General features: G+C 70.7%; 37 protein-coding genes and 3 pseudogenes. 21 read left to right on the plus strand and 19 right to left on the minus strand.

Annotation, left to right across the window (positions count from 1 at the left end; genetic code table 11):
- Nucleotides 1-179 precede the first annotated feature (179 nt).
- Nucleotides 180-1,007, plus strand: coding sequence for a phospholipase (locus ACGFN2_RS33485; protein ID WP_393366552.1), 828 nt, complete (start codon nucleotides 180-182; stop codon nucleotides 1,005-1,007).
- A 158-nt stretch (nucleotides 1,008-1,165) separates the two neighbouring features.
- On the opposite strand, the gene ACGFN2_RS33490 is transcribed toward ACGFN2_RS33485, so the two are convergent.
- A complete protein-coding gene (locus tag ACGFN2_RS33490) occupies nucleotides 1,166-2,191 on the minus strand; it encodes a hypothetical protein (RefSeq protein WP_393366554.1) in 1,026 nt (341 codons plus the stop codon).
- A gap of 421 nt (nucleotides 2,192-2,612) precedes the next feature.
- Here ACGFN2_RS33490 and ACGFN2_RS33495 point away from each other — a divergent pair, with 421 nt between their 5' ends.
- On the plus strand, nucleotides 2,613-3,305 hold the full coding sequence (locus tag ACGFN2_RS33495) for a hypothetical protein (protein ID WP_393366605.1): 693 nt from the start codon (nucleotides 2,613-2,615) through the stop codon (nucleotides 3,303-3,305).
- 168 nt (nucleotides 3,306-3,473) lie between these two features.
- Here the strand turns inward: ACGFN2_RS33495 and ACGFN2_RS33500 are convergent, their stop codons facing one another.
- From ACGFN2_RS33500 to ACGFN2_RS33530, 7 genes are all read right to left on the minus strand, one after another.
- A complete protein-coding gene (locus ACGFN2_RS33500; RefSeq protein WP_393366556.1) occupies nucleotides 3,474-4,451 on the minus strand; it encodes a LacI family DNA-binding transcriptional regulator in 978 nt (325 codons plus the stop codon).
- The gene (locus ACGFN2_RS33505) at nucleotides 4,448-6,958 is read right to left on the minus strand and encodes a SpoIIE family protein phosphatase (protein WP_393366558.1); all 2,511 of its coding nucleotides are present in this window, start codon (nucleotides 6,956-6,958) and stop codon (nucleotides 4,448-4,450) included. The genes ACGFN2_RS33500 and ACGFN2_RS33505 overlap by 4 nt, the downstream gene beginning before the upstream one ends.
- Before the next feature lie 269 nt (nucleotides 6,959-7,227).
- Entirely contained in the window at nucleotides 7,228-9,294 is a 2,067-nt protein-coding gene (locus ACGFN2_RS33510) for a TIM-barrel domain-containing protein (protein WP_393366560.1), read from the minus strand.
- 94 nt (nucleotides 9,295-9,388) lie between these two features.
- Nucleotides 9,389-10,159, minus strand: coding sequence for a carbohydrate ABC transporter permease (locus ACGFN2_RS33515; RefSeq protein WP_362610834.1), 771 nt, complete (start codon nucleotides 10,157-10,159; stop codon nucleotides 9,389-9,391).
- Nucleotides 10,160-10,263: 104 nt separating this feature from the next.
- Complete coding sequence (locus ACGFN2_RS33520) at nucleotides 10,264-11,163, minus strand: carbohydrate ABC transporter permease (protein ID WP_393366607.1); 900 nt, start codon at nucleotides 11,161-11,163, stop codon at nucleotides 10,264-10,266.
- Between the two features lie 133 nt (nucleotides 11,164-11,296).
- Complete coding sequence (locus ACGFN2_RS33525; RefSeq protein WP_393366562.1) at nucleotides 11,297-12,541, minus strand: extracellular solute-binding protein; 1,245 nt, start codon at nucleotides 12,539-12,541, stop codon at nucleotides 11,297-11,299.
- Nucleotides 12,542-13,322: 781 nt separating this feature from the next.
- Nucleotides 13,323-14,180, minus strand: coding sequence for a hypothetical protein (locus tag ACGFN2_RS33530; protein ID WP_393366564.1), 858 nt, complete (start codon nucleotides 14,178-14,180; stop codon nucleotides 13,323-13,325).
- A gap of 108 nt (nucleotides 14,181-14,288) precedes the next feature.
- Between ACGFN2_RS33530 and ACGFN2_RS33535 the strand changes: the two genes are divergently transcribed.
- The gene (locus tag ACGFN2_RS33535) at nucleotides 14,289-15,479 is read left to right on the plus strand and encodes a DUF2993 domain-containing protein (protein WP_393366566.1); all 1,191 of its coding nucleotides are present in this window, start codon (nucleotides 14,289-14,291) and stop codon (nucleotides 15,477-15,479) included.
- Between the two features lie 719 nt (nucleotides 15,480-16,198).
- The gene (locus ACGFN2_RS33540; protein ID WP_393366568.1) at nucleotides 16,199-17,425 is read left to right on the plus strand and encodes an MFS transporter; all 1,227 of its coding nucleotides are present in this window, start codon (nucleotides 16,199-16,201) and stop codon (nucleotides 17,423-17,425) included.
- Nucleotides 17,426-17,486: 61 nt separating this feature from the next.
- Here ACGFN2_RS33540 and ACGFN2_RS33545 read toward each other — a convergent pair whose 3' ends face one another.
- The gene (locus ACGFN2_RS33545) at nucleotides 17,487-17,909 is read right to left on the minus strand and encodes a MarR family transcriptional regulator (RefSeq protein ID WP_362610815.1); all 423 of its coding nucleotides are present in this window, start codon (nucleotides 17,907-17,909) and stop codon (nucleotides 17,487-17,489) included.
- Nucleotides 17,910-18,073: 164 nt separating this feature from the next.
- Here ACGFN2_RS33545 and eno point away from each other — a divergent pair, with 164 nt between their 5' ends.
- Nucleotides 18,074-19,381 carry a phosphopyruvate hydratase gene (eno, locus tag ACGFN2_RS33550; RefSeq protein ID WP_393366571.1) on the plus strand — a complete coding sequence of 436 codons (1,308 nt, stop codon included), beginning with the start codon at nucleotides 18,074-18,076 and terminating at the stop codon, nucleotides 19,379-19,381.
- Between the two features lie 225 nt (nucleotides 19,382-19,606).
- Here eno and ACGFN2_RS33555 read toward each other — a convergent pair whose 3' ends face one another.
- From ACGFN2_RS33555 to ACGFN2_RS33585, 7 genes are all read right to left on the minus strand, one after another.
- Entirely contained in the window at nucleotides 19,607-20,350 is a 744-nt protein-coding gene (locus ACGFN2_RS33555) for a hypothetical protein (RefSeq protein WP_393366573.1), read from the minus strand.
- A gap of 202 nt (nucleotides 20,351-20,552) precedes the next feature.
- Nucleotides 20,553-21,620, minus strand: a complete 1,068-nt coding sequence (locus ACGFN2_RS33560; RefSeq protein WP_393366575.1) for a class I SAM-dependent methyltransferase — start codon at nucleotides 21,618-21,620, stop codon at nucleotides 20,553-20,555.
- Nucleotides 21,617-22,801 carry a glycosyltransferase gene (locus ACGFN2_RS33565; RefSeq protein WP_393366577.1) on the minus strand — a complete coding sequence of 395 codons (1,185 nt, stop codon included), beginning with the start codon at nucleotides 22,799-22,801 and terminating at the stop codon, nucleotides 21,617-21,619. The genes ACGFN2_RS33560 and ACGFN2_RS33565 overlap by 4 nt, the downstream gene beginning before the upstream one ends.
- The gene (locus ACGFN2_RS33570; RefSeq protein ID WP_393366579.1) at nucleotides 22,798-23,619 is read right to left on the minus strand and encodes an alpha/beta fold hydrolase; all 822 of its coding nucleotides are present in this window, start codon (nucleotides 23,617-23,619) and stop codon (nucleotides 22,798-22,800) included. The genes ACGFN2_RS33565 and ACGFN2_RS33570 overlap by 4 nt, the downstream gene beginning before the upstream one ends.
- Nucleotides 23,620-23,622: 3 nt before the next feature.
- On the minus strand, nucleotides 23,623-23,877 hold the full coding sequence (locus tag ACGFN2_RS33575; protein ID WP_362610836.1) for a phosphopantetheine-binding protein: 255 nt from the start codon (nucleotides 23,875-23,877) through the stop codon (nucleotides 23,623-23,625).
- A 65-nt stretch (nucleotides 23,878-23,942) separates the two neighbouring features.
- On the minus strand, nucleotides 23,943-28,478 hold the full coding sequence (locus ACGFN2_RS33580) for a beta-ketoacyl synthase N-terminal-like domain-containing protein (RefSeq protein WP_393366581.1): 4,536 nt from the start codon (nucleotides 28,476-28,478) through the stop codon (nucleotides 23,943-23,945).
- 1 nt (nucleotide 28,479) lies between these two features.
- Nucleotides 28,480-35,445 (minus strand): SDR family NAD(P)-dependent oxidoreductase, encoded by a 6,966-nt coding sequence (locus ACGFN2_RS33585; RefSeq protein ID WP_393366583.1) that lies wholly within the window; start codon nucleotides 35,443-35,445, stop codon nucleotides 28,480-28,482.
- Nucleotides 35,446-35,943: 498 nt separating this feature from the next.
- On the opposite strand from ACGFN2_RS33585, the gene ACGFN2_RS33590 reads away from it, so the two are divergent.
- Nucleotides 35,944-37,029 carry a serine hydrolase domain-containing protein gene (locus ACGFN2_RS33590; protein WP_393366585.1) on the plus strand — a complete coding sequence of 362 codons (1,086 nt, stop codon included), beginning with the start codon at nucleotides 35,944-35,946 and terminating at the stop codon, nucleotides 37,027-37,029.
- Between the two features lie 69 nt (nucleotides 37,030-37,098).
- Here ACGFN2_RS33590 and ACGFN2_RS33595 read toward each other — a convergent pair whose 3' ends face one another.
- Both ACGFN2_RS33595 and ACGFN2_RS33600 read right to left on the minus strand, forming a co-directional pair.
- On the minus strand, nucleotides 37,099-38,088 hold the full coding sequence (locus tag ACGFN2_RS33595) for a glycine betaine ABC transporter substrate-binding protein (protein WP_393366587.1): 990 nt from the start codon (nucleotides 38,086-38,088) through the stop codon (nucleotides 37,099-37,101).
- A complete protein-coding gene (locus ACGFN2_RS33600) occupies nucleotides 38,088-38,339 on the minus strand; it encodes a hypothetical protein (protein WP_393366589.1) in 252 nt (83 codons plus the stop codon). Before ACGFN2_RS33600 ends, ACGFN2_RS33595 begins: the two co-directional genes overlap by 1 nt.
- A 213-nt stretch (nucleotides 38,340-38,552) precedes the next feature.
- Here ACGFN2_RS33600 and ACGFN2_RS33605 point away from each other — a divergent pair, with 213 nt between their 5' ends.
- Genes ACGFN2_RS33605 through ACGFN2_RS33625 form a run of 5 tightly spaced genes read left to right on the plus strand, consistent with a single transcriptional unit; the run spans nucleotide 38,553 to nucleotide 42,733 of the window.
- Complete coding sequence (locus ACGFN2_RS33605) at nucleotides 38,553-39,113, plus strand: RNA polymerase sigma factor (RefSeq protein WP_026169289.1); 561 nt, start codon at nucleotides 38,553-38,555, stop codon at nucleotides 39,111-39,113.
- A complete protein-coding gene (locus ACGFN2_RS33610; RefSeq protein WP_393366591.1) occupies nucleotides 39,110-39,934 on the plus strand; it encodes a zf-HC2 domain-containing protein in 825 nt (274 codons plus the stop codon). Before ACGFN2_RS33605 ends, ACGFN2_RS33610 begins: the two co-directional genes overlap by 4 nt.
- 32 nt (nucleotides 39,935-39,966) lie before the next feature.
- The gene (locus tag ACGFN2_RS33615; protein ID WP_393366593.1) at nucleotides 39,967-40,776 is read left to right on the plus strand and encodes an ABC transporter ATP-binding protein; all 810 of its coding nucleotides are present in this window, start codon (nucleotides 39,967-39,969) and stop codon (nucleotides 40,774-40,776) included.
- The gene (locus tag ACGFN2_RS33620; protein ID WP_393366595.1) at nucleotides 40,773-42,170 is read left to right on the plus strand and encodes a hypothetical protein; all 1,398 of its coding nucleotides are present in this window, start codon (nucleotides 40,773-40,775) and stop codon (nucleotides 42,168-42,170) included. Before ACGFN2_RS33615 ends, ACGFN2_RS33620 begins: the two co-directional genes overlap by 4 nt.
- The gene (locus ACGFN2_RS33625) at nucleotides 42,167-42,733 is read left to right on the plus strand and encodes a hypothetical protein (RefSeq protein WP_393366597.1); all 567 of its coding nucleotides are present in this window, start codon (nucleotides 42,167-42,169) and stop codon (nucleotides 42,731-42,733) included. Before ACGFN2_RS33620 ends, ACGFN2_RS33625 begins: the two co-directional genes overlap by 4 nt.
- Before the next feature lie 316 nt (nucleotides 42,734-43,049).
- Here the strand turns inward: ACGFN2_RS33625 and ACGFN2_RS33630 are convergent, their stop codons facing one another.
- Nucleotides 43,050-43,208, minus strand: coding sequence for a hypothetical protein (locus ACGFN2_RS33630; protein WP_362615235.1), 159 nt, complete (start codon nucleotides 43,206-43,208; stop codon nucleotides 43,050-43,052).
- Nucleotides 43,209-43,389: 181 nt separating this feature from the next.
- Between ACGFN2_RS33630 and ACGFN2_RS33635 the strand changes: the two genes are divergently transcribed.
- From ACGFN2_RS33635 to ACGFN2_RS33680, 10 genes and pseudogenes are all read left to right on the plus strand, one after another.
- Entirely contained in the window at nucleotides 43,390-44,049 is a 660-nt protein-coding gene (locus ACGFN2_RS33635; protein WP_393366609.1) for an ATP-binding protein, read from the plus strand.
- Nucleotides 43,947-45,671 (plus strand): LuxR C-terminal-related transcriptional regulator, encoded by a 1,725-nt coding sequence (locus ACGFN2_RS33640; RefSeq protein WP_393366611.1) that lies wholly within the window; start codon nucleotides 43,947-43,949, stop codon nucleotides 45,669-45,671. The genes ACGFN2_RS33635 and ACGFN2_RS33640 overlap by 103 nt, the downstream gene beginning before the upstream one ends.
- Nucleotides 45,672-46,045: 374 nt before the next feature.
- Nucleotides 46,046-46,462, plus strand: a pseudogene (locus tag ACGFN2_RS33645) (transposase); the annotation flags it as partial.
- Nucleotides 46,463-46,517: 55 nt separating this feature from the next.
- A pseudogene (locus ACGFN2_RS33650) lies at nucleotides 46,518-47,364 on the plus strand (IS701 family transposase).
- 188 nt (nucleotides 47,365-47,552) lie between these two features.
- Nucleotides 47,553-47,642, plus strand: a pseudogene (locus tag ACGFN2_RS33655) (IS5/IS1182 family transposase); the annotation flags it as partial.
- Between the two features lie 378 nt (nucleotides 47,643-48,020).
- Nucleotides 48,021-49,007: a helix-turn-helix domain-containing protein gene (locus tag ACGFN2_RS33660; RefSeq protein ID WP_362613518.1), complete on the plus strand. Its 987-nt coding sequence runs from the start codon at nucleotides 48,021-48,023 to the stop codon at nucleotides 49,005-49,007.
- Nucleotides 49,008-49,153: 146 nt separating this feature from the next.
- A complete protein-coding gene (locus ACGFN2_RS33665) occupies nucleotides 49,154-50,359 on the plus strand; it encodes a S8 family peptidase (RefSeq protein ID WP_362613516.1) in 1,206 nt (401 codons plus the stop codon).
- 100 nt (nucleotides 50,360-50,459) lie between these two features.
- Complete coding sequence (locus ACGFN2_RS33670) at nucleotides 50,460-51,362, plus strand: alkaline phosphatase family protein (RefSeq protein ID WP_393366600.1); 903 nt, start codon at nucleotides 50,460-50,462, stop codon at nucleotides 51,360-51,362.
- A gap of 128 nt (nucleotides 51,363-51,490) precedes the next feature.
- On the plus strand, nucleotides 51,491-52,759 hold the full coding sequence (locus tag ACGFN2_RS33675; protein ID WP_393366602.1) for an MFS transporter: 1,269 nt from the start codon (nucleotides 51,491-51,493) through the stop codon (nucleotides 52,757-52,759).
- Entirely contained in the window at nucleotides 52,756-53,748 is a 993-nt protein-coding gene (locus tag ACGFN2_RS33680; RefSeq protein ID WP_362613511.1) for a hypothetical protein, read from the plus strand. The genes ACGFN2_RS33675 and ACGFN2_RS33680 overlap by 4 nt, the downstream gene beginning before the upstream one ends.
- Nucleotides 53,749-53,916: the final 168 nt, after the last annotated feature.

Here is a 53,916-nt window from a genome sequence, read left to right on the forward strand (position 1 = left end):
ACCGCGGGGCAACACCCGGGCGCGTCCCCGCGCCGCCCCCGCGGGCCCGGGCCCCGGGGGTGCCCCCCCCCCCCCCCGGGGCCCCGGGCCCCCCCTGGGGCGCGGCGTGGGCGCACGACCCCCCAACGCCCGCGCCCAGCACCACCGAGCAGCGCCCCACCTGGGCCATCGCCCACCGGGTGCTGACCACGGGCGGGGTCACCACGGCGCTCAAGAACGGGGCCAACGCGCTGGAGATGGACGCAACGGCCTGGCGTCAGGGCTGGTGGGCCGACCACGACGGCTCTCCTACCAGTTCTGGGGACACCATGTCGGCCATGTTCGACCAGGTGGCAAAGGAGCATGACCAGGGGCGTCACGCCTCCTTCGTCTGGCTGGACATGAAGAACCCCGACTGGTGCGACAGCAACGACCCCAAGTGGCGCCACTGCTCCGTGGCCGCGCTGCGGGACTTGGCGCGCGAGAAGCTGGAGAGCAAGGGCATCCGGGTGCTCTACGGCTTCTACGGCAAGGAGGGCGGCAGCGGCTGGAAGAACGCCCTCGCGGACCTGAACTCCAAGGAGGCGGTCAGCTACAGCGGCGACTACGCGCAGGTCCGGGACGGCTTCGCCGAGCACGGGCCGAACGTCCCCGGCAACCAGCGCGTGATGGACAAGGGCGAGTTCAGCATGGCCTTGAAGTTCGGCAGCATCCGGGAGGAGCTGGCGGCCGGCCGGAAGGCCCGGGACGCCGGAGAACTCGCGCAGACCGTCGGCTGGACAGTGGGTAAGGGCGACGGGGAGCGTGCGACCACGCTGCTCGACTCCTCCGGCGGGAGTGCCGCCGTGAGCAGCCTGATCTACGGCAATCGGATGTCCTGCTACCCGGACGGCGTCAGCGGCCCGAAGGGCTGCGGCACGGACGACAGCGGGGTGCGCGAGTCACTCTCGTACATCACGGACTACGTGAAGGCCCACCCGGACACCCGCCGGATGGCCACCCCTCGGGACATCCCCTTCGGCAGCTGACGCCCCCAACTGCCCTGCCGGCCCCGGCCCCGGCCCCGGCCCCGGTTCCTGTCAGCCCCGTCGCTGTCAGGACCGGGGCCGGCGGCCGACTGCCGGACGCTGCGAAGAAGGCCGCCCGGAGCGCGCCGCCGCGGCCGGACCGGCAGGGATGGGTGGCTCTATCGCGCCGCCGGCTGGTGGAGCCAGGGCGCGCTGGTGGCCCAGAAGATGGCGTCGGCTCCGAGGGTGTTCGTGCCGAAGTCGGTGAACTCCTGCCGGGTGTACGGCTTCTTCGTCTCGGGGTTCTTGTACTCGAAGTCGGGCTCCTGTACGGCCATGGCCACCATGGGGAGCTGTCCCCGGTACTTCTTGAAGAAGGGGTACGAGTTCTCCATCTGCGCCGGCCGGTCCGGCAGGATGTCCGGTCCCCCCAGGCCGATTCCGTGCGCCTTGGCGAACTCGAAGGTGCGGCTCATGTACGTGCGGCTGTTGTTCCATTCGCCGGGCCAGAAGTTGACGTACTGGATGAACGGCGTCTTGGTGAAGACCTTCTTGCCGTAGGCCATGTTGTCGAGTTCTGCCTTGAAGTAGGCGTCATGGCTGTATCCGGTGTGGTCCTTCTTGGTGTCCACCTCGGTAGCGGTTTCCGGCAGGTTCACCCCGGCGAGGCGACCGTCGAACCGCTGTGACATCGCCTTCAGCAGCTGCTGGAAACGGCCCCGCACCTGTGGGTTCCATTGCGCCGCGACCGCCCCGGGCTCACCGGGGCCGAGGCCGTTCTCGTTCTTTGTCGGAGCCGCACCTCCCTTGTACTCCGGGTCCTTCAACAGATAGTCCGGGAGCCTCGTCGGCGGCGCGAAGAACCGGTCCTGGACCTGGATGAACAGCTTCTTGTGGCGCGACTGCAGAGCCTTCAGCACCCGGTCGATCTCCGAGAAGTCGTACTGCCCCTTCTTCCGCTCCATCGCCTTCCACGGCACCACCAGCTGCACGCCGGCGACATCGGGGCGATCGATCAACGGCTTCACCTTGGCATCGAAATCCCCGATGGAGGCGTAAAGGTAGTTCTTCGCCTTCTTCCCGGCCGCTGCAGCGGAACCCTCACCGGACACCGGAGCAGGAGCCCCAGAGGCCACCACGGCCGTGCCCGTCAGGCCCATCACCACGAGAATTCCGACGCCAACAGCAAATCGTTTGGTCACCATGAACCCCACGGTGCCGCTGAGTTGTGAGAGGAATGTAAGAAGGCTGGACGATCTTCCTGACGAAGAGGCCGTCCTAATTGTCCGTTTCTGACTCCTTGGAGTCGTCCACGGTGAGACGCTCGATATGTGGCGGGAGCGGAGAAGAGGGAAGAGAGCGAGCCTGGCGGATCGCCGGAAGGCGATCGCGCTCGTCGTCACCGGTGGTGATGCCTGAGCTGATGCCGACCGCAGGACCGGGCACGGTCAGTGGAGTACGCTAGCTCGGAAAAGGAGCGATCGTGTGAATTCCGCTGAGCGATTGACCTCGTGGGCTCGGCAGGGGAACTTTGTGGAGGCGCTACCCCAGCTGCTCGAGATTGCGCAGCGTCCGGGGGGAGCGCGAGGACCCGTCTGGGAAGCCGCAGCCGCATCGATTCAGATCATGTCTTGTTTGGACCGCTTCGCCGAGGCGGCTGACCTGGCCGAGTCCCTGATCGCTCTGGACGCGCCGGCTGGCAGGGAGTTGTGCAACCAGGACATGCCGTTCGACTCGGCTTTCCTGGCTGCAGAGGTGCATGCCGCCACCGCGGCAGCTCCTCGGATGGCCGCAGCGGCGGCGCACGTTCCCGTCGGCCGTGTGCTCGGAGAGCGACTCCGGTGGCTGTGCGACCAGCTTGAGCGGCGCCCAGTGGAGGAGTTTCTGCCGGGGAGTCTCAAGCCTTGGGGCAGCCCAGCGCAGCCCCTGGACGGCGTGATCGGCGCGCACCTGGTGGAGCGCGACTACGGGGATCTGGCCTCCCATGAGAAGCGGGTCGTCTGGCAGGCACTGGCGGCCGCCAATGACTTTCCTCGCGCACGCGCCCTGGCCGAGGCGACCGGCGAGACCCCTGGGCAGTTTGCCTTGTGCGTATGGATGGCAGGGTGGTATGCGAATCAGGGTGAGATCGAGCGTGGTGCGGAGATGCTGTTGACGGCCCACGGCCGTTGGTGGCCGTACGCGAAGTGGGATGCGCTGCCCCACGAGATCGTTCTGCATCCCACCCTTCGCCTGGTTGCCACTGACCGGGTGCGGAAGCACTACCTGACCCGACCCATCGGCCCGGAAGCGGAGCGATCCGGCCCGCGGCCGGGGTAATCCCGCGCCGTAGCAGGACAGCTGCACGGTCCTGCACGGCCGGGGAACGTCCGCCGCGGTGCCGTCGCGAACAGTCTGATGAAGCACGTGGCTTCCGGCGGTGCAGACGATCGGGCTTCCTCACGAGTTCCTGCGACAGCCATTTCCCACGGATGCCGGTGTGACGGGTCAGAACTCCAAGTCAGGAAACTCCGCCTCCAACTCCAGCTCCGCCTCCGAATCGAGGACCGGGCGGCAGGGGCCGGTGCTGGCGCGCAGGGTGATGAGTGGTTTGAGCAGGACGTGCCGGGGTGACGCGGTGGGGGAGGTGAGTCGCTCCACCATGAGGTCGACGCCGATCCGGCTCATCTCCTTGGCCGGTATTTCGGCCGCGGTCAGTGGCGGGCTCACCTGTTCCGCCCAGCGGCTGGCCGCCACACCGACGACCGAGAAGTCGCGCGGTACGCTGCGGCCGTGGCGGGTCAGCCCGCGGTAGATGCCTTCCAGGGCGGCTTCGTTCATGACGACCAGGGATGTGGTGGCCGGGTCGTCCTGGAAGATCCGTTCCACGACGTCTTCTCCGGCGCCGACGTCGTCGCCGCTGGGGTAGGTGCGCGCGGTCAGTTCCATCTCCTGCATCGCCTCGGTGTAGCCCTCGTTCCCGAGCAGCGCGTACCCGTACCCGGTGCTGACGATCTGCTCCGACTTGTTGACGAAGGCGATGCTGCGGTGGCCCAGTTCGGTCAGGTGCCGGACGCATCCGTTCGCCAGGCCGGCGAAGTCGAGATCGACCCAGCCGACCCCGTCGGTTCCGCTGTTCCGGCCGATGGCGACGAAGGGGAAGGCCGCTTCCGTGAGGTGCTGGATGCGGTCGTCCTCCCGGCGGACCTCCATCACGATGACTCCGTCCACGCGCCGTTCACTGACCATCCGCCGGAACGCGGGGTCCTTCCCCGACTTGCAGGGCGTGAGCAGCAGGTCGTAGCCGTATGAGGTGGCGGTCTCCGCCACCCCGCCGACGAAGGCGAGCTGCACCGGCGGGTAGTCCCGGTTGGCGCCGGACGGCGGGTAGAGCAGTGCGAGCGTATGTGTCAGGTCGCGGGCCGCAGCACCACTATGGGTCTGGGCGCCGCGTCCTGTTGCCAGGTGGACTGTGCGCTCCGTCATGGTCCGCCGGCTGGGAGACGTTGTTCGGCCCAGATGGTCTTGCCGGTGGGGGTCTGGCGGGTGCCCCAGCCTTGGGTCAGCTGGGTCACCATGTGCAGTCCTCGTCCCCCTTCGTCGTAGGTGCGGGCACGGCGCAGATGAGGGGAGGTACTGCTGGCGTCGGAGACCTCGCAGATCAGGGTCCGGTCCCGGATCAGCCGTAGCCCGATGGGGGCGTCCCCGTAGCGGATGGCGTTGGTGACCAGTTCGCTCACCACCAGCTCGGTGATGGACGCCGCGTCGGTGAGCCCCCAGGTCGCCAGCTGGCGGGAGGCCTGCGCACGGGCATCGGCCACGATCGCGGGGTCTGACGGCAGCGACCAGGCGGCGACCTGATCGGTGTGCAGCGCGCGGGTGCGCGCCAGGAGGAGAGCCACGTCGTCGGCGGGGCTCTCGGGCAGCAGGGCTTTGAGGATGATGTCGCAGGTGACGTCCAGCGAGGGCTCGGCGGAGGCCAGGGCTCGGCAGAGTCGTTCGAGGCCGACACCGAGATCGTGGCCGCGGGCTTCTATCAGGCCGTCGGTGTAGAGGGAGAGCAGACTTCCCTCGGGGAGTTCCAGCTCGGTGGGCTCGAAGGGCAGGCCGCCGACTCCCAGAATCGGCCCCGGGGTGAGGGGGACCACTTGGGCCGTGCCGTCGGGGAAGAGCACGACGGGTGGGACATGGCCGGCGCTGGCCATGGTGCAGATACGGGAGACCGGGTCGTAGACCGCGTAGAGGCAGGTCGCGCCGATCTGACCGGGGTCGGGCTCGTTCCGGACGTCGTTGTCCGAGGTCAGGTGGGTGACCAGTTCGTCGAGGTGGGTGAGCAGCTCGTCCGGGGGCAGATCGACTCCGGCGAGCGTGCGCACCGCCGTACGCAGCCGGCCCATGGCGGCCGAGGCATGGATGCCGTGGCCCACCACGTCGCCGACGACCAGGGCGACGCGAGTGCCCGACAACGGGACCACGTCGAACCAGTCGCCGCCCACTTCGGCGCCCCTGCCGATCGGCAGATAGCGGTGCGCCACCTCGACGGCCGCCTGCTTGGGGAAGTGACGGGGCAGCAGACTGCGCTGGAAGGTCAGGGCATTGGCGCGTTCCCGGGAGAAACGGCCCGCGTTGTCCACACTGCCGGCCGCCCGGTTTGCGAGTTCCTCGGCGAGGAGCACATCATCCTGCTCGTAGGGGTCCGAGCCTTCCGCGCGGGCGAAGACCACGACGCCGAGGGTCAAGCCCCGAGCGCGCAGGGGGGTGGCCATGATCGAGTGGAATCCGTGCTCCGCCGCGGCACCCGATCCCCCCGCGCCGGCGGCGACCCACCGGGTGAAGTCGGGGTCGTCCGTTCCGCACAGCACGGTCCGACCGCTGGTCAGGGCACGTGCGGGGGGTGAGCGCGGGGGATAGGTGGCGACCTCGCCGATCTCGGTATCGGCTTCGGGAAGCCCGTCGGCGGTCCGGTGCGCGACCCGGCGCAACACCACGGCGGCGTCCGCTGGACCGGGCGGCGGCTCCTTCCCGCGGGTCACGGAGTCGAGCAGGTCCACACTCACGGAGTCGGCGAACCGCGGAACGGCGAGGTGGGTGAGTTCCTGAACCGTCCGCCGTGCATTCAGGGTGGTTCCGATACGGCTGCCCGCTTCCTTCAGCAGGGCAAGGCGCTGCCGTGCGGCGACCTGCTCGGTACTGTCGAACGCCGCAGCCCCGACACCGGCCACCCGCCCCGTGTCGGGGCTGCGGACGGGCCACATCTCGATGGTCCAGGCACGCCGGTGAGCGGAAGGCGTGGCCGGGGCAAGGTGCTCATAGCGGCCTGGCTCGGCCTCCTCGGCGACCCGGCGGACGCATTGCAGGAACCCCTCGTCAGAGCGGCCGCCGCCGAGCAGATCCGCGTAGGGCCAGGTGCCCGCCTCAGCCTCCTGCCCCTGTCTGGATTCGACAGCTCCGGCTTGCCCTGCGGTCGTCTGCGCCCCGTCGCCGTCGGCGGGCCTGGACATCATTCGCCCTGTCGGCGAGGGATGCTCGCCGCCCTGCGCGACCGCGTTCCAGTGCCATGAGCGTGACGTGGTGCTGTAGGTGGAGAGTGCAACGGAGGACTGGGCGAACGCCCACTCCACCATCCGTCGGTCGGACGCCGTCTCGCCCGTCTCCGCGGTGGCGGTCACGACGAACGCCTGGGTCGTTCCGTCGTCACGGAATGTCGGATGAAGGTGCAGGGGCAGATCGACGCGGTGGCCGTCCCGGTGGCGGACTGCCGCTGTGCCGCTCCACTCCCGGGCGTCGAGCAGGCAGGGCCCGGCCACCTCGGGGTGCTCCCCGTTGATCAGGAGGTCCGAGACGGGGTGGCCGACAATCTCCGGGGGGTCATAGCCCAGCAGTTTCCGAGCCCCTTCGCTCCACCCTGTGACCTTGCCCCCCACGCTGATGATGGCCACGGGGACATGGTTCGACCACCCAGGGTGACCATTTTCCCCCACGGAAGTGGCCATTCTGACTCAATTCACCCGAGCGTCATTACTCACAGTCCCATAGTGCCTGCGTGAAAAGAATCGAACAAGCTGCACTGACGGTCAGGGATCGCGGCAGAGCCGGTCGGAATCCTCGGCCGCGGACACGAGGGACACGAGCAGAACCGGCGTCGTCGGCTGTGGAGGGGTTCGCCGGAGATTCCTCCGCGGGACCGGCCGCCCGGAAGTACGCACAGCCGAGTGCGGCCGTGCGACCGACGACCTGGAGGCGCGGCGAGAGGCCTCCTTGTTCAGTCCGGGAAGCTCACCTCCAGGGTGGAGCCGCGACGTACGAAGACGGGGATGCGTTCCAGTGGAGCGTCAGCGGTGAGGGTCTGGCCGCCGTCCTGGACGGTTCCGGTGGCGGCGTCCCTCCAGTCGGCGCCGGCCGGCAGGTAGACCTGGCGGTGCCGTTCGCCGAGTCGGGTCACCGGGGAGATCAGCAGGTCCGGGCCGCACAGGAACTGGTCCTCGACCGTCCACGCGGCCGGGTCGTCGGGAAAGTCGAAGAACAGCGGCCGGATGACCGGTGCACCGCAGTCGGCTGCGGAGACCATCTGACGGTGAAGATACGCACGAAGGTCCTGGCGTAGCCGCAGCTGCCGGGTCAGGATGCGGTAGGCCTCCTGACCGTAGGACCACAGCTCGTTGGGTCCCCCGTCCCGGCCGGCCGTGAGGACGTCCCGCGGTTCACGGTGGCCGTGCATCCGCAGCAGCGGGCAGAAGACGGCGAACTGGAACCAGCGGATGAGCAGCTCCCGGTAATCGGGGTCGTCCGGGTCGCCACCGTGGAAACCGCCGATGTCGGTGGTCCACCACGGAATGCCACTCAGGCCCACGCTCAGCCCGGCGCGTACCTGCGCCGCGAGCGCCTCGAAGGTGGCCGGGATGTCACCCGACCACAGAGCCGCCCCGTAGGCCTGGCTGCCGGACCAGGCGGACCGCACCAGGCTGACCGGAACGTCCTCACCTTCGGCCCGCATGTGCTCGAAGAATCCGCGCACATGCTCGCGCGGATACACGTTGGCCACCGCCTGGCCGGGCCCCGCCGCGTACCGCAGGTTGCCGAACTGTTCGGGGTACATCTCCGGTTCGCAGGCGTCCAGCCACCACAGCCGGAAGCCGAGATCGTAGTAGTTGCGCTTGATGCGGCTCCAGATGTAGTCACGAGCCCGCTCGTCGGTGGGGTCGTAGAACACCACGGGCAGGGACTTGCCGTCGACCTGACTGTCGGGGAAGACGTGCTGGAACGGCTGGCCCTGCTCCGTTCCCAGCAGCAGCCGCTCATCCCGCATGTGCGGGTAGTTCTCGCTCACGACGCTGACGGACGGCCACACGGACACCAGCGGCCGTACGCCCACGCTCGCCAGTTCCGCCACCATGCCGGCCGGGTCGGGCCAGTCGGCCGTATCGAAGCGCCAGTCGCCCAGATGCGGCCAGTGGAAGAAGTCCACGGCGATGACCGACAGCGGCAGGCCCCGGCGTCGGTGTTCGCGAGCGACGCCCAGCAGTTCCTCCTGGGTTTGGTACCGCAGGCGGGACTGCCACAGGCCCAGGGCCCATTCCGGCAGCACGGGAGCGTGTCCGGTGGCATCGGCATAGTTGGCCATGATGCCGGCGGGAGTCGGAGCGGTGGTGATCCAGTAGTCGATCTGATCGGCGGCGTCGGCGACCCACCGGGTCTGATTGGCGGCCAACTCCACACGTCCGACGGCGGGCAGGTTCCACAGCAGACCGTAGCCCCGGGAGGAGAGGGCGAAGGGGATGGTGACCTCCCCGTTGCGCTGCACCAGGTCGATGACCATGTGCTTGTGGTCGAGACGCCCGTGGGAGTGCTGGCCCAGCCCGAAGAACTGCTCACCGTCACAGGCGGCGAAGCGCTGTTCCAGCCGATAGCTGCCCTCGCCGACCGGTGTGAACTGGCGGGGACCGGGCCAGGCGAAGTGACCGACGGACTCCCGCAGCAGCTCGGTTCCGTCCTGAGTACGGGCGAAACGCAGGTGGCCCCGGGGAGACAGCTCCACCCGCAGCCGCCCGACGGTGAGGGTCCGGCTGCCGTGGGGACCGACGCCCACCTCTGCGTCCACGGCGGCAGGGGGACCGACCAGGGCTCCTGGCAGGTCGTCGTGCACACGATGTCGGGCCGCGCGCACCCGCACGCTGTCGGCTCCCCAGGGCTCCACGCGCAGTACGTGCTCGGCGTCGCCGAACTCAAGGCAGAGTGCCGGACGGGAGGAGGCGGGAGGCCGGGAGCTGGTCCCGGCTGCGTCGGACGTGGAGGGGGAGGGGGCGGGCCTGGTGCCGTCGGGCGGAGACATGCTGCTCCTTACTCACAGGGCTGTTGTACGGGTCGGTGGCGGCTGTACGGTTCAGCGGCGGCGCAGGGGGCGCGAGTGGCGGTTCACCGCGCGGTCAGTCTCTGACCGCTTCGTTGGTGACTCCGGCAGCGATGTGCCGCTGGGCAAGGGTCAGAAGCAGCGCGGCGGGCAGGCAGGCGATGACGGCGGTGGCCATCACCGCGTTCCAGATGGTGACGTTGGTGCCGGCACCGATGTAGTCGTACAGACCCAGTGTGATCGGCTTCCATGTCGTGGTGTTGAGGTTGAGCGTGGCGGCGAACAGGAAGTCGCCCCATGCGAAGAGAAACGCGAAGAGGCCTGCGGTGATCAGCGCGTTGCGGGATATGGGAAGCACGATCTGCCAGAAGATGCGTACCGCGCCCGCACCGTCCAGTGCCGCTGCCTCCAGCAGGGACCGGGGGATGGCGGTCATGAAGGCTCGCAGGATGAGCACGGCGAAGGGGACGGCAAGCGTGGCGTCGGCCAGGATCAATGCCAGGGCCGAGTTGAGGATCTGGACGGAGGCGAAGATCTGGTACAGCGCGTTGGCCATGACGATGCCGGGCACGAGTTGGACGACCAGCAGCACACTCAGTAGCGTCCTGCCGCCCGGGGAGCGCAGCTGCGCCAGCGCGTAGGCCGCCGGCGCGGCCAGGGCCAGCGTCAGGACCGTGGCACCCGTGGCGATGATCAGGGATGCCAGCAGATGGCCCCCTTGCTGGGACAGCGCGTCCCGGTAGCCGTCGAGCGTGCCGCCGAGGGGCAGCCAGTGCGGTGAGGGCCGGGCCAGCTGCTGATTGGTCTGGAAGGACGCGTTCACCATCCAGTACAGCGGGAACAGCATGACGCCGACGACGGCGACACCGAAAGCGGATTTCACCCAGGTGGGTACGGCCGCCCGGCCCCGTCCGCCCGTGGCGTGCCGGCTCCGGGCAGCGCGGGCGGCGGTCATGCGCGGGCTCCAGGGTCAGCGCGCAGCGCGCGCAGGTACAGCAGGGCGAAGACGGCGGCGACGAGGATGAGCAGATCACCCGCGGCCGCTCCGAGCCCGAACTCCGACAGCCCGCCGAAGGACAGCTGGTAGGCGTAGGTGGTGATCGTGTGGGTGGCGTTTGCCGGGCCGCCCTTGGTCATCACCCAGATCACGTCGAAGACCTTGAGCGTGTAGATCAGGCCGAGCGTCACGACGATGCCGATCACGGGTCTGATCTGGGGCAGCGTGACATAGCGGAACTGCTGCCAGTGGCCGGCGCCGTCCAGGGAGGCCGCCTCATAGAGCTCCGCAGGGATGGCCAGCAGCCCGCTGTGGAGGATGACCATGTTGAACGGCACACCGATCCAGATGTTGCAGATCAGCACGGAAGCCATCGCGGTGTGGGGGGTGTTGAGCCACGGCACCGGGTCCTGGACCAGATGGAGGGTGAGCAGGATCTGATTGACGACGCCGTTGCTGGTGTCGAGCAGCCACCGGAACAACGTGCCGCCGACGACCATGGGCAGGAGCCAGGGGAGCAGCAGCAGCGACCGCAACAACGGGCTGAGCGGAAACGAGCGGCGAAAGAACTCCGCGAGTCCCAGGCCGATCGTGAACTGGAAGAAGAGCGAGCCCGCAACGAAAACCACGGTGTTGACGACGGCAGTGGCAAAGGCGGGGGTGCTCAGCAGCCGGCGGTAGTTGCCGAGACCGATGAACGGGGCGTTGCCGCTGTAAAGGGAGTTGATGTCGTAGTCCTGGAAGGACAGCACCACATTGCGGGCCAGCGGATAGAGGTAGAACACCGCGACGAATACGACGACCGGCACGATGAAACCGATCCCGAGCCGTCTGCCACGAGCCGCCGCGGCCACGAAGGAGCGCTCCGGTGCCGGCCTCTTGCGGCCGACGGCCGCCGTCACGTTCTTGGGCACTTCCGGAACCACGGCTACCTTTCCGGAAGGGCGGCCGTCGGCGTGTACCACCCACGGGTCAGCGGCTCGGTGCTCATTGCGTCGCCTGCTTCTGCGCGTCCGTCAGCGCCGCGCCGGGCGACTTGCTCCCTGACAAGGCTGCCTGCACTGCGGTCCACATCGCCTGCGAGTACTTCGGATACTCCGGCCCGACTTCCGCCGTACGGCTCTTGGCGCTTCCGATGGTCTCCACGAACGTCTTCATCTCGGGCACAGCAGCACTGAATTCCGCGGCCACTTCAGGGTCGGACGGCACGTAATTGGTGAGCTTGGCCCACTCCAGGCTGTTTCCCTTCGACACCATGCACTTGATGACCTCGGTCGCCTTACGAGACTTGTCCCCACGGCTTCCGGCCGCCCACACCTCACCGCCGAGCGCACCGGAGGAGGTACCCCCGGCCGGGGCAGGCACCGGCACGACACCAAAATCCTTCATGCCTGCCTTTCGCAACAGGGGCAGCTCCCAGGGACCATTGATCATCATAGCCAGCGAACCGTTTGCGAATTGCTCCCCGACATTCATCTGATTCCAGCTGAGCACGTCCTTGGGTGCGGAACCGGAGGCGACCAGATCCTTCAGGAGGCTCAGCGCCGACACGGCCTCCGGCGAATCGAGCTTCTTCAGGGAGGCGCCGGCGCTGAAGAAGAAGGCCTCGAACTGGAAACTGCCCTCTTCCGTGGCCGGCACGGCAAAGCCGATGCCGTGCACCTCGTCGCCCTGCGTCAGCTTCTTGGCCGCGACGCGCAACTCATCCCACGTGGCAGGCGGTTTGACGCCCGCCTTCTCAAGCATCGAGGCGTTGTAGTAGAGCGCCAACTGGTTCACGCCGGGCGCCACGCCGTACTGCTTCCCCCGGTATTTACCCGCGGCGACGATGTTCGGATACATTCCGTCGGTCTTCACGCCGGCCGCACCGAGGTCGACGAGCGCTCCCGTGGCGGCAAGCTGCTGCAGGTCAGGATTGTCCAGAAGAATCAGATCCGGCAGCGCCCGGCTGTTCGCCAACTGGAGCACTTTTGTACGCAGGTCCGGCACAATCTGCCGCTTGATGGTGACCCCCGCCAGCTTGCCGCACCGAGCGAGCTGCTTGGCCAGGGCACTCCGCCCGGGTTCGGAAATGTAATAGTCCATTTCGGTGAGAGTGACCTTGCCGCTTTCGGTGGGTCTGGGCGGAGACCCATCACCGCCGCAGGATGTCAGCAGCAGACCGGCCGCGGTGACCGTCGCCGCCAACGTCACGATGGGCCGGGTGTGACGGCGTTCAACAGAGGTGCGCATGGCGGCTCCAAGGGGAAATCGGTGCGCAGACACTGACATGCGCGACCCAGGCCGTGTCCTTCTGTCGACGCGCGGAGAGGCAGACGTGGATCGGAATACGAATGACCACAAACCCGCAGCAGATCATCAGCAGACACGGTTCCTGGGGATGCCGCGCTTGTGGCGCAGAGTTCGCGGAGTCATGCGGCAGCGCGCGCGGTGAAACCGGGACGGCATCCCGCCTACGAGCTGACCTGGTCGACTCAAGCTCTGGCCTCGTCCGACGCAGGACGCTTGTCCCTGGTCACATAGGACACCGTGCTGCGAGACATACCTGCCCGCTCGACGATTTCGCTGAAGTTCACCGCTTGCCTCCCGGGCCGGCGGGCACTCGACCCCATTGTCGAACCATTCGGCAACCGGTTCGCCAACTACTTCGACAGGAATTACAGGCACGCCCTACCGGTAGTGTCAAGGAATTTCCCGCCTTTTCGTGAAAGGCATATTAAACTTGCTTTGTGCTAGGCCTGTGAAAACCGCAGGCGAGCACGCGATCGTCCGGCTCTTCTGTGGCAACGGTGAATGTTTGTCAGGCTGGTGGGGGCCGCACGATGAACCGAGTGCCGAGGGCAGCGCTACCGCTGTTCACGGGCCGCTGATGCCGTATCACCTGCGACCACGTACTCTCTCGGCTCCACGCGTCCCTCGGCTACCGCTGCGCGTCCCTCCACCTGGGTCCCGGCTACTGGCCGGGGGTGCCCTTCGGACACCGGACCCCTGACCGGCGGCCCGAGCGGGGCCGTCAACCGATGCGCCAGGCGCCGACGATCCAGAAGACCGCGAACCCCGTCCACGCGATCGCGAAGCCCCAGACCAAGGGGGGTCCGCCGAACAGCGCCATGGCGCCGAGCCATCCGACTCCGATGGCCACGAAGAGCCAGCCGAAGTTGGGGAAGGCGAGGAGCCCCGAGAGCCGCCCGCTCACCACTCCCCAGGCGCCCGCCGCCAGGAGCAGGCAGCCCAGGGCGAGCCACGACAGGACCCCGCTCTGCGAGGAGGGCGCGTAGGAGTGGGTGCGGCCGCGCACCTTCAGCCCCACGACCTCGCCCCGCCATAGCCGGACTTCGGCGCGGTCGCCCGTCCTGACCTCGTCGTACGTCTCCGACTCCACCGCCAACCAGACGGTGCGGTCAGGCCACTCGACCTCGACGTCGTAGTACGTCGTGCATGTGGTACCGCCCCCGCCACCCCCGGCGGTCACCCCGCCGGTCACCGCGCCACCGGTGCTGCCACCGGCGCTGGCCATGCCGCCGCCACCGCCGATCGTCGTGATGCCCCCGCTCGTGCCTCCGCTTGTGCCGTTGGAGGTGCAGTGCTCGCCCGTCCGGCGGTCGAGCACCGTGCCCACCTCGCGCCTCACGCAGGCCTCACCGTCGGCCCCGTTCCCACTCCGGCTCCCGGCCTCACAGACCGGCGCGTCGCGGTACGCCATGGTCGCCGCGTACCCTTCGACGACCTGCTGACCGCAGAGAAGGACTCCCCACCCTGCCGCGAGGACGACCAGCCCCCGTAACCAGACGGGCAGCCGCCCGCGGTACCAACCCCGCCCGTACCCCGTTGTCTTCACCCAGCCGTGATTCCCCTTGGGCGGAGCCCTCATGCGCTGCTCCTTCCCTTCCCCTGCGTGGCTTGGGCGTCCCCTGCGCAGGTGTCTCGGAGACCGTGCACGACTTGGTTCGAGTGCCTGAGCTGTGGTCGCATGGTGGGGATGCTCTCCAACGAACCTTCCGCAGACTCCAAGGCGCGGGTGCCGGCGAGCCGTGCCGCCCAGGACAGCCCGGCCTCAGACAACCAGGGCTCGTACGAGCCGTCGGCCCAGGGCGGTGAAGAGCCGGACGCCGCGTCGAACCAGGGCAACACCGCCGGCCCCGGCTCCAACACAGGCGCCGGGAGCGCCACCGCCGCTGATACCGCCGCCGAAAGCGGCACGTACTCGGGTGCCGGCGACGAGAAGGAGCCCCCGCGGGCCGGGCGCAAGCCGCGTCGGATCGTGCGGAGGACCGCGAAGGCGGTCGTCGCGCTGGTCGTCGTACTTGCGATTCTTGCGCTCGGCGACCGGTGGGCCGTGCTCTACGCGGAGAACGTGGCGGCGCAGCAGGTGCAGAAAGCGCTGAAGCTGCGGGCCGAGCCCGAGGTGCACATCGACAGTGTCCCGTTCGTCGGGCAGGTGCTCGCGGGCAAGGTCGACCACGTCGAGGTCAACGTCCCCGATGTCGACGCCGGGCCGGTCTCGGTCGCTCAGGTGAAGGGGACGGTGGACGGCATCCGGATCGTCGGAAGCCTGCCGTCCTCGGTCAAGGGTGCGGTGCTGAGCCGGGTGCGCGGCGACATCCTGCTGGACTTCAAGGACCTGAACCGTGAAGTCGGCGCGTCGCAGATCCACTTGACGCCCGGTCCTGAGAAGAACACCGTGCTGGCCGGCGGCGACCTGCCGGTGGGTGGCAAGCAGGCCCAGGTCCGGGGGCGCGCGCAGTTGCAGCGCACCGGGGACCGCGGCCTGCGCATGACCGTGCAGGACACGCGCGTGGTGGTGCCCGGCCTGCTCACGTACGTACCGGGCAAGGGCGGCGGCTTGCAGCTGACCGCACCCGTCGCCGACAAGATGGACGAGGACGAACTGCAACAGGCCACCGGGAAGCACCTCCTTCCGCAGCAGATGATGAAGGGCCCCGTGCTGGACACGCTCGTGGACCATCCCTCGCTGCTCGCGCCCACCGGCATCGACCCCTCGCTCATCCAGGGCCTGCAGAAGCTCCGGGAGCCGAAGGTCGCACAGCAGATGGAGTTCTCCGGGCAGCTGCCGGACAACGTGCCGGGCGGCATTCGGCTGCGCGACATCTCCGTGACGAAGAACGGCATCCGGGCGGAGCTGACCGGCAAGGACATACCGGTGGGCTAGCGAGTTCGTGCGTGGCTGGCGGTGAGGAGCCGCGGGTGGCGGCGCACTTCTACTGGCCGGCGGTCGGTCGGCAGGTAGGGGTCACGGGAACCGCGGCCGACCAGGGCCGTTCGCCGGCGTTCCAGCACGATGGGGCGGGTGGTGGCCCCTGTCCCAGGTGACGGGGCGAGACAGGTTCGTCCGGCGGCGGGGCGGATGTCTCCGCTCAGCGGATTCGGGGAAGGGCGGGCAGCGGGCGCCCGGTCAGGCCCGTGAGGAGTGGGGCAGGCAGGGTGTGTGCGGCAGTCAGGAACGCGTACGGGTTGTCGGGCAGGCACAGGGGCCAGTGCACGTCGGGGAGTTGGGATCGCAGTTGCGGATGTTTGGGACGTATGGCGACCGCGTCCACCACCCAGTGCGCACGCGACTCGGCCAGGCCGCTTCGTTTGGATCGTCGGGCTGACCAGATGAAGTTGCCTGCGAGGTGCAGCCCTGAGAGGAGCCCCGCGAGGTGGGAGGGCGGCCGTCCTGTCGTAGCGGCTGGCGGACCGGGCGGCGCGGAAACCGGCCGGACCGGCCCTTGCTGCTCTGGTACGTTCGGCATATGTATCTCCTCTGTGCGTAGGCCGCGGACTCGCGTCGCCTCGACCCAGTTGCCCGGTCGCCTCTGACAGGCGGGGCCGGTGGGCGGGCGCGCATCGGTCCGTCCCTTTTCCGGCCTTCGCAGAGGAAGCACTCCTATGTCCACGCCCGACGTGGCGGCGCCGTCGTACGCCGCCGTCCTCCGTCTGCCTCACGCCCGACGCACCTTAGCCGCCGCCATGTTCGGACGGCTCGGGTACGGGGTGGTGTCCCTTTCCCTCGTCCTGTCCCTGACTGCCACCACCGGTTCGCTCGCGACCGGTGGCCTGCTGGGCACTGAGTTCGCGGCCTTCTCGGTGGTGCTGGCGCCGGCCAGGGCCGGCCTGGTCGACCGTTGGGGCGCGCGCCGTGCGCTGCCCGCTCTCGCGCTGCCGTTCGCGACGGCGCTGTTCGCGCTGGCTTGCTGCACTCAGGCGGCCGGCACCCCGCGGTGGCTGTTCGCCGTTCTGGTGGCGGTGATTGGCTCGTCGTGCCCGCCGATCGGGCCCACCATGCGGGCCCTGTGGTCGGTGATGACGCCCGACGAGGCCATGCTGCAGCGGGCGTTCAGCCTGGACGGCGTTGCCGAGGAACTGATCTTCCTCGGCGGCCCGCTGCTGGTCGTGGCCGTCCATCCGGTGCCCGGGCTGGTGCTGTCCGGGGTGGTGATCGCCCTCGGCACTCTCGCGATGGTCGCCTCTCCGGCCGCCGCGCTGATCGCCCCGGCGGCGAAGGCCGAGCCGGCGCCGTCGCTGCGGCTGCTGTCGGCCGAGGGCGCGGGCGTCCGCCGGGCGGCCGTCGCCGCGTTCGGCGTCGGCATGTGCCTGGCCGCGGTGGAACTCTTCGTGATCGCGGCGGCCGGCCGGGCGCACGCCCCGTCGGCGACCGGCTGGATCTTGGCCGGCCAGTCCGCGGGCAGCGCGGTCGGCGGTCTGCTGTACGGCCGGATGCGCTGGCGGCTCGACGCGGCGGCCCGGCTGCCGTACCTCCTCCTGGCGCTGGCCGCGCTGGTGGCGGCGACGGCCGCGGCCCCGTCGCTGCCCCTGCTCGGGCTGGGCGTGGGCGTGGCCGGCTGCCTCACCGCCCCCGCCCTGTCGACCGTCTACCTGGCGGCTAACGCGCAGGCCCCGAAGGGCACCGCGACCCGCGCCGCCACGTGGGCCAACTCCGCGATCAACGCTGGTTCTTCGGCGGGCGGCGGGCTCGCGGCGCTGCTTGTGGAGCGGGCCGCGCTGCCGCTGTGTTTCCTGCTGGCGGCCGCGGCCCCGGTACTCGCCGCGCTCGCAGCGTGCGGCCGACCGGGTCCCGGCAGCGGCTTCCGGAGAGCGGTCCGGCGGTCGTGGTGAGCGAGGCCCCGGTGGGCGTCGCAAAGACGAGGTGGATGAGGTGGGTGAGGTGGGCGGGGCCCTAGCGTGCGGCGAGTCGCTCCAGCAGGGCGGCGCTCTGTGCCAGCAACGCCCGCTCCTCATCCGTGAGTTCGGCCTCGATGGCCTGCGCGAGCCAACCGGCTCTGCGGCCGCGCTCCGCTTCGAGTGCGACCCGGCCCGCGTCCGACAGTTCAACGAGGGACTTGCGGCCGTCCGTGGGGTGAGCCCGGCGCGTGATCAGGTCCTGTTCCATGAGGAGCCCCACCGCGCGGGCCATCGACTGGGGGCGTACGCGCTGATCGGCGGCGAGGTCGCTGGTGGTCATGGCGCCGTTGCGGTCGAGTGCGCCGAGCACGGCGGCCTGGCCCAGCGGGATGCGGTCCTCGTGCTTGACGCGTCGGATGAGTTTGCCCATCGCGGTACGCAGTTCGGCGGCGATGGCGGCGGCTTCCGAGGTGGGCATAGGGCACTTTACCCCGTTGACCAGCACGGCTGTGCACCTGACCTGCACAGCAATGCTGTACAGCAAAACTGTGCAGCATTGCTGTAGGGTTTGCCGTTGTCGGGCTCAGCGCCAGCGCTGTCGCAGCCAGGGCCACCGCAGATGACAAACGGGAAGGAACTCATATGTCCGCAAAGGCAGTTGAAACCGTCAACGCCGCCATCGAGACCGTCACCGCCCGCCGGATCATCGACAGCAGGGGCAACCCCACGGTCGAGGTCGACGTCGTCCTTGCGGACGGGGCCCTGGGGCGGGCGGCCGTCCCCTCCGGAGCCTCCACCGGCGCCCGGGAGGCCGTGGAACTGCGCGACGGAGACTCCGGGCGCTGGCACGGCAAGGGCGTCGACCGCGCGGTGGCCCACGTCAACGGGGAGATCGCGGCGTCCGTGCGCGGCCGGGACGCGGCGGACCAGCCGGGTCTCGATGCCGCGCTCGTTGCCCTCGACGGCACCGCCACGAAGTCCCGGCTCGGCGCCAACGCGATCCTCGGTGTCTCCCTCGCCGCCGCCAAGGCCGCCGCGGTGGCCCACCGCCAGCCCCTCTACCGCTACCTGGGCGGCGCCGACGCCCACCTCCTGCCGCTGCCGATGATGAACATCGTCAACGGCGGCGCCCACGCCGACAATCCGCTGGACTTCCAGGAATTCATGATCGCGCCCGTGGGCGCGGACACCTTCGCCGAAGCCGTCCGCATGGGCAGCGAGGTCTTCCACACCCTGCGCCGCGATCTGCTGGCCGCCGGGCACTCCACGGGCGTCGGCGACGAGGGAGGCTTCGCGCCCGCGCTGAGTACGGCTGAGGAAGCGCTCGACTTCGTGATGATGGCCATCGAGCGCACCGGCTACCGGCCCGGCGCGGACATCGGCCTGGTCATGGACCCGGCGTCGTCGGAGTTCTTCCGCGACGGGGTGTACGACTACGCGGGCGAGGGGGTGCGCCGTACCCCCTCCGAGCACGCCGACTACCTGGCCAAGCTCATCGACGCCTACCCGGTCGTCTCCATCGAGGACCCCATGGCGGAGAACGACCTGGACGGCTGGCGCGAGCTGACCGCCCGCGTCGGCGACCGCTGTCAGCTCACCGGCGACGATGTGTTCTGCACCAACGAGACGCTGCTGCGCGAGGGCATCCGCACCGGCGTCGGCAACTCGGTCCTGGTCAAGGTCAATCAGATCGGGACCCTGACCGAGGCGCTGGCCGCGGTGGCCATGGCCCACCAGGCGGGCTGGACGGCTGTCATGTCGCACCGCTCGGGCGAGACGGAGGACACCACCATCGCGGATCTGGCGGTGGCGACCGCCTGCGGTCAGATCAAGACCGGCTCACTCTCCCGCTCCGATCGCACGGCGAAGTACAACCAACTGATGCGGATTGAGGAGGAGTTGGGCGACACGGCGCGCTTCGCCGGCCACTCCGCGCTGCGTCGGGCGTGAACAGCGGGCGGAGGAAGCGGCAGAGGTAAACCCCGTGCAGGCCCCCCGATAGCGATCGAGGACCCGCACGCGTGCCCGGACAGGGATAGACAGTCTCAGGGGCTGAGTGTCTCGGCGGCGCGCGCGGGCATGGCCGCGGCAGCGGCAGCGGCAGCAGTGCGAGCGGCAGCGATGGTGCTGGACTCCTCCGGCTGTCGGAAATGGCCGCGCCGCTCACGCCGTTCGCTATGGCTCCCGACTTCTCAGAGGCATGGGCGCTTTGAGCAGCCTGAGCGCGGCGCAGCAGATGAGGAAAACGGTGAGGCAGCACGACAGTCCGAGGTTCTCCATGCGGATGAGGCTGCTGGTGCCGTCGGTGAAAATGCAGTCGACGGCTGGTGGCAGAAGGCTGCGCTCGGTATTTACGATGTCGCCGGAGGGCGCGGAGTGGAGATGGCCCACCTGCCAGCGGAAGCACTCGTTGTCGAGATCGATGGCCGACAGGCTCATGAGTGGGGCGACTCGCGTGACCCAGAGGGTGGCGGCGGCCGCGGGGGCGAGGATCGTGCCTGCTCTGGCCCAGCGTGGTGTACGTGAGTTGAGAGTGATCGCCCAGGTGACCGTGCCTGCCACCAGGAGGGCCGCGCCGCACCACAGCAGCCAGGTGCCGGTGGCCGTGGGGTGGCTGGGGCCGTATGCCGACGAATCCGTCCAGTAGCACGCGAGGCGTGGGGGGAACGCGTCGACGCGGACGTGGGTCAGTGGATAGTCGTTGTCGAGGGTCCGCTGCCCGCATATCTCTGTGGGGCGTGTCAGGGCGAAACCGTAGGCGAGTGTGTGGGCATACCCCAGGGCGCCGGTACTCATCCCCAACACCCACCAGCGCCGGTGCCGTGTGGGATGGCGTCGGCGCTTCCAGGTCACGTAGGTGAATGCCCCGGCGGTCAACCAGATGCCCAACACCAGCCACAGGAACAGCCACGCAAACATCTTCGCCCCCTTCGTCTCACAGCCAGACGGAAGGAGGCTGCCGGCGGTTCCGGCGGAGCTACGGACCTCCGGACCGCTCCCGGTGTGCCCCGGCCGGCAAAAGGGTGAGCCGGGCAGCCGGCCCGGTCGTCGCTGCCGGCACCTTTGCGTCCGCAGCCATTTCTGCGCCCCGGCGCTCCCGGCTGCCCCGGCAAGGCCACGGTCAGCTTGGTCGGTCGTCGCGGCGTGCCAGGAGACGGTAGGCGTTGGAGAAGCCGGGCCGCCGTCGGGCCGTGGGCTTGAGCAGGCGGTCCAGCAGGGCGCCCAGCAGGAGGAGGGGAAGGCCCGCGGCGAGCACGGTGGCACGCAGGGCGCGGCGTGTTCTGCCGGGTGCCTCGGCGAACCAGGGTTCGTCCTTGCGGGGGGCCAGGCTGCTGAGGGCCAGCCAGGCCGCGGCGACCAGGTCGATGGGATCGTGCGGTATGGCGTGGTCCTCGGCGACCACGGTGAAGCCCAGCTCGGTCAGTCTCTCGCGCAGGTTTCCCACCGGGATGAAGTGCAGGTGCTGCGGCTGGAGCCAGGGCAGCCACCAGCGCCCGAGCAGTCGGCCGAACCGGCACTGCGGGTCCGGCACCTCGATCAGCAGATGCCCGCCGGGGCGCAGCACCCGGTGGGCCGCGATCAGTTCGGCCTCGGGATCGGTGCTGTGCTCCAGGTAGTGGAACATGCTGACCACGTCGTACCGCGCGGCCAGGTCCGCGGCCAGCTCGACGAAGTCGCCCCGGTAGCCCCGCCGCACCCAGCCGCGTTGCCGGGCCGACTCGACGCCCGCACTGATGTCCAGCCCGTCGAAGACGGTACGGGGCAGGACGGCACGCGCCGCCTCGCAGAAGTGCCCCTGTCCCGTACCCACGTCGAGCCAGGTCTCCGGCTCGGCGTGCGGCAGCACGGCCTGCGCCCTGAGCGGGTAGCGGGCGTCGTGGCCCCGGAAGAGCGCGGCGAGGTTCTCCTCGCCGAGCCCGTCGTAGAAGTCGCGGTAGTAGAACTCCAGCCCGTCGGAGTTGAGCTGGGGGTTCTGGAAGACGTGGTGGCAGTCCTGGCACTGTTCCAGGACGAACCTGCCGGGCTTGCCCTGCAACAGGTCGTAGGTCCGGAGCCGTACCTTCAGCCGGTCCGCGCCGCACCACGGGCAGTCGGTGCGGCGCGGTGCGAAGAACCGTTCCCAGCCGTGCGCCAGGTCGTCCTGGTAGCGGGGGCGCAGCGCGGTGACCCGATCGGTCCTGCTCGTCATCGAAGCCTTCCGGTGGCTGGGGGAGTGGCGAGGGTTTCGAGGTGTGCCGCCGCGGCGGGCGCGCCCCCGGCGGTGCGGAAGGACCGGCCGACCCGTTCCGCGGCGGCCCGGTAGCCCGGCTCGCCGAGTACGGCGTCCAGGGCCGTGCCGAGCTGGTCGGCGGTCGCCCGGCCGAACCGGACACGTACGCCGGCGCCGGCGTCGACCACCTGGGCGGCGATGGTCGGCTGGTCGTCCCGGATGGGGGCGACCACAAGGGGCAGCCCGTGCCACAGTGCCTCGCAGACGGTGTTGTGCCCGCCGTGGCAGACCACGGCGGCGCACCGCTCCAGCAGCGCCAGCTGGGGCACGCTCGGGCGCACGAGCAGCCCGTCTCCGCTCTCCTGCACGGTTCCCGACGGGTCGACGAGCACCGCTTGCAGCCGGTCCGACCGGGACCGTACCGCCGCTGCGCAGACCGCGAGGAAGCGCTCCCCGACCTCGGCGTTGGCCGTGCCGAGGGTGATCAGGACCGTGGCGCGAGCGGGGTCCAGCCGGTCCCACGGAAAGCCGTCGGTGGACGGCCGGGGGGCGAGGGACGGGCCGACGAACCGCACCTGGTCGCCGAAGGAGTCCACCGGGCCGACCAGTTCCCCGGTGCTGAAGGTCAGCACGAGCCGGTCGGACAGCCGCGGGTCCACCGTGCCGTCCGGGGCGCCGATCCGCTGCCGCAGGGCGTGCAGCACATCGGTGATCCACTCCTCCACCTTGGGCATGCCGGCCAGGGCGGTGAACCCCGCCGAGGTGGTCGCCGACGTGGCCCAGGGGATACCCAGCCGCTCGGCCAGCAGCCCGCCGGCGACGGCCTGCTGGTCGGCGATCAGGACGTCCGGACGGAATTCCGTCACCGCGGTCCGCACACCCGGGGCCATCTCCTCCGCCAGGGGGATGAGGAACCGCTCCCAGAGGAACTTCAGCGCCGCCGGTCCCCGGAGCGAGAGCGGCCGCACCAGGGCGGGGTCGTCGAGCGGCGGCGCGGCACACGGGAACACCGCCGCCCGCTCACCGGCCAACGGCCGCAGCACGTCCGGCAGTCCGGCCCAGGCCACCTCGTGCCCCCGCCGGACCAGCTCCGCCGCGACGCCGAGCGTGGGGTTGATGTGGCCGACCAGTGGCGGCACCACGAACAGGAACCTGCTCACCGGCCGCCGGCCTCTGCCACCCCGGCCGCGTGGTGCTCGCGGACCCACCCGGTGACCAGGTCGCTCACCAGGTCCGTGGCCCCCATCAGCACCCAGTGCTCCTGCTCGGGCACCACCACGGTCCGGCAGTCCTGGAGCAGCGACTTCAGCCACGGCTCCTGGGCGGCCAGATCCGACTCGCTGCCGTAGACGGCCAGCACCGGGCAGCGCAGCGCCCGGATCTCGTCCTCTTCCAGCAGCCGGCTGGCAGGGATGTCCCGGGCCATGGTGCTGGAGTTCAGCAGCCGCGACGCCGACTTCACCCGGCGGGTCGCGTGCGCCCCGTGCTCACGGGTCAGCTGCTCCTGGAGGTCGGTGCGGGCGAACTCGTCGGCGGCGCGCCGGAGGTTGACGGCCATCTTGCGCGACCAGGCCTCGGTGGCCGGCTCTGATTCGATCACCGCGATGCTGGCGACCCGCTCGGGCCGGCGGGCCGCGTAGCTGAACGCGATGGTGCCGCCGTAGGAGTTGCCGACCAGATGGACCGGTCCGGCCACCTCCAGCCGGTCGAGCAGCGCATCGAGGTCGCCGACGAAGTCCTCCAGCAGGTAGCCGCTCGGCACCCGCTCACTGTGACCATGACCGCGCAGGTCGTACATGATCACGTCCATCCCCTCGGCGGCGAGGACCGGCGCCAGGGTGAAGTAGTAGCTGACGAGGCTGTCGACGAGCATGCCGTGGATGAACACCACCGTGGGCGGCGCCGCGGTGTCGGCGGGGTTCCGGGCGGGCATCCGCTCCACGTGCAGTGCGATGCCGTTGGCGTTGATCACCGCCACCGTTCAGCCCTCTCCCGTCCGGCGCAGGGAGTCGGCCACGTGGTCCACGAGCCGGCCGATCGTGAGGTAGATGATCTCTTCGAGTTCGAGGCCGGCCAGGAACTCGGCGAAGTTCACCCGCTCCCCGTACCGCGCCGCCAACTGGCCGCCGAGGGTGACCAGATCGATGCTCTCCAGGTCCAGGTCGTCGTGGAACCGGGTGTCCCGGGTCATCTCGACCTCGTCCAGCCCCTGGTCGTCGAGCACGGTCCGCAGCATTCCGGTGATCTCCTCGAACACCACTGTCTCGTCCGCGCACACCGGTGGCTGTGTCTGACCGCTGTTCACCGCGTGATCTCCCGTTCGTTCGTCATTTCCGCCGTTTCCATCGATTCCGTCGTCCATGCGACGACGTACTCCCTGTCCGTCAGGTCTGCCGGATTGGCGATCCGGCGGCACCACACCCGGTACCGCCGGCCCGCCGCCTCCACCAGCAGTTCGTCCGGCTGCGCGGCGACCACGGCGAAGTCCTTCGGCCGCCCTTGCAGTCCGGTGCCGCGCGCCTTGGCCACCGCTTCCTTGGCCGCCCAGAACCTGGTGAACCACAGGCCTCCGGGCTCGCCCGCCGCGGTCTGCTGCGCCCCGAGGAGCGCGCGTTCGGCCGGCCCGAGCGCCATCACCTGGGCCTGCTGCGGGCGTTCGGCGATCTCCTCCACGTCGATGCCGATCCCGCCCGGTCCGGGACCGGTACGGGGGCGCACCATGGCCACGCCGGTCTCCGCGCAGTGCGCCAGCGTGACGTCCAGCTCGGGCAGGGTCCGGCCGTGGAGTCCGGCGACCCGGGGCCGGCCGGCCCCGTCGTTGCTCACCCGGATCTCCGCGGGGAAGACGGGCCCCTCGCCGTGATCCCACAGCCACTGGCGGACGGCGTCCTTGACCGCGATCCTGCCCAGCAGCCACTGCGCGCGGCCGCGCGGCGGGCGCTGCTCGTACTCCTCGCGTTCCGCGCTGCTGAGGTGGTTGCGCATGACGAGATCGCGCGAGGCGAGGTCCGGCCAGCGGTCGTGGACGAGCGACCAGCCGCCCTGCTGGACCCGGGAGAGGGTGTTCCGCTCGGGGAACCGCTCCTGGACCCTGGTCTCCTCGCGGTTGTCGAAGCGGCGGTCCTGCCAGCCGTGGATCTCCGCCCACACCCGGCCGTCGGCGACGAGCTGGATGTCCGCCTCCACTGCCGTGTCGGTGACGGAGGTGACGGTGACGAGACAGTCCAGCGTGGTGCCGGTCGCGGGGTGCGGGCCGTGGAAGCGCATCCGTCGCATACGGACCGGGAACACCACGGTCCGCTCGGTCAGGGTGCTGATGATCCAGTAGCCGAGCAGCTGACCGACATTGTCCAGCAGGGCGCCGGGGGCGGGCGGGGTGGTGAGCTTCCCGCGTACGTGGCGGGGACCGACCGCGGTCAGCTCGGTGACGCCCTGGAACAGCGGGCCGTGGAACATCCAGCGGTCCGTGTAGAGCTGTCCGGCGGTGATCTCCGGGGGCCGTTCGGTGGCGGAATCCCAGGTCCACGGGCGCGGCGGCGCCTCCGGGGGGCCTGCCGCGAGTTCGACCTCGGCGCGGGCGAACCGGCCGAAGGCCACCCCGACCCGCCCGGGCCCCTGCGGTGCCACGGTGACCGGCACATCAGCGGCCGGGCTGACGGTCACCCACCGGTTGAGCTGCACCCCGTGCACCGCCACGGCGGACGAGCCGGGCGCCGCCCGCTCGGCGCACTCCATCATGTGGTGGATCACCGTGGTGGCCGGGACCACCGGCCAGCGGTCGGCCTCGTCGGGCCAGCCGGGGCGCTGCGCGAAGAAGCAGTGGTCCAGCAGGTACGGCATGGTGTCGGTGGAGACCCGCAGCACGGTGCGGAACTCCTGCCCGCCGGGCGTCGGCGAACTCGGCACGGCGGCCGGCGCGGGAGGTGCCGCAGGGGAGACCTTCCGGACCGTACGGGCGGCGCTGAGCACCGCCGACGCCGTTTCCGCGGTGTCCCTGAGCAGCGCGCTCAGTTCGCCGGCTACCGGGAGCCGGCCAGCCGCCGCCTCCAGGGCGGACAGTTCGCCGCCCGTGCGTACGGCGGGCCGGGCCGTCAGTGCCGGGCGGAGGCTGCCGAGGGTGTCCTCGTCCAAGGAGACCAGGCTCCCGCCGAGGTCCAGCCGGACGGGCGGGCGCTTCGACGCCGCTCCGCGGCCTGCCCGCAGCGGCCGGAAATCCGGGTCGCCGCCTTCCGTCCACAGCGCGGTGGCGACCCGGTGCAGCTGGGCCAGTCCGCTGCGGTGCGGGGAGTTGGCGGCCACCGCCAGGTGCGGCCGGCCGTGCAGGGTGTTGTCGATCAGCGCGCCGACCTGACCGGTTCCCGCCTGTACGAAGACCCGGACGCCGGCCGCGTACATCGCCTCGGTCAGCGGGCGGAAACGCACGGGTTCCAGCAGATGCCTGAGGAACAGCGCGCGGACCTCGGCCTCGGTGGCCGGGTACACCGACGCCGTGGTCGCCGACCACACCGGAACGGCGGGCGGATACAGCGTGAACCGGGTCGCGGCACGGCGGATCGGTTCGAGGTAGGGAGCCAGCATCGGGGTGTGGAAGCCGGACTGGAACGGCAGGACCTGGCCGACGACGTTCCGCGCGCGAAACCAGCGCACAAGCTCGTCCACCGGGCCGGGCGGGCCGCACACCATGGCCTGGTCCGGCGCGTTGTCGTGGGACAGCACGATCTCGGGACGGTCCTCCAGAGCGGCCACGACCCGGTCGGCCGGAGCGCCCAGCACCGCGAAGGCCAGGCCCGGCACCCGCAGCTCGTCCGGGTCGAAGTCCGCCATGAACGCGTCCACCGCACGGCCGGCGAACAACCCACCCGTGACCATGGCGGTCCACTCGCCCACACTGTGGCCGGCGACCGCGTCCGGCACGATGGCCATCCGCCGCAGGGCGGCGTCCAGCACCCGGCCCACCGCGACCACCTCGCCCCCGTGCCTGCCGACATCCGCCACCTCGGCCGGCTGCCCGGCGCGGACGGCGGGGAGCAGGGCGTCCAGCCCGAAGTGCTGTGCGACGTCGGACACATGGGGCCGGAACTCGGCTTCGAGTCCCGGAAAGACAAAGGCCACCTGTCCGCCGCCGTCCCCGCCGAGCAGCGGCTCGGCGGTGAACCACACATCGCCGCGGCCCCGCCACGGGCGGCCCTTGGCCACCGCCCTGCGCGCCAGGGCGAGGCTCTTGGCCGTCGGGTCGACGACGCCGAGCCGGCTGCGTCCCTCGCCGGGAGCCCGGTCGTCGAGACCGGCCGCGCGCACCGCCGCGTCGTCGGCGTCCAGCAGCCCGGCGAGCTGCCCGGGGCTGTCGGCGGTGAACCGCAGCACGCGAGTGTGTTCCCGCACCGACACCGCGGGCCGGTTCCGCCGGCCCGCCGCGCCCTCGGGCGGGGCTTCGAGCACCACATGCGCGTTGATGCCGCCGAAGCCGAAGGCGTTCACGGCGGCCCGCCGGACCCCTGAACCGCCCTCGGTCTCCCACGCCTGCGCCACCGGGATCGGCCGGAAACGGGTCCGCTCCAGCCCGGGGTGCGGGTCGTCGCAGTGCAGCGTGGGCGGCAGCACCGCGTGGTGGACGGCGAGCGCCGCCTTGGCCAGGCCGGCCACGCCCGCGGCCGGCATGGTGTGGCCGATCATCGACTTCACCGACCCGATGACGGCCCGTTCCTCGCCGTCCGCACTGCCGAACACCTCCTGCACGGTGGCCAGTTCGGTGGCGTCACCGGCCGGGGCCGCGGTCCCGTGCGCCTCCAGCAACCCGATCGAACCCGGCCGGGCCGGGTCGAGACCGGCCGCGCGCCACGCCTGCCGCACCGCCTTCACCTGCCCGCCGGAGTCCGGGTTGACGAGGCTGCCGCTGCGCCCGTCGCTCGCCACGCCGGTGCCACGGATCACGGCGTAGATCCGGTCGCCGTCGCGCTGCGCGTCGCTGAGCCGCTTGAGGACCACCACACCGGAGCCCTCACCGATGAGCAGGCCGTCCGCGGCCCGGTCGAAGGGGCGAATCCGCTGGCTGGGCGAGAGCGCCCGCAGCTGGGCGAACACGCTCCACAGCGTGATGTCGTGGCAGTGGTGGACACCCCCGGCGAGCATCAGATCGCAGCGCCCGCCGGCCAGTTCACCCACCGCCTGGTCGACCGCGACCAGCGAGGACGCACAGGCAGCGTCCACGGTGTACGCGGGGCCGCGCAGGTCGAGCCGGTTGGCGACCCGGGAGGCGGTGAGGTTGGGCACCAGCCCGATCGCCTGCTCGGGGTCGTCCGGCCCGAGCTGCTGGACGAACGCCTGCCGGACCCGCTCGATGTGGTCGGAGCCGAGGTCGGGCAGCAACTCTCCCAGCGTGCGCACGAGCTGGTTGGCGGTGCGCACCCGCTGGGACCCGCGGGACAGTCCGGGGGTCAGGTAGCCACCGCGCCCCAGGATCACGCCGATCCGGTCGCGGTCGGGCAACCGGTCCTGGCCGCCCGCGTCGGCGATCGCGTCCGCGACCACCTTCAGCGCGATGAGCTGGTCCGGTTCGGTACCCGCCACCGAGTGGGGCATGATCCCGAACTGGGTCACCTCGACCTCGGCCAGCTCGTCGACGAAACCGCCCCGCCGGCAGTAGACGCGGTCCGAGCGCCCCACCGCCTGCGGATCGTAGAAGCTGGCGTCCCACCGGCCGGCCGGCACCTCGGTGATCGCGTCCAGCCCGGTGACCAGGTTGCGCCAGTACGCGTCGAGGTCTGCCGCGCCCGGCAGCAGGACCGCCATGCCGACGATGGCGATCTGTGCGCCCGCGCCGTCTTCCCCCCTGGTCATCTCACCACCCCGACGCGGTGTAGACGACGGCCTGGGCCGAGTGCTCGCCCCAGGCGAGCTCGCGCAGCAGGCAGAGCGTGCCTTCCTCGGGGTCGATCAGCCGGATGCCCCGGCGGGCGTACTCCCGCGCCAGCTCGGGGGTCACCATGCCCGTGTGCTGACCGGTGGGCGCCCACGGTCCCCAGTGGACCGTGAGGAGCCGGGAGCCGGTGCGGGCGGCCCAGCGGCTGCCCATGCTCTGCAAGGCGTCGTTCGCCGCGGCGTAGTCCACCTGGCCGCGGCTGCCCAGAACGGCCGAGATGCTGCCGAAGAACACCGTGAAGCCAGGAGGTCCTGGCAGGTCCTCCACCGCCTCCAGCAGGGTGCGGGCGCCGTCGACCTTGGTGTCGAACACCCGCCGGAAGGACTCGGTGTCCTTCTCCGCCAGCATCCGGTCCTCGATCACCCCGGCGGCGTACACCACACCGTCCAGCCGGCCGTGCTCGGCGTGGATGTCCTTCACCACCCGGTGCAGCGCTTCGGTGTCCCGGGTGTCCGCCGAGTGGTAGCGCACCTTACTGCCCAGAGCGCGCAGTTCGTCGACCGTGGCGCTGATCTCGCGCTGCGCGAGGATCTGCCCGGCGGTCCGCTCGATCTCGGCCGGGGTGCGGTTGCCGTGCGCCGCCAGGGTGGCCCGGAGCGTCTCGCGGTCGGGCGCCGACCGGGTGGCCGGGTCTTCCGGGCCGCTCGGTGCGACGGTCCGGCCGACCAGCTCGATCCGGCACCCGGCGGCCGCCGCCAGGGTCGCGGCGAAGCGTGCCGTGATACCCCGGGCTCCGCCCACCAACAGCACCACGGCGTCCCGGTCCAGGCCGATCGCGGTGGCCTCGGCCGCACCGTCGCCGGCCGGTCCGGCTCCCGTGGCGCCCAGCCGGCCGAGGCCGGTCTCGGCCAGTTCGAGGCCGTACCGACCGCCGGAGGAGCGCAGGACGACCGGGGCGCGGTCGGGGGCGAGCAGCTCGCCGACCAGCGTGGCCGCCATGGCCTCCGCCGCCTCGTCCGGGGCGACCTCGACCATCCTGGCGACCGTGTCCGGATACTCCTGGGCGATCGTCCGGAACATCCCCCGCAGCCCGTCCGGCCGCCCGTCGTCCGCGGCCGCCCCGCCGGGGACGGCGGTGATCAGCCACCGCGGCCCGCGCCGCAGCGCGGCCTGCAGCACCGGGAACGCTTCCGGCAGCAACGGCTCCTCGGCGCCGGTCAGCGCCTCCAGGTGGAGCACACCGTCCAGCGGGCCGTCCTGCTCCGTCAGCAGGTGCTGACCGTCACGTACGAAGAACTCCGCACCGTACGCTGTGAGTTGGGACGCCAGACGTTCACCCACCGGGCCGTCCCCGCCCAGCAGCGCGAACCGCTTTCCGGACAGAGTGCCGGGGTCGGCGGCCGGCTCGGGAAGGGCCACCTGCCGCAGCAGCAGCCGGGCGGGCGCCTCGGCGACCACCTCCACCACGGCCGGGTGGGCGACCGTCTCCGCCGGGCTCCGGTCCTCGGGGGACTGCTCCTCGCCGCCGCGCAGCCGTGCCATCAGCAGGCCGGCGATGCCGGAGGCGGTGCGGGCCGCGGACAGCGCGTCCAGCTCCGCGTCGTCGAGCTGGGAGACGCCCGCCCCCTCCGCACTGCCGGACCGGACCCGGGCGGCCAGTTCACCGGCGATCTCGATCCGTTTGATCGAGTCGACGCTCAGGTCGGCCTCCAGATCGAGATCGGGCTCAATCATGTCCACCGGATAGCCGGTGCGTTCGCTGATGAGGCCCAGGATGGTCTGCAGCACGTCCTCCTCGGTGAGCGGCGCGGCAGCGGCGGCCGCCTGCGCCGGCGGGGAGACTGCCTCCGGGACGGGCGCGAGGGGGCCGGGGCCGCCGGGGGCCGGCATCGACGTGACCGGCTCGACCAGGGCGGTCGTGACCGGTGGGACCGGGACGGGCGCTTGGTGGACGGCGATCGGCGGGACCGGCGGTGCGAGGGCCGGGGTGCCCGCCGCGGCGCCGAAGTACGTGAGCAGCACATCGCGTTGCGCTGCGACGATCTCCCGGCTGGTGCGCAGGAACTCGGAGACCATCCGGTCCGGGCTGACGGCAGCTTCGTGGGGGTCGGGCGTCGTCACCAACATCTCCTGGATACGTCGGGCCGGCCTGAGAGAGCCGGGCAGCGGGCTGCCGTCACGGGTACGCACCAGGTGCCCGTTGACGGTCCAGCCGGGTCGTTCGGGGGGAGTCGTGTGCCGCAGGTCGGTGGCGTGGCGGCCGTCGAACAGCCAGCGGGTGCGCACCCGCACGCCGGCCACGGCCAGCTGGGCGAGCGCGCCGAGGAAACCGCGCACCCCCCGGCCGCCCGCCGTCTCGCAGCCGACCGTCGTGTGCGGACGGTCCCGGAGGATCGCCGACACGAGGGAGGGGAGCGTCGAGCCGGGACCGACCCCGACGAAGACGCGGGCCCCGTCCTGGTACATCCGCTCGATCTGCTCGGTGAACCGGACGGGTGCGCCGATCTGTGCGGCCAGTTCGGTGCGTACGTCCTCGGGCCGGGGCGCGTAGACGGACGCCGTGCGGTTGGCCCACACCGGCGTCTGCGGTGCGCGCACCTGCGCCTCGGCGAGTGCCCCGGCGAACCGCTCGGCGGCACCGGCGACGACCGGGCTGTGGAAGGCACAGGCCACCGGGAGGGTCTTGGCGCCGAAACCGTGCGCGCGAAGCCGCTCCACCGCGGTCGCGACGGCGTCGGCGGGCCCGGAGAGGACGACCTGCTCGGGCGCGTTGTGGTTCGCGATGACGACGCGGTCCGCCAGACCCGCCGCGTCGAGCTGACCGGCGACGTCCTCGACGCCGGCCGACACCGCGGCCATCGCACCCGGCTCCGGCCCGGCCGCGGACACGATCGCCTCGGCCCGCCGCGCACTCAGCTCCAGGAGGGTCGCCGGGTCCAGCGCCCCGGCGGCGCACAGCGCCACCAGTTCGCCGTAGCTGTGCCCGGCCACCATGTCCGGGACCACACCGGCGCGGCTGAACAGGTCGTACGCGGCCAGGCCGACCATGCCCAGGACGGGCTGGGCCACCGTGGTGTCGGTGACCCTGGCCCGCTGCCCGGCCGCGACGGCCGGGTCGAAGGCGTCCGGAGGAAAGAGGTCCGCTGCCCACTCGCGGCCGAGCTGAAGGTAGCGCTGGACCTCCGGGAAGGCGACGAACAGGTCGGCGAGCATGTCCGGCCGCTGACTGCCCTGGCCGGGAAAGAGGAACGCCACCTTGGCGTCCGCCGCACTGTCCAGGGACCCGTCGTCCGCGCCGGCGGCGAAGACCCCCGCTGCCGGATCGTGCTCGCCCGCCCGCGCCCGCCCGAGCAGCACGGCCAGCTCGTCCAGGTCCCCCGCCACGACCGCCGACCGCACCGGATGCCGGGAGGCGTCGCAGCGGCGGGAGGCGGTCACCGCGATGTCACGCAACCGCCACGGGCGGCCGTCCCGCTCGTTCCGCTGCAACAGATCCAGCAGCTCCTGGATCGCCCGGCCGGCGTCGTCACGGTCCGCGCCACGGAAGACGAACAGCTCGGCCGGCCAGGAGTCGAGCCCCTGCACCGGCGGCGGCCCCTCGTCGTGGGCCCGCAGCACGACATGGAAGTTGGTGCCGCCGAAACCGAAGGCGCTGACCCCGGCGACCCGCTCGGCAGGCCGCGCCGCCCACGGCCGCGCCGAGGTGTGGAAGGCGAACGGACTGCTCTCCTGGTCCCAGGCCGGATTGGGCCGCTCCAGCTGCCGCGTGGGCGGCTTGACGCCGTTGTGCAGCGCCATGGCGGTCTTGATCAGACCCGCCAGACCGGCGGCGCACTTGGTGTGCCCGATCTGCGACTTCACCGACCCCAGCGCACAGCTCCCGGGCGCCGCTCCGGCCTCAGTGAACAGTTCGGTGAGCGCGCCCAGTTCGGTACGGTCGCCGACCACGGTCCCGGTGCCGTGCGCCTCGATCAGCCCGACCTCCGTCGGCGAGATCCCCGCGTTGCGGTAGGCGCGCTCCAGCGCGGCACGCTGCCCCTCGGCACGGGGTGCGGTCAGACCGAGGGACTTGCCGTCGCTGGCACTGCCGACACCCTTGATCACGGCATAGACGCGGTCCCCGTCGCGCTCCGCGTCGGAAAGCCGCTTGAGCACCAGGCAGGCGACGCCCTCGCCCAGCGCTATCCCGTCCGCCGCGCTGTCGAAGGGGCGGGAGTGGCCGGTCGGGGACAGCGCCCGGACCGAGGAGAAGAGCAGGTAGTCGTTGATGCCGTTGTGCAGGTCGGCGCCGCCGCACAGGACGAGGTCGCTGGTGCCGGCGGCCAGTTCCTTGCACGCCACGTCCACCGCGGCCAGCGAGGAGGCGCAGGCCGCGTCCACCGTGTAGTTCATCCCCCGCAGGTCGAGCCGGTTGGCGATCCGGCCGGAGATGACGTTGGCCAGCATCCCGGGGAAGGAGTCCTCGGTGAGCCGGGGCAGCTGTGCGTCCAGCTCGGGCGGCAGCTGCCCCACGTAGGCCGGCAGCAGCGAGCGCAGCGCGGCGGTGTGGGACAGGTCGCTGCCCGCCTCGGCGCCGAAGACCACGGCGGCCCGGGACCGGTCGAAGTCCCGCTCCCCGTACCCGGCGTCCTCCAGCGCCAGACGCGCCGCCTCCAGTGACAGCAGCTGCACCGGCTCGATGCTGCCCAGCGAGGACGGCGGAATGCCGTACCGCAGCGGATCGAACGGTATGTCCGGCAGGAAACCGCCCCACCGGGAATCGGTGTGGCCGCCGTCCGCCTCGGGCGCGTAGTAGACCGCCGGGTCCCACCGCTCGGTGGGCACCTCCGTGACGGCGTCGGCTCCTCCGACCACGTTCGCCCAGTAGGCGGCGAGGTCCGGCGCGTCCGGGAACATGCAGGACATGCCGACCACGGCGATGTCCAGGGGGGCCGGTGCGGGGACTTCCTCGCCCGGCTGCGGGGCGACACCGAGCCGTTCGCGCGCCCGCGCCGCGTGCTCGGTGTAGAAGTCGGCGGCGGCGCCGCTGACGGACGCGTGCAGCTCGGCGATCGTCGTGGCCCGGTTCCGGAGCACGGCTACCTCGCCGGCCATGAACATGCCCTCGACGAGCTGCCGGGCCTCGTCCACCTCGGTCAGCTCCTCGCCGACCCGTTCCACGCCCTTGCTGGCGATCCGCAGCCGGCCGACATTGAGCCGTTCCAGCTGTTCCCACGCCTGCCGCTCCGGAACGCCCTGCGACCGCAAATCCTCCTTGATGCCCAGGTAGTTGTCGGTGAAGGGGCTGGTCACACACCGCGTCGTGTGGCCGGGCGCCGTTTCGAGCAGCTCGGTCCGCCGCGCCGCGAGCACCTGCCGCTGGAAGAGCGGCTGCACCGCGCCATGGCTCACCGCCTCCTCGGTGAACAGATAGGCGGTACCCATCAGCATGCCCACGGCCACGCCACGAGCGGTCAGCGGAGCGGCGAGCGCGGCGACCATCGCCGCCGAACGTGCGTCGTGAATCCCGCCGGCGAACAGCACCCGCAGCGCGTCGCCCTCGGCGTCCTCGGCCGCGTCGAGGAACTCGGTGAGCACGCCGATCTGCGCCTCCCACAGCGCGAAACTGCTCCGCGGCCCGATGTGGCCGCCGCACTCGGACCCCTCGAAGGCGAACTTGCGGACGCCGACGTCCAGGAACTGCCGCAGCACGCCGGGCGAGGGCACATGCAGGAACGTATCGATACCGGCCTCTTCCAGCGCGGCCGCCTGCGAGGGCCGGCCGCCCGCGATGATCGCGCAGGACGGCTGGAACTCCCGGATGATCTCCAGCTGCGCGGCCCTGGTGCGCTGGGGAGCGAAGCCGAGCACCCCCACCCCCCAGGGCCGGCCGTCCAGTGCGGAACGCGTCTGCTCCAGCAGGGTGCGCGTCTGCTCCGGACCGGCGAGCGCCAGCGCCAGGAAGGGCAGCGCCCCGTCCTCCGCGACCGCCGCGGCGAACCCCGGCTGATCACTGACCCGGGTCATCGGCCCCTGAGCGAGGGGGAGTTGCGTACCCAGGGCCCGGCTCATCGCGGAACCGTCGCGCAGCGCGTCGAGCGGCGCGTCCTCCCGCACCGCGTCGCACATGGCGGCGGTGACCGCACGGACCGCCCCGCCGGCATCACGCCACTGCGCGGCGAACCGGGAGGCCAGGAAGCCGTCCTGCCCGACGGGGAGCAGCTGCGTCCGCAGATCCCCGGCACCGAGCAGCCCGGCCACCTCCACCGGGTCGTCCGGCACCGCCGGCGCGTCCGGCCCCCGGCGCCACAGCACCCGGTGCCCGGCCACCACGGCCGTCTCCGAACCGTCCAGGTTCCGCACGGCCGCAGCGACATCGTCCGGCAGGCCGGACTCCGCCAGAAGGGCAAGCTGCGTGTCCAGCACGACTCCGGCCGCCCCGCCGACCACCGCGGCCGCTGCGGTGTGCGGCCCGATCCCGCCGCAGGCCCAGACCGGCAGGTCCAGAGCCGGGTCGGCCATCAGCTGCTGGAGGAGCACAAAGGTGCTCAACTCCCCGATCCGCCCCCCGCTTTCACTCCCGCGAGCGATCAGCCCGTGGGCGCCGCTCCGCGCCGCCTCCAGCGCCTCCGCATGGCTGGTGACCTCGACCAGCACGCGATGTCCGGCGACGAGGTCCTCGACCCGCAACGCCGCCCGCGCGCCGAGCACCACCGTGTGCACCCCGCCCCCATCGCTCACCAACTCGGCCGCGGTGACGGCGCACCCGGCGGCCACCCGCACCCCGAACGGCCGCGACACCCACTGCCGGACCGACTCCAGCGCCTCCCTGGCCCGCCTGTCACCCCTGCCCAGATCGAGGACACCGAGCCCGCCGGCCCGGCAGACGGCGGCTACGATTCTCGGATCGGGTTCCCCGAATGGACTGATCCCCAGGACAGCATCCGTCAGGCGTGCGGTCGTCACAGAAACTCCGAAAAAGTGGGCACAGGAGATACCCGCAGCTGCCGGGACACCATCCCGAGTGCCTGCGGTGCGGTGGTCGACAACAGCCTCAGCAGGCGGCCGCTCACGCGTCAACGAACACCGAGCAAGTACGGCCCGGGGAGCGCCGGATACTGTGGTCATCCCTAGACTCTGCAGATCGCGGGCCTGCGGACGCACGACGCCGAGCGCGGTACTCCGGGTGGGGCAGGACGTCGGCGGTTCGGCCGTGGCCCGGGTGCTGATCGGGGTGGGCAGCTCTGCCGTCTCCTCCTCAGCGATGCTGCGGTGTTCTGCGCGCGGTACGGATGACCACCCATGAGGTAACTACCCTCCAGAGCCGTCTGGTTGGATGTGGGAAACCGCGCAGGCTCGGCTCTCCCCAGCCGTCTGGCAATGAACGGAGACCTGGTGGACACAAGGATGCCGCGATCTGAAGGAGATGGTTTCGCGAGTTCGCTGCCTGCGACGAGCGGTGGCGTGGGGGAGCACCTGGAGGGCGGCGTCGAACTCGGCGACCCCTGGGCGGGGGTGGACGCGGCCGGCCTGGCGCGCGCCGCCAGGGCGCAGTCCGAGCGGCCTGTGCCTGGTGTGGAGGACATGGCGTCGTATCTGGCGGCTCAGGTGTCCGACGACTCCCACCGGGACGTGGTGGGTCCCCTGCTCGACGGTCAGGGGGCCGGCGGCGTCGTCCTGAGACGCGGCGTGGTCGTTGCTTCCTGGGGGGACCCGGCACAGGAGGAGATGGCGTTCAGCGCGACGAAGAGTGTCCTGTCGCTGGTGGCGGGTGTGGCGTTCGATGACGGGCGGCTTCGACTGGACGAGCCGGTCTGCCGGTTGGTTGACCTGCCGCAGTTCGCGGGCGGGCACGGACGCGGGATCACGTGGCGCCATCTCCTGGATCAGACCAGCCAGTGGGAGGGCGAGCTGTGGGGGAAGCCCACGGCGGTCGACGCCCAGAGCACACGGGAGGGAACGGAGTCGGCGGGAGGCCCTCCCGGAGAGGGCTGGGCGTACAACGACGTCCGGGTGAACCTGACCGCCCTGGCACTCACGGCGCTCCTGCGACGGTCCTTGCCGGAGGTGCTGCGGAGCCGGATCATGGAGCCGATCGGGGCCTCGCCCTCGTGGTCCTGGCACGGCTATAGCGAGTCCGTGCTGGACATCGACGGCCACGCCGTACCCGTGGTGTCCGGGGGTGCACACTGGGGCGGCGGCCTGTGGATCAACGCCCTCGACCTGGCTCGGATCGGCCACCTCTGCCTGCGGGGCGGGAGGTGGGGCGACCGGCAGGTGGTCTCCCGCCGTTGGATCGACGAGATGTGGACGCCCTGCCCGGTCAAGCGGAACTACGGGCTGTCCTGGTGGCTGAACGACGACCGCACCGTCTGGCCCGAAGCCCCGGCGTCCGGGCGCTGCGCCCGGGGAAACGGCGGCAGCCATCTGCTGTGGATCGACCGTGCACGAGACCTGGTGATCAGCTCGCGCTGGGGATCGGACGTCGAGTCGTTGCTGACAGAGGTGTCGAGGGCGGTGAAGCCGGACCAGCCCGCGGAGCGACGCTAGAAAGCGAAGCGGCAGCAGCGAGCCGATCGGGCTCCTGGCCGCCGTCGGACGCTCGCGCGAACCCGCCTGTCAGCCTTCCCGGATGAAGCCCTCCCGCACCAGCCAGTCCTTCGCCACCTCGTGCGGGTCCTCCCCGTCCACATCCACCCGCGCGTTCAGCCGCTGGGCCTCCGCCCCCGTCAGCCGCTTGGTGATCGGGGCGAGGAGGTCGGCGATGGCCGGGTACTTCCTCATGGTGGCGCTGTTCATCTCGGGTGCCGCGTTGTAGTTGGGGAAGAAGTGCCGGTCGTCCTCCAGCACCTTCAGCTTGAGTTCGGGAATGCGGCCGTCGGTGGTGGCCGCCACGCCGAGGGCGCAGGCCGCGCCCTCGGCGACCTGGGTGTAGACGACGCCGTCGTCCATCTTTTTGAAGTTTCCGCGCCGGAGGGCAAATCCGTACGTCTTCGCCACGCCCGGCAGGCCGTCCTCGCGCACCGAGAACTCGCTTCCGCCGCAGATCGTCGCCGCGCCCGGGTCCTTCTTCGTCAGACGTGCCACGTCAGAGAGGGTGCGCAGCCGGTACTTCTGCGCATTCGCCTGGTTCGCGACCAGCGCGTAGGTGTTGTTGAGCGGGGCGGCGGGCAGCCAGGTGACGCCGTTGCGGCGGTCTGCCTCGCGTACGGCCTCCCACTGCTCGTGCTGGTCGACGACCCGCTTGGTGTGCCCGAGGTAGGTGATCCAGGCCGTGCCGGTGTACTCGTACATCCCGTCCGCCGCACCGGACTTGACCGCCTCGCGGGCACCGATCGAGCCCTGGATGTTCGTCCGGTCCAGGACTTCCGCGCCGGCCGCTTTGAAGACCAGCCCCATGATCTGGCCCAGGATGATCTGCTCGGTGAACTCCTTTGAGGTCACGGTCAGTTGGGCGCCCTCCAGTGGCCGCCCCTTCCCGATGGAGCCGGGCTGCACCGAGTCGGCCAGTGGACTGCCGCTGGTCAGTCCGCAGCCGCTCAGCGCTGCGGCGGCGAGCAGCAGGGCACCCGCGCCCGCGACAGCCGTCCGAACCTGGGTCAGGCGCATCAGTCCACCTCCGGTCCGTGCGGACCTAGCCGCACGCCCGCCAGGATCAGCTGGTCGGCCAGGGGCAGTTCGCCCCTGAACAGCCTCAACAGCGGCGACATCCCGATACCGCGCGCCGCCTCCGGGCGTGCCGGGTCGGCGGCCCTCGGGCCGGCCACGGTATTGCCCATCTCCTCGCCCCCGTCCCGTACCTTCGCGCGGGGCCGGCCGGCCATCTTCGATACGAGCCCGATGTTCTCGGTGACGGTCATGTGCGGGAAGATACCCGTGGCCTGGACGGAGTAGCCCATGGCGCGGCGGAGCGTCACGGGACGCGGTGGCGCCACGCGCGCTACGGCCGCTGCGCAGCACACGGCACGGGAACACGCCGCTACGAACCAGGTCGTATCCCTTGGCCCGCGAGAAGTGTGACCCAGTTCACAGCAGATCCAGAACCTGTGCGCCGCACCGGGCGTCTGGCTGGTGTGAGATCACGCAGGAGAGCACTGGACGAACTGGACGAGGAACGCCTTGTCCGGCTGGTGGCCAGAGGTGACCGCGGGGCGTTCGACGAGTTGTACCGGCGCACCTCGCCGTGGCTGGCGGTGCGGTTGCGCCGCCGCTGCGCGGACGAGCAGATCGTCGCCGAGGTCATGCAGGAGACCTATCTGGCGGTGTGGCGCGCGGCCGGCGCGTTCGCCGGGAGCGCGGTCGGCGGGACGGCCGTCGGGTGGCTGTGGACGATCGCGGCGCGTCGCCTCGTCGACGCGTTCCGGCGCCGTGCCCACCACGCCGAACCGCCGGTCGCCGCCGCCGAGCGGGCGGTGGTGCCCGCGGCGGAGGAAGAGGCACTCGCCGGGACCGTGGGCGGCGACGTCGGCGACGCCCTGCGGCGGCTGGCGCCGGAACTCCGAGAAGTGCTGCGGGCCACGGTGCTCGACGGGCTCTCCATACGGGAGACCGCCGTCCTGCTCAGACTGCCCGAAGGCACGGTCAAGACCCGCGCCCGCCGGGCCCGGATCGCGATGCGGGAGGCGCTGACATGAGCGGGGAACACGCGTCGAGGCAGTTGATCGACGACTACGCACGGGGTGACGCGGCGATGGCCGCGGACACGGTATGGGCGCTGGAGGCCCATCTGGAGACCTGCGCGTTGTGCCGGAGCCATCTGGCGGCCTGTGTGGCCACCGAGGCGCCCGGCATCGCCGCGCTCGTCGACACCGTCCGGGCCGGTCTGGAACCACAGTTGGACGCAGCCGTCAGGGCGCCCTCGCGGCGACACCGCCCGAGGTGGGCCGCTGCCTGGCTGACGCCGGTCATGGCCCCGTGGTTGGCCATGACCGTCCTCGTCACCCTGATGGCGCTGCTGCTGGACGCAGTCGCGCGGCCCATTTTCTTCGGCGGCGTCTCTCCCGTGTTGGCGATCGCACCCGTGCTGCCGCTGTGCGGTGTCGCCGCATCGTGGTCGCGCGGCCTGGACCCGGCGCACGAACTGACGGCCTCGACCGCCCGAGCCGGCCTGCCCCTGCTCCTCCGGCGCACCGCGGCGGTTCTCATGGTGGTCCTGCCTGCGCTCGTGGTGGAGGGATGGCTGACCGGAACGATGTCGGCCGCGCAGTGGCTGCTGCCCTCCCTGGCCTTCACCTCCACCGCCCTGGCGCTGGGCAGCGTGGTCGGCGTGACCCGCGCCGCCACCGGGCTGGTGGGCGCCTGGGGCGTCGTCGTGGCACTCGCGTGGGCCACCGACCACGGCCCCGTGGACCTGGAGCGTGTCCTGCAGCCGGACCAACTGCCCGCGTGGGGGCTGTTCTTGGCGCTCGGCATCGGCGCCGTGATCGCCCGCAGAAACGCGTACTCAACGCTGTGAAACCATCGTCAACCCTCGCAAGGGACTACCGCATGACGCCCATCACGAGCGCAGCCGACACCGCGCCGAAAACCTACGCCTGGCAGATCCGGGCCAGTGGCCTGAGAGTACGCGTCGGACGGAAGAAGATGGCCGTCGACGGGCTCGACCTCTCCCTGGGCATCGGTACCCACGGCCTCCTGGGGCCCAACGGTGCGGGAAAGACCACCCTGATCCGGGCGCTGGCCACCGTGCTGCACCCCACCGAGGGCGAACTGGAGCTGCTCGGCACCTCCCTGGGCAGGATGGTCGACCACCGGCCCCTGCGTCGCCGGATCGGCTACCTGCCGCAGGACCTCGGCTACTACAAGCGCTTCACGGTGCGCGAGTTCGTCGAGTACATGGCCTGGTTGAAGGAGGTCCCGAAGGCGGACGTCCCCGCGGCCGTCCAGCGGGCCGTGGAACGGGTGGGCCTGGCGGACCGCGCCGACCATCGGATGAAGACCCTGTCCGGCGGCATGGTGCGGCGGGCCGGCATCGCCCAGGCCATCGTCAACGACCCCGCGGTGCTGCTGCTGGACGAGCCGACGGCCGGACTGGACCCGGCGCAGCGACTGCGCTTTCGCGAGCTGCTCCAGGAACTGGGCCGCGACACCTGTGTGGTCGTCTCCACCCACCTGGTCGAGGACGTCGCGGCCGCCTGCTCCGACGTGGTGCTCTTCGCCGACGGCCGCCTGGTCTTCCAGGGCACGCCGGAGGACCTGGCCGCGGCGGGCAGCACCGATTTCCCGGGCGACAGCCCGCTGGAGCGCGGCTACTCGGCGCTGCTCCGCAACTCCGGGCAACGGGGAGGCGCCTGGTGACCGGACGTGTGCTGCGCATCGAGCTGAAGCGCTCCGTCGCCCCGTGGCCCGGCATCGTCGTCCTGGGCGGCAGCCTGGCGATCTTCTGTCTGTACGACGGGCTCTGGTGGAGGGGCACCGCGGGGTGGACGGCCCAGTGGACCTCCATGGCCCTGTGGACCCGGTCCCTGCTGACCTTCTTGTGGCCGCTCGCGGTGGGCACGGGAGCGGTGTACGGGCTGCGCGAAGCCCGCGCGCGGATGGCCGAACTGCTGACGACCGTGCCGCGGCCGGCCTGGCGCCGTGCGGCGCTGACGGCCGGTGCGATGGCGCTCGCGCTGGCGTCGGGCTTCGGCCTCCTGGTCCTCGTCGGCGGGGTCCAGGTGGCCCTCGGCCGGACCACCTACACGCCGCTCGACTGGCTGCCGATCTCACTCGTGGCGGCGCTGGCCCTCGTCGCGGGTGCCGTGTTCGGCATGGGCGTCGCGCGAGCCCTGCCCTCCGTGCTCACCCCGCCGGGCCTGGTCCTGTGCTTCCTCACGCTGACGGCCCTTCTCCAGCAGAACAGTGACGGGACACTGCCGTCGAGCATCGCGCCGAACCGGCTCGCCCAGCTGCTTCCGGTGACCGCGGAGCCGCGGGAGATGCTGCTGACCCTGTCGGGCTCCGTGCACCTCGGCCAGACGCTCTGGCTGCTCGGCCTGCTCGCCACCGGCTTCGCACTGCTGTCGGCCGTGACCCGCCGGGCCCGGCTGCTCGCGGTGATCCCCGTCCTGGCCGGTGCGGCCCTGGCCCTGCTGGTCCTCCCGGCCGCTGCCCGCGACACCTACGTCGTCGACAAGGCCGCCGCCGCCCTGGTCTGTGACGGACCGGTGTGCGTGACGCAGGCGAACCGCTCACGCCTGCCCGAGCTCGCCCGGCGCGGCAAGGAGGCGCTGCGCGTGCTGCACGAGGTCCTGGGCGACAAGGCACCGCACGCGGTACGGGAGGACACCAGGCTGCGCGCGATCGCCGACAAACGCGAACCCTCCGGCGACGTGGTGCTGGTCGACTTCGACGACCGGCTGCTCGCCGATGCGACAGGTGGGAAACTGACCCGCGCGCTGATCGCCCAGGGTCTGGCACCCAGCTGCTACGGGAACGACGACCGGGAGGGCGGGGGGCGAGGCAACGTCCCTGTCCAGAGCGTCGCCGCGAGCTGGGCCCTGCACGATTCCCGGCTCCGACCGCTGGCGGAGAGGGGCAGCGACGCGTACGTGCGCACGATCTGGCCGGACGCCGACGTCGCCTGGCAGCGGCTGACGGCGCTGTCACCGGCCGAGCAGCGCTCGCGGATCGCCGCACTGCACACCGCCGGCCTCTCCTGCGCGGCGGACCACCAGCTTGCGGTGCTGGCGGGGAAGGCGACGCGATGAGGTGGCTGATCCTGCACGCCCGTTCACGGCAAGTGCCTGCCTCGGCCGCCGCGGTCGCGCTCGTCGCGCTGGCGGTGTGGTCCCTCCACAGCCCGGGACCGGAGGATCAGGCGATGGCGGTCCTGGTCCTCACCGCGAACGTGGCGGCCGCTTCCGTCGGGCTCGGTGGGTGGGACGTCGTGCTGGAGAGGACGGCCGCGATCCGGTGGATGCCCCGCCGGGCGGCGCACGTGCTGCTGGCCGGCGCGTGCGCCGGTGCGGCGCTGCTGACGGTCCAGGCGGCGGGAGTGCAGCTCGCCCCCGCCGAGGTCGTCGTCCGGGACAGCGCGGGCCTGGTCGGCCTGGCCGCGCTCGGGGCGGCGCTGTGCGGGGCACAGTTCGCATGGACCCTGCCGACCTGCTGGCTCGCGTTCACCCTCTTCGGACCGGCTCCGGGCGGCACCGCGGGAGACGTGGTCATGTGGATGATCTCTTCCCCTGCCACGACGGCGTCCACCGGGACCGCGTGGGCCCTGTTCGCGAGCGGCACCGTGGTGTACGCCATCGCAGGCCCAAGACGGTAACGGACACGCCCCGCGCCGAGGCCCGGGCACCGCGCTCTTCAGGCCGAAGGTGAGACCTGAGGATGACGGCCGGGATGCGGGTGCCACCAGCGGTTGGTCCGGTGATGGGCCTACCGGACGAAGACCAGCCCGATCCGGCGCCTTAAGAATGAGTCGAATCATCCGCCTCGTTTCCGGGAGCCTCTCCATGACGAAGCCAAGCCTCCTGCGCGACCGGCGGAGCGGAGGTGACTGTCCTGCCGTCGTGCACAAGCGCCCACAGAACGCCGGTCCGCCGACGGGCCGGGGAGAGAACCGCCCGGACGTGCGTGCAGCCCTAGCCGCGCTTCTTGAGGTGGGAGTCCCGGTTCGGGCCCTCGCGGATGATGCCGGCCTGGACGAATGTGGAGAACACCCTGCGCAGGCGGAGGGGGAGGACGCCGTCCATCGCCGCGCATGCGTCGTCGGCCGACGGGCAGCGGTCCCTGGTCCCCATACGTCGGACTTACGCGGCGCACTCCTGTCCGACGGCGGTGGTCCAGCGTGGAACTCGTCGTAAGTCCGACTGCCGCAACGAGTTCACCGAGGAAGACGGGGCGAGTCCCATGGCAGGTTCAAGACGGGATGCTGGATGGATACCAGCGGAAGCCAACACCTTCGTCGGGCGACAGCGCGAGATGTCGCAGGCACGGACATTGCTCACTCGCAGCAGACTGTTGACCTTGACGGGCGCGGGAGGAATCGGCAAGACCCGCCTGGCGCTACGGATAGCTCGCGACGTTCGACGCTCCTTTCCCGACGGAGCGTGGGTGGTGGACCTGGGGCCGGTGGAGGACGAGGCACTGGTCGCACAGACGGTGCTGGCTGCGCTGGGTCTCGACCACACATCGGCCTTGCCGGTCATGACGGTGCTGGTCGACCACCTCGCGGACAAGCAGCTGTTGCTGGTGCTGGACAACTGCGAACACCTGCTCAACGCCAGTGCCGTCCTGGTCCGCACGCTGCTTGCCGCAGCGCCCGGCCTGAAGGTGCTGGTGACCAGTCGACAGTCACTCGGCATCGACGCCGAGGCCCTGCTGACCGTGCCGCCGCTGTCGACGCCGAATCCTGACCGGCCACCGCCGCCGAAGGCCATGCTGCGGTGCAGCTGTTCGTGGAGCGGGCCTCGGCCGTCCTCGGCGAATTCACACTCAGTGCGGACGATCGCCGGGCCGTCGCCGGCATCTGCCACCGTTTGGACGGTCTCCCGCTCGCGATCGAGCTGGCGGCAGCCCGGCTGCGGGTGCTGTGTCCTCAGCAGCTCCTCACCGTTCTGGGCGACCGTCTGGATTTGCTGAATCAGGGAAGTCGCGCCGCGCCGGCACGGCAGCAGACGCTGCGCGCGGCGATCGACTGCAGCTTCAACCTGTGCACACCCCAAGAGCAGTGGGGGTGGGCACGCCTTTCCGTCTTCTGTGGCGGCTTCGACCTGGAAGCGGCCGAAGCGGTCTGCGCGGGCGAGAAGCTCGCCCGCGAGCAAGTCCTCGGTGTCATCTCGGAGTTGCTGGACAAGTCAGTGCTGACCATGGAGATGCAGCCCGGCCTGGGGCGCTACCGCATGTTGGAGACGATCCGTGAATACGGCCGCGATCTCCTGCGCCTTGGCGGGGAGGAGGCAGCCGTACAGCGTCGACACCGCGATCACTACCGGGAGTTCGCCGCCAGGGCGGAAGCTGACTGGTTCAGCGCACGCCAAGAGACCTGGTCCACCCGTCTGTGCCTGGAGCGCGCCAACATCCGCGCGGCCCTGGAGTTCTGCCTGAACACACCGCACGAGGTGGACGCCGGGCTCGTCCTGGCCATTTCCTTGTGGGGCAACGCGCTGGGCGCGGGCAATCTGGAGGAAGAACGCCGTTGGTTCGGCCAGGCCCTCGCACGGGATACCGAACCGACCCCGGCCCGAGCCAGAGCACTGAGGGTCGACGGCTGGCTGGCCCTACTGCTCGGCGATATCTCCACCGCGCAGGCCCGGTCGGATGCCTGCCAGGACCTTGCGGAACGGCTGGGCGATGCGGAATCCCTGGCCCACGCCGTGCAGTTCGCTGGACTGACGGCACTCTTCCGAGAAGACCTCCCCGCAGCGGTGCGCCTGCTGGAGGAGGCTTTCGACCGCCACCGGGCCACCACGGACCTGTGGGCTGAGTGGATGGCCCTGTTCTTCCTCGCCCTTGCCTACTGTCTGACCGGCGACCCGCGTGCCTCCGCAATGGCGGAACAGTGCCTGGCCCTGTGCGACGCCCACGATGCGCGATGGTCCCGCTCCTACGCGCTGTGGCTCCTCGGGCTCCAGCACTGGCTCCGTGGGGACACCCAGCGAGCGATCCCGCTGCTCCAGGACGGGCTGCGCAGCGCCCGATCCGGCCGCAATCTCCTCGGCGTGGCCCAGTGTCTTGAGGCCCTGGCCTGGGCCACAGCACAGGACGGACGTGGTGAACAGGCCGCTGCCTTCCTAGGTGCCGCCCAAACAGCCTGGCTGTCGGTCGGCATCGCACTGCCCAGCCTCGGCCGCCTCCTTCACTACCACAGCGAATGCGAAGCCCGGCTGCGCGGTTCCCTCGGCGATACCGCCTATGCCGCCGCCGTGAAGAGGGGAACCAAGCTCACACTGGACCAGGCAACCCACTACGCACTCGGCGAGCCCCCCACCCCGCCGACCCCACTGAGGCCCGAGCACCCACCAACGGCCCTGACGCGACGACAACGGCAGGTGATCGAGCTGCTTGCGCAAGGTATGACCGACAAGCAGATCGCCGCCAAGCTGGTGTTGTCCCCACGCACGGTGGAAGGACACGTGTATCGCCTGCTCGCCGTACTCGGCTTCGACTCACGCACCCAGATCGCCACTTGGGTGGTGGAGAACTCCGCACCGCGTCAGGGGGAGCACGATGAATCAGACCCTCTGTGCGCGGGGCGAAGGTAAGGGCTACGAGGTCAAACGAGTGCGGTCGGCTACCTGCTGAAATCCACGGCGCCTCCCGCATGGCGCACTGACAGATGTGAAGAGCCTGGAGGCCAGAAGGCGAGCAACCGCACGACGGTGCTGTCACCGTGCCCTAGTACTGCAACCGCATGTGGCGTGACGGGGCTTCGTCTTGGTCGTTGGGCTGACTGTGTGATGAATCGTTGACGGTCGCGCAGATCGAGGACTGGCCTGAGGGGATAGCCGGACTCCATAGCCGGACCAGTCCTACCGTCCGGCGGCTAGGCCGTTTCGTTCGGATCATCGGTTCGTTGGTCCGGGTGTGCCGTTGACTGACGCGCAGTGGGCGCGGATCGAGCCGTTACTCCCGGACTCTCACCGCCGGACAAGCCGGAGACGCTCCCGCCTTCCCGCAGGTGATGGCCCGCTTGCGTGTGCCCCGCCGCCGTGGACGGCCTCGCACCAGGCCGGACGTGGTCCTGGCTGACAAGGCGTACTCCTCACGCGCCATCCGCGAGCACCTGAGCAAGCGCGGCATCCGCGCGGTGATCCCCGTCCCGGCCGACCAGCAAAGCCACCGTCTTCGCCGAGGCAGCCAGGGCGGCCGGCCACCCGCCTTCGACCGCGAGAGATACAAGCAACGCAACACGGTCGAACGATGCATCAACCGCTTGAAGCAGTGGCGCGGCATCGCCACCCGCTACGAGAAGACCGCAGCCATCTACCTGGCCGGCCTCCACATCGCAGGCATCTTCCTCTGGTCCGCCGGTGATCCAAACGAAACTGCCTAGTAGTGCTTTGTTACGTGGTCTTGTCGCGGTGGGTGTTCGGTAGTTCGCTGGCTGTATGAGGGCTGGGGAGCTTGCCGGGTGCCGTCAGCAGTTGGAGGAGTTCGCCGGGGAGGTGTTCGCGCCGTTGGGGCGGCGTGATCAGCGAGCCAAGGGCGGGTTATACCTGCGGGGCCTGTTGTTGGACGGGCGGCGCAAGTCGATGCAGCCGATGGCCGAGCGCCTGGGAATCGATCACCAGCAGTTGCAGCAGTTCATGACGTCCTCGACCTGGCCGGTTAAGGACGTGCGGGCCCGCCTGGCCTGGCGGGCAGTGCGGGTCGTGCGGCCACAGGTATGGGTGGTGGACGACACCGGCTTCCCCAAGGACGGAACCGCCTCACCAGGAGTGGCCCGGCAGCCGAACCGCATCAGCCCGCCTACGGCGGAGTGGGTCCCAGGCCGCTGCCGCGCTACCCGTCCGATCTCCTTACGCGGACACGTCCTGGCGGCAGGTCGCCACCAGGGCCGGACCGTGTTCTGGCGCAAGGGTTCCAAAGCCGCGATGAGCTCGCACTTCGTGCTGGTGCGGGTCCGTTTGGCGAGGCGGCGGCCCAAGCCGGCCGCGGGAGGGCACGATCCCTCTGGCCTGGCTGATCGCTCAGTGGCCCGAAGGCGCGGACGAGCCGGTGAAGTACTGGATTTCGAACCTGCCTGCCGACCTGCCCGTCAAAGACCTCGTCCGCCTGGCAAAGTCCCGCTGGCGCATCGAACACGACTACCGGGAGATGAAGACCGCTCCGGGCCTGGACCACTTCGAAGGCCGCTCCTTTGCCGGCTGGCACCGGCACGTCACCCTAGTCACCGCCGCCCACCTGTTCCTGACCGAACAGCGGAGGAGCCCAAAAGCCTCTGCCAGGGCCTGACCCTCTACCAGGCCCTGAAACTTCCTCCAGCACCTCCTGGCCACCTGGACCGGGACCTGCCCCCCTGCCAACAGACCGTGCCACGGCAGCCCTACGACACCACCTGACAAAGCACTACTAGGCGGTGTCTCTTTGATGGATTGGTCAGTTGATCGGATGCGTCCGTCCGATTGGTGAGCACTGATGCGATGTGGGGCCGGATCGAGCCGCTCATGCCGGCTGATCCGATCCGGGGCAGGCCGTGGGCCGATCACCGCCACACCTTTGAGACCCTCGCGCGGCCACAAGCAGCGGAACACTGTCGAACGCTGCATCAACCGCCTCAAGCAGTGGCGCGGCGCTCCGGGTCATAGGGTGCGGTGCAGCTTCTTCGGGGTGCCGCCGAGGAGGGTGGTGACGGTCGCCGCCACCTGTCTCGCCGGCCCATTTGCCGTTCCCTGAAGGGCGCAGCTGCCTTACCGTCAGACCCCCTCTCCGCATGGATTTTTGGGGCACTCGGGGCGATATCCGCCGACGTCGGTCCGCGCCAAAAGAAATCCTTTCTGTGGTTTCTTGGAATTAATTGCTCATTCGACTTGACAGTCGATTGTCGCGTGTCACGATGACGGCCGTCGCGGCCTGTTCGTCAATCGAAGTCCGTTACCGCGGGGGGTCATGTGAATGACAGGGATTTGTCGGCATATCTCAGGGATCTCGGGGTGGCGCAGCGGGAAGCCGAGTTGTTCCAGGCGCTGTTGCAGGCCGGGCGGAGCAATGCCGGGAATCTCGGGGAGCTGCTGGGGTGGGAGCGGGCGGAGGTGGAGGAAGCCGTCGGGCGGCTGATAGACCTGGGGCTGGTGGTCGCCGGCGGTGCCGACGATGCCGCCCCGCTGTCTCCCACGGAGCCCAGCATCGCGCTGGACCGCCTCGTGCACATCCGGTCGGCCGAGGTCCGGGAGGCCCAGCTGGCCGCGTTGCACGCCTACCGCGCCTATCGGCGCTGCACGGGTGCGCAGACCACCGACGATCTCGTGGAAGTGGTGACCGGACCACAGATCGTGGATCGTATCTGGCAGTTCGAGAAAGCGGTCGAGTCCGAAGTGGTCCGCTTCGATTCCCCGCCCTATCACACGGACGGCGGGGCGAATGACGTAGAGGTGGAAAACCTCGCACGGGGTGTGGAGTACCGCGTGGTGTATTCCAGCTCCGCGGTCCAGAACGGTACCTATTACGCGGTCAATATCGAACCGTGTATTGCCGCCGGGGAGCAAGCCCGGGTGCTGTCGACGGTCCCGGTCAAACTCACCGTCTTCGACCGGCGGCTGGCGATCGTCTCGATGTCGTCCGTCGAGGCGGAATCCAATGAGGCGCTGCTTCTGGTGCGACCGTCGAGCCTGCTGACCGCGCTCCTGGGGCTGTTCGAGACGGCCTGGCGCTCCGGCCACCCCATGCACCTCAGCCAACAGGTGCCGCCCGCGCTGCGCCCGGTCCAGCGCCGCATCCTGGAGCTGATGGGGACGGGGGTCACCGACGACACCATCGCGCAGCTGCTGGGCATCAGCCGCCGCACCCTCTCCCGGCACACGGAGCGGCTCTACCAACTCGCCGGTGCCACCAGCCGGTTTCAACTCGCCCTGCACGCCGCCCGCAAGGAGTGGATCTGACGGCCTCCCGTCCCGAGGGGATGCGGCGCCGGATGCGGGTTGCGCACCTGTGCCACTGACACAACTGTGCCGCCACTGCCCTTGAGCGGCCGGTACACCAATGGGTGCCCGCGATTTCCGGGCCCCGCATCCCCCTTGGAGTAGCTGTGCCCCTGCGCATATCAAGGCTCGCCACGGTCGTCGCCCTCTCGGCAGCGGCCCCCCTGCTCGCCGGATACGTGTCCTATGCGGAGGACGCGCCGTCCGTTCCCGCCGTCCGTACCTCCGACCATGCCCTTCCCGGCCGGTACGTCGTCGTGCTCAAGGACAGCACGTTGTCCGCCCGCTCTGTGCGGGACGAGAGCGCCCGCCTCGTGAAGGCGCACGGCGGTGCCGTCCGGCAGACCTACGGGACGGTGCTCAGGGGCTACGCGGCCGCGATGAGCGCCGATCAGGCGCGCCGGGTGGCGGCCGATCCCGGTGTCGCCTACGTGGAGGAGGACGCTGAGGTCCAGGCTTCCGCTGTCCAGAGCGACCCGCCGTCGTGGGGGCTCGACCGGGTGGACCAGGCGGCCCTGCCGCTGGACAAGAGCTACTCGTACGCCACGACGGCGAGCGGGGTCACGGCGTATGTCGTCGACACCGGTATCCACACCTCGCACAGTCAGTTCCAGGGCCGGGCATCCGTCGGGGCCGACGTGGTGGGCGACGGGCAGAACGGACAGGACTGCGCCGGTCACGGCACCCATGTCGCCGGCACCATCGGCGGCAGGGACTACGGCGTGGCCAAGGGCGTCAAGCTGGTGTCCGTGCGCGCGCTGAACTGCAGCGGCAAGGGCTCCTCGTCGTCGATCATCGCGGCGGCCGACTGGATCACCGCGCATGCCGGCCGGCCCGCCGTGGTCAACATGAGCATCAACGGCGGCAAGAACAGCAGCGAGGACAGCGCGATCGGGAAGTCTATCGCCTCCGGGGTCACCTGGGTCGTCTCCTCGGGCAATGACGGCGCCGACGCCTGTGACAACTCACCGGGTGACATCGCCCCCGCCCTCGTCGTCAACAACGCCACGTCCGACGACCGGCGCCGCTCCGACTCCAACTACGGCTCCTGCACCGACCTCTTCGCCCCGGGAACGGGCATCTTCTCGGCCTGGTACACGGGGGACACGGACACCCACAGCCTTACCGGCACGTCGATGGCCGCACCGCATGTGACCGGGGCCGCCGCCCTCTACCTCTCCGCGCACCCGGACGCCTCCCCTGCGGAGGTCCACCAGGCACTCCTCGACAACGCCACGGAAGGCAAGGTCTCCGACGCCGGCAGCGGCAGCCCCAACCGGCTGCTCTTCACCGGCGGCCTGGGCGTGCGGTAACGCCTGCCGTCCCTCTGGGGCAACCGCCCCGCTCATACGTCACTCCCTCACCCCCCACGGCTCCACCGCACATTTCCGTCCCACCCCCAGGAGGTACCTCATGCGTTTCGCCCACCTCGCCACCACGGCTGCCGCGGTGGCCCTGACACTGGTGGCCGCCAGCGCCTTCGCGTCCGAACCGGACGAGCACAGCGGCAGGCGCACGACGACAGCCGCCTCCGCCACGGCGGCGGACGCCTCGCTGCCGCGGTACGACCACATCGTGGTCGTACCGTTCGAGAACAAGAACTACACGTCCATAAAGGGCAGTTCCGCGGCGCCCTACCTCAACTCGCTCGCCAAGCAGGGTGCCCTGTCCGCCAATTCGTTCGGCCTGACCCACCCCAGCCAGCCCAACTACATCGGTCTTTTCTCCGGCTCGATGCAGGGCGTCGACGACGACAGCTGCCCGAACGACTTCTCCAAGGGCAATCTCGGTCAGCAGCTCATCGACGCGGGCAAGACCTTCAAGGCGTACTCGGAGGGCCTGCCCGAAGCCGGCTACACCGGCTGCAAGAGCGGCAACTACCGCCGTAAGCATGCCCCCTGGGCAGACTTCCCCACGGTCGGCGACTCCGCTCACCACCTGCCGTACTCCAGCTTCCCCTCGGATTACAGCAAGCTGCCGACGGTGTCGTTCGTGGTGCCCGACATGTGCCACGACATGCACGACTGCTCGGTGGGGACCGGGGACTCCTGGCTCAAGGACCACCTCGACAACTACGCGCAGTGGGCCAAGACCCACAACAGCCTGCTGGTGGTGACCTTTGACGAGGACAACTTCACCTCGGTCAACCAGATCTACACCTCGTTCGTGGGCGCGCACGTGAAGGTCGGCTACGAGTCGAAGCAGCAGATCAACCACTACAGCGTCCTGCGCACGCTGGAGGACATGTACGGGCTGCCGGCGCTCGGCGGCGCGGCGGACAAGGCGCCTCTCAGCGACATCTGGACCGCGGAGTGACCTGATGCCGGACCGGGGCCGCCGTCGTCACCCGGCGGCGGCCCCGGGCCGGGCGGGCCGGAGGGACAGATGGACCAGTGGGACCAGAAGCAGCAGACCGAACAGCACGAAAGGCGGGGACCTCAATCGTGTACCTGTCCAGTATCGAACGAGCACCGAAAGACGGGGCGGGCACAACACCGCGTCCCGCCTTCGCGGCCGTAGGGCGCAACGTTCTGGCGCTGGGCGCCGTCAGCCTGATCACCGACATCTCCGCGGAGATGGTCACCGCCGTACTACCCCTCTACTTCGTCCTCACCCTCCAGATGAGCCCGGCCGCCTACGGTCTGATGGACGGGCTCTACACGGGCGCCACCGCTCTGCTGCGCGTGGTGGGCGGCTATGTCGCCGACCGCACCCTGCGCCGCAAGGCGGTCGCCGCCGCGGGATACGGCATCTCGGCGCTCGCCAAACTCGGGCTGGTGGCAGCCGGGTCCTCGGTGGGAGCGCTCGGCACGGTCATCGTCGGCGACCGGACCGGGAAGGGGCTGCGGAGCGCGCCGCGCGACGCGCTGATCTCCCTCTCGGTGCCCGAGACGGTGCTGGGCCGCGCCTTCGGCCTGCACCGGGCCATGGACAGCGCGGGCGCGTTCGCCGGCCCGCTCGTCGCCCTGGGCCTGCTCTCGCTCATCGGGGCGGCCTCGCCCCGCGCCTTCGACGCGATTTTCATCACCAGCTTTTGTATCGCCGCCCTGGCAGTCGTCGTCCTGCTGGCATTCGCCCGCGACCACCGTGCGGCGCGGCCCACTACCCGTACCGTCAGCCCCCGTGCCGTCGGTGACCTGCTGCGCCGTCGCGGCGTCCGCCGGCTGGCGTACGCGGCCGGCCTGCTGGGACTCGCCACCATCGGCGACGGCTTCGTCTACCTCCAGCTGATGCACCGGCAGAGCGTGCCCGCGGGCTGGTTCCCGCTCTTCGCCGTCGGTACCAATCTCGTCTACCTCCTGCTCGCCGCCCCTCTGGGGGCCCTCGCCGACCGCATCGGCCGCAAGTCCATGCTGATGTGCGGCTACGGCATGCTCTTCGCCGTCTACGTGCTGTTGTGCTCTCCGCTGTCCGGCACGGCCGCCACCGTCCTCACCCTCTGCTGCTACGGCACCTTCTACGCCGCCACCGACGGTGTCCTCATGGCGCTCGCCGGCCCCGCCCTGCCGCCCGAACTGCGCACCACCGGGATGGCGTTGGTGCAGACCGTGCAGGCGCTGGCCTACTTCGGCTCGTCCGTCGCGTTCGGGGCTGCCTGGTCGCAGTGGAGCGCCGGCCCCGCCACCGCTGCGGCCGCCTGCGCCGTACTGCTCGCCGTCGCGCTCACCGCGGGCGTCCTGGCCCGTCCCCGTGTCGAGGAGGTCACCGTATGACCCGGCGTCACCCCGTGCTCCTGGTATCCGTGGCCACCGTCGTCCTCGCCGTCCTGGCGACGCTGGCGATCCGCCATGCCGCCCGGCCCACCGCGGCCGCCGGTGCGGCCTCCTCGGTGTCCGTCGCCCCCGGTCCGCGGATCATCGCCCGCAGCACGGCTCCCGGCAGCCGTGACCACCTGATCTCCGTCAGCGCCGACCGGCCCGGGGGACGGCGCATCACCTCACCGGTCTCCTGCACCCGGGTCCACGCGTCCGGCGGCACTGCCCTGTGCCTGCGCCTGGACGGCGGACTGAAGACCTACCAACTTGCCGTTATGGACCGCCACTTGAAGGTCCGGCGGACCCTTCCGCTGGTCGGGGTGCCCAACCGGGCCCGGGTGTCGCCCAGCGGCCGTATGGTCGCCTGGACGGTCTTCGTCGCCGGTGACTCCTACAACGGCGGCCGCTTCTCCACCCGGGCCGGCATCCTCGACACCCGTACGCAGCGGCTCGTCCCGACGCTTGAGGACTGGCACGTCACCCTGCACGGCAAGCCCTACACCGCCGTCGACCTCAACATCTGGGGCGTCACCTTCGCCCCTGATGACCGACACTTCTACGCGACCCTGTCCACCAAGGGGCACCGTTATCTGGTCCGCGGCGACCTCGCGCACCGCACCCTGCGCGCGCTCCGCGCGAATGTCGAGTGCCCCTCACTGTCCCCCGACGCGACCCGTATCGCCTTCAAATCGGCCCGTGACGACCAGCCCTCCCACGGCTGGCGGCTCTCCGTCCTCGATGTGGCCACGCACCGGGTCACGCCCCTGGCCGAGACGCGGTCCGTGGACGACCAGGCGGCCTGGCTCGACGGGCACACTGTGGCCTACGCCCTGCCCAGCGGGCGCGGCCGCGCCGACGTCTGGCGGGTGCCGGCCGACGGCTCGGGCACGCCGCGGATGCTGCTGCACGACGCCGATTCGCCGACGGCCCTCGGCGGGGCGAACTGAGTACGGGGCGATCCGGCCGCGGCGCGCGTGGCTCACGACCGGACCAACGATCCGATGATCGGAGAGACACCCACTAGAGCCTGTCTGACAAATAATTACCTGGCCGCTTCACGGAGCCAGAGAATCAGGGAGGCCAGGACGACTCCCGCACGGTAGCGGTCCGCGAGC

The organism is Streptomyces sp. NPDC048612 (assembly GCF_043199295.1).
Lineage (GTDB): Bacteria > Actinomycetota > Actinomycetes > Streptomycetales > Streptomycetaceae > Streptomyces.

Bases quoted from the DNA above. Each gene is read 5' to 3' on its own strand.
- ACGFN2_RS33680 (WP_362613511.1), top strand. From the start codon at position 52,756: ATGACCCGGCGTCACCCCGTGCTCCTGGTATCCGTGGCCACCGTCGTC.
- ACGFN2_RS33580 (WP_393366581.1), bottom strand. From the start codon at position 28,478: ATGACCAGGGGGGAAGACGGCGCGGGCGCACAGATCGCCATCGTCGGC.
- ACGFN2_RS33575 (WP_362610836.1), bottom strand. From the start codon at position 23,877: ATGCTGCGGACCGTGCTCGACGACCAGGGGCTGGACGAGGTCGAGATG.
- ACGFN2_RS33490 (WP_393366554.1), bottom strand. From the start codon at position 2,191: ATGGTGACCAAACGATTTGCTGTTGGCGTCGGAATTCTCGTGGTGATG.
- ACGFN2_RS33500 (WP_393366556.1), bottom strand. From the start codon at position 4,451: ATGACGGAGCGCACAGTCCACCTGGCAACAGGACGCGGCGCCCAGACC.
- ACGFN2_RS33630 (WP_362615235.1), bottom strand. From the start codon at position 43,208: ATGGGGACCAGGGACCGCTGCCCGTCGGCCGACGACGCATGCGCGGCG.
- ACGFN2_RS33505 (WP_393366558.1), bottom strand. From the start codon at position 6,958: ATGGCCACTTCCGTGGGGGAAAATGGTCACCCTGGGTGGTCGAACCAT.
- ACGFN2_RS33525 (WP_393366562.1), bottom strand. From the start codon at position 12,541: ATGCGCACCTCTGTTGAACGCCGTCACACCCGGCCCATCGTGACGTTG.
- ACGFN2_RS33600 (WP_393366589.1), bottom strand. From the start codon at position 38,339: ATGACCGTCACCGAGAACATCGGGCTCGTATCGAAGATGGCCGGCCGG.
- ACGFN2_RS33530 (WP_393366564.1), bottom strand. From the start codon at position 14,180: ATGAGGGCTCCGCCCAAGGGGAATCACGGCTGGGTGAAGACAACGGGG.
- ACGFN2_RS33615 (WP_393366593.1), top strand. From the start codon at position 39,967: ATGACGCCCATCACGAGCGCAGCCGACACCGCGCCGAAAACCTACGCC.
- ACGFN2_RS33515 (WP_362610834.1), bottom strand. From the start codon at position 10,159: ATGCTGTTCCCGCTGTACTGGATGGTGAACGCGTCCTTCCAGACCAAT.
- ACGFN2_RS33625 (WP_393366597.1), top strand. From the start codon at position 42,167: ATGAGGTGGCTGATCCTGCACGCCCGTTCACGGCAAGTGCCTGCCTCG.
- ACGFN2_RS33495 (WP_393366605.1), top strand. From the start codon at position 2,613: ATGTCTTGTTTGGACCGCTTCGCCGAGGCGGCTGACCTGGCCGAGTCC.
- ACGFN2_RS33670 (WP_393366600.1), top strand. From the start codon at position 50,460: ATGCGTTTCGCCCACCTCGCCACCACGGCTGCCGCGGTGGCCCTGACA.
- ACGFN2_RS33610 (WP_393366591.1), top strand. From the start codon at position 39,110: ATGAGCGGGGAACACGCGTCGAGGCAGTTGATCGACGACTACGCACGG.
- ACGFN2_RS33510 (WP_393366560.1), bottom strand. From the start codon at position 9,294: ATGTCTCCGCCCGACGGCACCAGGCCCGCCCCCTCCCCCTCCACGTCC.
- ACGFN2_RS33560 (WP_393366575.1), bottom strand. From the start codon at position 21,620: ATGACGAGCAGGACCGATCGGGTCACCGCGCTGCGCCCCCGCTACCAG.
- ACGFN2_RS33535 (WP_393366566.1), top strand. From the start codon at position 14,289: ATGCTCTCCAACGAACCTTCCGCAGACTCCAAGGCGCGGGTGCCGGCG.
- ACGFN2_RS33635 (WP_393366609.1), top strand. From the start codon at position 43,390: ATGTCGCAGGCACGGACATTGCTCACTCGCAGCAGACTGTTGACCTTG.
- ACGFN2_RS33540 (WP_393366568.1), top strand. From the start codon at position 16,199: ATGTCCACGCCCGACGTGGCGGCGCCGTCGTACGCCGCCGTCCTCCGT.
- ACGFN2_RS33595 (WP_393366587.1), bottom strand. From the start codon at position 38,088: ATGCGCCTGACCCAGGTTCGGACGGCTGTCGCGGGCGCGGGTGCCCTG.
- eno (WP_393366571.1), top strand. From the start codon at position 18,074: ATGTCCGCAAAGGCAGTTGAAACCGTCAACGCCGCCATCGAGACCGTC.
- ACGFN2_RS33555 (WP_393366573.1), bottom strand. From the start codon at position 20,350: ATGTTTGCGTGGCTGTTCCTGTGGCTGGTGTTGGGCATCTGGTTGACC.
- ACGFN2_RS33545 (WP_362610815.1), bottom strand. From the start codon at position 17,909: ATGCCCACCTCGGAAGCCGCCGCCATCGCCGCCGAACTGCGTACCGCG.